At 42.0% G+C, this 57,671-nt stretch carries 47 protein-coding genes and 1 tRNA gene (2 of these 48 only partly in view); 13 read left to right on the plus strand and 35 right to left on the minus strand.

Translation table 11 applies throughout. The features are described 5' to 3' along the window. From alr to OU683_RS04840, 5 genes are all read left to right on the plus strand, one after another. Window positions 1-485 carry the 3' portion of an alanine racemase gene (gene alr / locus OU683_RS04820; protein WP_268135800.1) on the plus strand. 625 nt of this gene lie to the left of the window's left edge, so only the last 485 of its 1,110 coding nucleotides appear in the window; the start codon falls outside the window, past its left edge; it ends in the stop codon at window positions 483-485. 36 nt (window positions 486-521) lie between these two features. Then, a complete protein-coding gene (gene mscL / locus OU683_RS04825; RefSeq protein WP_268135802.1) occupies window positions 522-950 on the plus strand; it encodes a large conductance mechanosensitive channel protein MscL in 429 nt (142 codons plus the stop codon). A gap of 330 nt (window positions 951-1,280) precedes the next feature. Beyond that, window positions 1,281-2,270: an aspartate-semialdehyde dehydrogenase gene (locus OU683_RS04830; RefSeq protein ID WP_268135804.1), complete on the plus strand. Its 990-nt coding sequence runs from the start codon at window positions 1,281-1,283 to the stop codon at window positions 2,268-2,270. Between the two features lie 132 nt (window positions 2,271-2,402). Beyond that, window positions 2,403-4,580 carry a prolyl oligopeptidase family serine peptidase gene (locus tag OU683_RS04835; RefSeq protein ID WP_268135806.1) on the plus strand — a complete coding sequence of 726 codons (2,178 nt, stop codon included), beginning with the start codon at window positions 2,403-2,405 and terminating at the stop codon, window positions 4,578-4,580. Between the two features lie 91 nt (window positions 4,581-4,671). Continuing rightward, the gene (locus OU683_RS04840; protein ID WP_268135808.1) at window positions 4,672-5,640 is read left to right on the plus strand and encodes an ABC transporter ATP-binding protein; all 969 of its coding nucleotides are present in this window, start codon (window positions 4,672-4,674) and stop codon (window positions 5,638-5,640) included. A 132-nt stretch (window positions 5,641-5,772) separates the two neighbouring features. On the opposite strand, the gene OU683_RS04845 is transcribed toward OU683_RS04840, so the two are convergent. The 10 genes from OU683_RS04845 to pdxA all read right to left on the minus strand — a co-directional run bounded on the left by OU683_RS04845 (window position 5,773) and on the right by pdxA (window position 13,581). Beyond that, window positions 5,773-6,228 carry a transcription elongation factor gene (locus OU683_RS04845; RefSeq protein ID WP_268135810.1) on the minus strand — a complete coding sequence of 152 codons (456 nt, stop codon included), beginning with the start codon at window positions 6,226-6,228 and terminating at the stop codon, window positions 5,773-5,775. A 2-nt stretch (window positions 6,229-6,230) separates the two neighbouring features. Further along, on the minus strand, window positions 6,231-6,896 hold the full coding sequence (gene mtgA, locus OU683_RS04850) for a monofunctional biosynthetic peptidoglycan transglycosylase (RefSeq protein WP_268135812.1): 666 nt from the start codon (window positions 6,894-6,896) through the stop codon (window positions 6,231-6,233). 2 nt (window positions 6,897-6,898) lie between these two features. Next, complete coding sequence (locus OU683_RS04855; protein ID WP_268135814.1) at window positions 6,899-8,014, minus strand: NAD(P)/FAD-dependent oxidoreductase; 1,116 nt, start codon at window positions 8,012-8,014, stop codon at window positions 6,899-6,901. 23 nt (window positions 8,015-8,037) lie between these two features. Next, a complete protein-coding gene (locus OU683_RS04860; protein WP_268135816.1) occupies window positions 8,038-8,409 on the minus strand; it encodes a hypothetical protein in 372 nt (123 codons plus the stop codon). 210 nt (window positions 8,410-8,619) lie between these two features. Beyond that, on the minus strand, window positions 8,620-9,966 hold the full coding sequence (accC, locus tag OU683_RS04865) for an acetyl-CoA carboxylase biotin carboxylase subunit (RefSeq protein ID WP_268135818.1): 1,347 nt from the start codon (window positions 9,964-9,966) through the stop codon (window positions 8,620-8,622). Between the two features lie 42 nt (window positions 9,967-10,008). Continuing rightward, window positions 10,009-10,506, minus strand: coding sequence for an acetyl-CoA carboxylase biotin carboxyl carrier protein (gene accB, locus OU683_RS04870; RefSeq protein ID WP_268135819.1), 498 nt, complete (start codon window positions 10,504-10,506; stop codon window positions 10,009-10,011). 21 nt (window positions 10,507-10,527) lie between these two features. Then, window positions 10,528-11,523, minus strand: a complete 996-nt coding sequence (locus OU683_RS04875; RefSeq protein ID WP_268135821.1) for a beta-ketoacyl-ACP synthase III — start codon at window positions 11,521-11,523, stop codon at window positions 10,528-10,530. A 171-nt stretch (window positions 11,524-11,694) separates the two neighbouring features. Continuing rightward, window positions 11,695-11,892, minus strand: coding sequence for a 50S ribosomal protein L32 (gene rpmF / locus OU683_RS04880; protein WP_029033380.1), 198 nt, complete (start codon window positions 11,890-11,892; stop codon window positions 11,695-11,697). Between the two features lie 9 nt (window positions 11,893-11,901). Then, window positions 11,902-12,438 (minus strand): YceD family protein, encoded by a 537-nt coding sequence (locus OU683_RS04885; protein WP_268135824.1) that lies wholly within the window; start codon window positions 12,436-12,438, stop codon window positions 11,902-11,904. Window positions 12,439-12,534: 96 nt separating this feature from the next. Then, window positions 12,535-13,581, minus strand: coding sequence for a 4-hydroxythreonine-4-phosphate dehydrogenase PdxA (gene pdxA / locus OU683_RS04890; protein WP_268135826.1), 1,047 nt, complete (start codon window positions 13,579-13,581; stop codon window positions 12,535-12,537). 58 nt (window positions 13,582-13,639) lie between these two features. Between pdxA and OU683_RS04895 the strand changes: the two genes are divergently transcribed. After that, entirely contained in the window at window positions 13,640-14,230 is a 591-nt protein-coding gene (locus tag OU683_RS04895) for a riboflavin synthase (RefSeq protein ID WP_268135828.1), read from the plus strand. Here the strand turns inward: OU683_RS04895 and OU683_RS04900 are convergent. Further along, the gene (locus OU683_RS04900; RefSeq protein WP_268135830.1) at window positions 14,211-14,534 is read right to left on the minus strand and encodes a hypothetical protein; all 324 of its coding nucleotides are present in this window, start codon (window positions 14,532-14,534) and stop codon (window positions 14,211-14,213) included. The genes OU683_RS04895 and OU683_RS04900 overlap by 20 nt on opposite strands. Before the next feature lie 241 nt (window positions 14,535-14,775). Between OU683_RS04900 and OU683_RS04905 the strand changes: the two genes are divergently transcribed. After that, entirely contained in the window at window positions 14,776-15,837 is a 1,062-nt protein-coding gene (locus OU683_RS04905) for a transporter substrate-binding domain-containing protein (RefSeq protein ID WP_268135832.1), read from the plus strand. Window positions 15,838-16,011: 174 nt separating this feature from the next. Then, the gene (locus OU683_RS04910; RefSeq protein ID WP_268135834.1) at window positions 16,012-18,888 is read left to right on the plus strand and encodes a M16 family metallopeptidase; all 2,877 of its coding nucleotides are present in this window, start codon (window positions 16,012-16,014) and stop codon (window positions 18,886-18,888) included. Window positions 18,889-18,941: 53 nt separating this feature from the next. On the opposite strand, the gene OU683_RS04915 is transcribed toward OU683_RS04910, so the two are convergent. Together OU683_RS04915 and OU683_RS04920 are read right to left on the minus strand one after the other, a co-directional pair. After that, window positions 18,942-19,334, minus strand: coding sequence for a ribosomal maturation YjgA family protein (locus OU683_RS04915; RefSeq protein WP_268135836.1), 393 nt, complete (start codon window positions 19,332-19,334; stop codon window positions 18,942-18,944). Window positions 19,335-19,352: 18 nt separating this feature from the next. Next, complete coding sequence (locus OU683_RS04920) at window positions 19,353-19,766, minus strand: BLUF domain-containing protein (RefSeq protein ID WP_268135838.1); 414 nt, start codon at window positions 19,764-19,766, stop codon at window positions 19,353-19,355. Window positions 19,767-20,057: 291 nt separating this feature from the next. Here OU683_RS04920 and OU683_RS04925 point away from each other — a divergent pair, with 291 nt between their 5' ends. Next, window positions 20,058-22,526, plus strand: a complete 2,469-nt coding sequence (locus OU683_RS04925) for a DUF5916 domain-containing protein (RefSeq protein ID WP_268135840.1) — start codon at window positions 20,058-20,060, stop codon at window positions 22,524-22,526. Between the two features lie 127 nt (window positions 22,527-22,653). Here the strand turns inward: OU683_RS04925 and OU683_RS04930 are convergent, their stop codons facing one another. From OU683_RS04930 to OU683_RS04945, 4 genes are all read right to left on the minus strand, one after another. Next, window positions 22,654-24,000, minus strand: a complete 1,347-nt coding sequence (locus tag OU683_RS04930; protein WP_268135842.1) for an OprD family outer membrane porin — start codon at window positions 23,998-24,000, stop codon at window positions 22,654-22,656. Continuing rightward, window positions 24,000-25,052 (minus strand): c-type cytochrome, encoded by a 1,053-nt coding sequence (locus tag OU683_RS04935; RefSeq protein ID WP_268135844.1) that lies wholly within the window; start codon window positions 25,050-25,052, stop codon window positions 24,000-24,002. The genes OU683_RS04930 and OU683_RS04935 overlap by 1 nt, the downstream gene beginning before the upstream one ends. Before the next feature lie 270 nt (window positions 25,053-25,322). Further along, window positions 25,323-26,006 carry an aspartate/glutamate racemase family protein gene (locus OU683_RS04940; RefSeq protein ID WP_268135846.1) on the minus strand — a complete coding sequence of 228 codons (684 nt, stop codon included), beginning with the start codon at window positions 26,004-26,006 and terminating at the stop codon, window positions 25,323-25,325. 234 nt (window positions 26,007-26,240) lie between these two features. Next, window positions 26,241-27,776, minus strand: coding sequence for a thrombospondin type 3 repeat-containing protein (locus tag OU683_RS04945; RefSeq protein ID WP_268135848.1), 1,536 nt, complete (start codon window positions 27,774-27,776; stop codon window positions 26,241-26,243). Window positions 27,777-28,457: 681 nt separating this feature from the next. Between OU683_RS04945 and OU683_RS04950 the strand changes: the two genes are divergently transcribed. Beyond that, the gene (locus OU683_RS04950) at window positions 28,458-28,694 is read left to right on the plus strand and encodes a hypothetical protein (RefSeq protein WP_268135850.1); all 237 of its coding nucleotides are present in this window, start codon (window positions 28,458-28,460) and stop codon (window positions 28,692-28,694) included. Window positions 28,695-28,704: 10 nt separating this feature from the next. Here OU683_RS04950 and OU683_RS04955 read toward each other — a convergent pair whose 3' ends face one another. The 3 genes from OU683_RS04955 to mce all read right to left on the minus strand — a co-directional run bounded on the left by OU683_RS04955 (window position 28,705) and on the right by mce (window position 30,805). Next, the gene (locus OU683_RS04955; protein WP_268135851.1) at window positions 28,705-29,934 is read right to left on the minus strand and encodes a PIN-like domain-containing protein; all 1,230 of its coding nucleotides are present in this window, start codon (window positions 29,932-29,934) and stop codon (window positions 28,705-28,707) included. A gap of 265 nt (window positions 29,935-30,199) precedes the next feature. Continuing rightward, a tRNA-Ile gene (locus OU683_RS04960) sits at window positions 30,200-30,273 on the minus strand. A gap of 82 nt (window positions 30,274-30,355) precedes the next feature. After that, window positions 30,356-30,805, minus strand: a complete 450-nt coding sequence (gene mce, locus OU683_RS04965) for a methylmalonyl-CoA epimerase (protein ID WP_268135852.1) — start codon at window positions 30,803-30,805, stop codon at window positions 30,356-30,358. Between the two features lie 163 nt (window positions 30,806-30,968). On the opposite strand from mce, the gene rbfA reads away from it, so the two are divergent. Next, the gene (gene rbfA, locus OU683_RS04970; RefSeq protein WP_228913829.1) at window positions 30,969-31,361 is read left to right on the plus strand and encodes a 30S ribosome-binding factor RbfA; all 393 of its coding nucleotides are present in this window, start codon (window positions 30,969-30,971) and stop codon (window positions 31,359-31,361) included. Between the two features lie 3 nt (window positions 31,362-31,364). Continuing rightward, entirely contained in the window at window positions 31,365-32,564 is a 1,200-nt protein-coding gene (locus OU683_RS04975; protein ID WP_268135855.1) for an ABC transporter permease, read from the plus strand. Between the two features lie 50 nt (window positions 32,565-32,614). On the opposite strand, the gene OU683_RS04980 is transcribed toward OU683_RS04975, so the two are convergent. The 13 genes from OU683_RS04980 to OU683_RS05040 form a co-directional block, all read right to left on the minus strand. Then, a complete protein-coding gene (locus tag OU683_RS04980) occupies window positions 32,615-33,187 on the minus strand; it encodes an outer membrane beta-barrel protein (RefSeq protein ID WP_268135857.1) in 573 nt (190 codons plus the stop codon). A 270-nt stretch (window positions 33,188-33,457) separates the two neighbouring features. Then, window positions 33,458-34,450, minus strand: a complete 993-nt coding sequence (gene dusB, locus OU683_RS04985; RefSeq protein ID WP_268135859.1) for a tRNA dihydrouridine synthase DusB — start codon at window positions 34,448-34,450, stop codon at window positions 33,458-33,460. 88 nt (window positions 34,451-34,538) lie between these two features. Further along, window positions 34,539-35,747 (minus strand): YaiO family outer membrane beta-barrel protein, encoded by a 1,209-nt coding sequence (locus OU683_RS04990; protein ID WP_268135861.1) that lies wholly within the window; start codon window positions 35,745-35,747, stop codon window positions 34,539-34,541. An 85-nt stretch (window positions 35,748-35,832) separates the two neighbouring features. Continuing rightward, window positions 35,833-37,266: a glycosyltransferase family 2 protein gene (locus OU683_RS04995; RefSeq protein ID WP_268135863.1), complete on the minus strand. Its 1,434-nt coding sequence runs from the start codon at window positions 37,264-37,266 to the stop codon at window positions 35,833-35,835. Window position 37,267: 1 nt separating this feature from the next. After that, window positions 37,268-38,098, minus strand: coding sequence for a hypothetical protein (locus OU683_RS05000; protein ID WP_268135865.1), 831 nt, complete (start codon window positions 38,096-38,098; stop codon window positions 37,268-37,270). 7 nt (window positions 38,099-38,105) lie between these two features. Then, the gene (locus OU683_RS05005) at window positions 38,106-38,471 is read right to left on the minus strand and encodes a response regulator transcription factor (RefSeq protein ID WP_268135867.1); all 366 of its coding nucleotides are present in this window, start codon (window positions 38,469-38,471) and stop codon (window positions 38,106-38,108) included. 10 nt (window positions 38,472-38,481) lie between these two features. After that, a complete protein-coding gene (locus tag OU683_RS05010; protein ID WP_268135869.1) occupies window positions 38,482-40,911 on the minus strand; it encodes an ATP-binding protein in 2,430 nt (809 codons plus the stop codon). A gap of 164 nt (window positions 40,912-41,075) precedes the next feature. Then, window positions 41,076-43,490 (minus strand): outer membrane beta-barrel protein, encoded by a 2,415-nt coding sequence (locus OU683_RS05015; protein ID WP_268135871.1) that lies wholly within the window; start codon window positions 43,488-43,490, stop codon window positions 41,076-41,078. A 174-nt stretch (window positions 43,491-43,664) separates the two neighbouring features. Beyond that, the gene (locus OU683_RS05020) at window positions 43,665-46,616 is read right to left on the minus strand and encodes a serine hydrolase domain-containing protein (RefSeq protein ID WP_268135873.1); all 2,952 of its coding nucleotides are present in this window, start codon (window positions 46,614-46,616) and stop codon (window positions 43,665-43,667) included. Between the two features lie 13 nt (window positions 46,617-46,629). After that, window positions 46,630-47,856 (minus strand): C40 family peptidase, encoded by a 1,227-nt coding sequence (locus OU683_RS05025; RefSeq protein WP_268135875.1) that lies wholly within the window; start codon window positions 47,854-47,856, stop codon window positions 46,630-46,632. A 60-nt stretch (window positions 47,857-47,916) separates the two neighbouring features. Further along, window positions 47,917-49,569: a glycoside hydrolase family 10-like protein gene (locus OU683_RS05030; RefSeq protein WP_268135877.1), complete on the minus strand. Its 1,653-nt coding sequence runs from the start codon at window positions 49,567-49,569 to the stop codon at window positions 47,917-47,919. Between the two features lie 75 nt (window positions 49,570-49,644). Further along, window positions 49,645-50,469: an N-acetylmuramic acid 6-phosphate etherase gene (murQ, locus tag OU683_RS05035; RefSeq protein ID WP_268135879.1), complete on the minus strand. Its 825-nt coding sequence runs from the start codon at window positions 50,467-50,469 to the stop codon at window positions 49,645-49,647. A 2-nt stretch (window positions 50,470-50,471) separates the two neighbouring features. Continuing rightward, the gene (locus OU683_RS05040; RefSeq protein ID WP_268135881.1) at window positions 50,472-51,737 is read right to left on the minus strand and encodes a sugar MFS transporter; all 1,266 of its coding nucleotides are present in this window, start codon (window positions 51,735-51,737) and stop codon (window positions 50,472-50,474) included. Between the two features lie 241 nt (window positions 51,738-51,978). On the opposite strand from OU683_RS05040, the gene lepA reads away from it, so the two are divergent. Beyond that, the gene (gene lepA, locus OU683_RS05045; protein ID WP_268135882.1) at window positions 51,979-53,775 is read left to right on the plus strand and encodes a translation elongation factor 4; all 1,797 of its coding nucleotides are present in this window, start codon (window positions 51,979-51,981) and stop codon (window positions 53,773-53,775) included. A gap of 56 nt (window positions 53,776-53,831) precedes the next feature. Here lepA and OU683_RS05050 read toward each other — a convergent pair whose 3' ends face one another. Both OU683_RS05050 and OU683_RS05055 read right to left on the minus strand, forming a co-directional pair. Next, on the minus strand, window positions 53,832-55,715 hold the full coding sequence (locus tag OU683_RS05050) for a cation:proton antiporter (RefSeq protein ID WP_268135883.1): 1,884 nt from the start codon (window positions 55,713-55,715) through the stop codon (window positions 53,832-53,834). Window positions 55,716-55,809: 94 nt separating this feature from the next. Further along, on the minus strand, window positions 55,810-57,671 hold the 3' portion of the coding sequence (locus tag OU683_RS05055; RefSeq protein ID WP_268135885.1) for a cation:proton antiporter. Its footprint extends 166 nt past the window's final position; only the last 1,862 of its 2,028 coding nucleotides appear in the window; its start codon lies beyond the right edge, outside the window — the gene reads right to left on this strand; it ends in the stop codon at window positions 55,810-55,812.

Here is a 57,671-nt window from a genome sequence, read left to right on the forward strand (position 1 = left end):
GAGTTATAAACTATCCCAAGGCGCATTTTGATATGATTCGATCGGGAATTGGACTGTACGGGTTTGGCAACGATGAATCCGAAGATCAAAAACTTAAGCCCATAGGCACCTTAAAGACTATAGTTTCTCAAATCCATACTATGGAAAAGGGAGAAACTTTGGGGTACAACCGTGCCTTTACTGCCGAAAAAACCACCAGGACAGCTACCCTGCCTATTGGCCATGCCGATGGGATCAACAGGCAATACGGCAATGGCCGTGCCGGTGTCTTTATTAACGGTAAATATGCACCTATTATAGGAAATGTTTGTATGGACATGGTCATGGTGGATATAACAGGAATAGATTGCAAAGAAGGGGATGAAGTTATTATTTTTGGCGGACCTCAACATGCTACCGAATTCGCAGCAAAGGGAAATACAATCTCTTATGAGCTTATTACCGGCATTTCCCAAAGGGTAAAGAGAATACTCATTAATAATTAATCCTTATTTTTAACCTGCTAACTACAATTAAAAACTATGGCATTTTTTAAAGATTTCAAAACCTTTTTAATGAAAGGTGATATTATCGCTCTTGCTACGGCAGTAGTTGTTGGAGGTGCATTCAATAAAATAGTTTCTTCTGTTGTTGCAGATATTATCATGCCGCTAATAGGAGTAATCACAGGCGGAGTAGATTTTTCCCAGAAGTTCATCTCCCTGGATGGTAACGATTATGAAACACTTGACGCCGCAAAAGAAGCCGAAGCTGCTGTTCTCACTTATGGGAATGTGATCCAGGCAATAATTTATTTTATAATTGTAGCCTTTTTCATCTTCCTGGTCCTACGTGCTTATGAAAGGACAAAGACCAAGAAGGATGCTCCAAAAGTGACCGAGCCAAAAGGACCGTCCCAGGAAGAATTGCTTACAGAAATAAGGGATGAACTAAGGAAAAACAACAGGTAAATATTATGCTACAAGCACATAAGCTTCAAAAGATTGAGCAGGAATTTTTATATTTGCTTAAAGACATAACTAAAGACACGTAGTAACCGCTACGCTACATATCCTAATCCTAAACCCCCGTAGAAATCGGGGGTCTTTTTTTGCATTGACTTCATATTTAACAATATGTGCAAATTGGTTATAATAAATTGGAGTTCTTTATAATTTTCATTTCCCTGTTCTTTTAATTACAAGCAGTACAATACCTTTGCATCGTTAAAAAAAAGACCACGGGAGGGAGAGACCAATTAGATTTCCCAACCCTGGAAGGTCCTCTAAAAAATATACATTATGAAAGTAGCAGTAGTTGGTGCCACCGGGATGGTGGGACAGGTGATGTTAAAAGTGCTCGCAGAAAGAAATTTTCCGATAACCGAATTATTACCGGTAGCTTCAGAAAGATCTGTGGGCAACAAAATAAATTTCAATAATAAAGATTATGAAGTAATCGGCCTGGAAGAGGCAGTCGCACAAAACCCTGATATTGCCCTTTTTTCGGCGGGAGGGGAAACTTCTCTGGAATGGGCTCCAAAATTTGCAGAAGCAGGTACTACAGTGATAGACAATTCTTCAGCCTGGAGAATGCACCCAGAGAAAAAACTTGTCGTGCCCGAGATAAATGCTTTCGAATTAACCAAAGAAGACAAGATCATTGCCAACCCAAACTGTTCCACTATTCAAATGGTTATGGCTCTTGCTCCCCTGCACAAAAAGTATGGAATTCAAAGGGTAGTGGTCTCGACCTATCAGTCTATTACGGGAACAGGAGTGAAAGCCGTTCAGCAATTAGAAAATGAATATAAGGGGGAACAGGGCGAAATGGCTTATCCTTACCCAATTCACCGCAATGCCATCCCTCAGTGTGATGTTTTTGAAGCAAATGGTTACACCAAGGAGGAGATGAAACTCACCAATGAGACCAAAAAGATCCTGAAGGATAACAGTGTCGAAGTTACAGCTACTGCTATTCGAATTCCTGTAGTTGGCGGCCACAGCGAATCTGTCAATGTTACCTTCAAGAATGATTACGATATTAATGAGGTGCGAAGAATCCTCCAAGATTTTCCCGGCGTTACGGTGCAGGACAATACAGATGTCAATACTTACCCAATGCCTATTTATGCCGAAGGTAAAGATGATGTTTTTGTGGGACGCATTAGAAGGGACCTTTCTCAGCCAAATTCGCTAAACATGTGGATCGTAGCCGATAACCTGCGTAAGGGTGCGGCAACCAATGCGGTACAGATAGCCGAATATCTAATTGAAAATGACCTTGTTTAGAAAATAAAGGTGTCAAAAGTGACATTTTTAAGAAGCTTTATTTTTAAGGTTGATATTCCTGTGCAGCCTGTTTATTAGCATACGATTTAGCAGAAAAATACCTATTTTAGGACCTGTATTAAATTTTGAGAAATGAAGAAAACCATAATTACCGTAATCGCTGCAGGAGCATTAATCTCTTGCGGAAGTTCACAACAACAACAGCCGGAACCACCCGTTCCCCCAACACCTCAAACCTCCTTAACTGCATTGGAATATCCTGAAACCCGCAAAGGCAATACTGTAGACACATACTTTGGTACCCAGGTACAGGATCCATACCGCTGGCTGGAAGATGACCGCAGCGCAGAGACCGAAGCTTGGGTAAAAGCACAGAATAAGGTCACATTTGATTACTTAGACCAAATTCCTTTTAGGGATGAACTTAAACAGAGACTAACCGAACTCTGGAACTATGAGAAATTAAGTGCTCCCAATGAGGAAGGTGGCTGGATCTACTTCAGTAAAAATGATGGACTCCAAAACCAAAGTGTTATCTACCGTAAAAAGTCTGAAGATGCCACTCCTGAAGTATTTTTGGATCCGAATAAATTCAGTGAGGACGGCACTACTTCTCTCGCCGGAATGAATTTTTCTGAAGACGGAAAAAAACTGGCTTACAGTATATCTGAAGGTGGTAGCGACTGGAGAAAAGTAATTGTCATCGACGCCGAAACGAAAGAGGTTATTGAAGATACCCTTATAAATGTAAAATTCAGCGGAATTTCCTGGAGAGGGAATGAAGGATTTTACTATTCAAGCTATGATAAACCTGAAGGAAGCGAACTTTCAGCAAAGACAGATCAGCACAAGTTGTATTACCATGAACTGGGAACACCCCAAAGTGAGGATAAAGTGATCTTTGGTGCTACTCCAGAGCAAAAACATCGCTACATAGGTGGAAACGTGTCTGAGGATAACCGTTATCTGTTTATTTCGGCGAGGAGTTCAACTTCAGGAGGAAAGCTTTTCATGATGGATCTTACCAAAGATAATCCTACCATTGATACTATTGTAGGACATGAAAAGAACGAGAGTTACGTGATCGACAACCGTGACAGCAAACTCTTTATTGTCACCAATATGGATGCGCCAAACAGGAAGATCGTTACTGTTGATGCTGCAAACCCAACTCCCCAAAACTGGAAAGACCTTATCCCTGAGACCGAGAATGTTCTTAGCCCCTCTACGGGTGGCGGGTACATTTTTGCAGAATATATGCAGGATGCAGTTTCAAATGTAAAACAGTATGATTACGAAGGAAAACTTGTTAGAGAAGTCGAGCTTCCGGGAATTGGTACCGTAGGCGGCTTTGGTGGTGAAAAAGATGAAAAAGATCTTTATTACAGCTTTACTAACTACGTCACTCCCGGCAGCATTTATAAATACAATGTTGAAAACGGAACCTCTGAACTATACAACAGCCCTAAAGTGGCTTTTAATCCGGATGAGTACACCAGTGAGCAGGTATTTTACACCTCAAAAGACGGTACTAAGATCCCAATGATCATCACTTACAAAAAAGGGACTAAAATGAATGGGAAGAACCCAACCATCCTCTACGGTTATGGGGGATTTAATGTAAGTCTTACCCCTTCCTTTAGCATTGCGAATGCAGTATGGATGGAACAGGGAGGAATTTACGCTGTACCTAACCTTCGCGGAGGTGGGGAATATGGAAAAGAATGGCATGACGCGGGTACTAAAATGCAGAAGCAAAATGTTTTTGACGATTTTATTGCAGCGGCCGAATATCTTATAGAAAATAATTACACCTCCAGAGATTACCTCGCTATTAGGGGAGGATCTAATGGAGGACTTTTAGTGGGAGCTACCATGACCCAGCGTCCAGATCTTATGAAAGTGGCTTTACCTGCCGTAGGAGTGCTGGATATGCTTCGCTACCACACTTTCACCGCAGGTGCGGGATGGGCCTATGATTACGGTACTTCTGAAGAAAGTGAAGAAATGTTCAATTACATAAAAGGATACTCTCCCGTTCACAATGTGGAAAAAGGAGAGGAATATCCTGCCACCTTGATCACCACAGGAGATCATGATGATCGCGTTGTCCCTGCTCATTCCTTCAAGTTTGCTGCCGAGCTTCAGGAAAAGCAGGCGGGAGACGAACCGGTGTTAATAAGGATTGAAACCAATGCAGGCCACGGGGCAGGAACTCCTGTGAGTAAGACCATTGAACAATATGCAGATATTTTTGGGTTCACGTTATACAACATGGGCTTTGACCGTCTTCCAAAAGATGAACAATAAATATTAGTATATTTTATTACCTCTTCAAAAAGCCTTCTCACGAAGGCTTTTTGCTTTTAAAGCCGTAAATTTACTGTCCAATTGAAAGAACATGCTTAAGGTTAAAAACCTCTCTTTTGCTTACAGAGATAAGCCGGTTTTAAAGAACCTGAGCTTTAATATTGAAAAAGGGGAAAACGTCTCAATAATTGGAGCCAGCGGTTGTGGAAAAAGTACGCTGCTCCAGTCCATCTATGGGCTCCACCATGTGGACGGTAAAATTTATTGGGACGAAGAGCAATTGCTGGGACCAAATTTCAATATAGTTCCCGGCGAAGATTTCATGAAGTACCTCACCCAGGATTTCGATCTCATGCCACCCTTAAGTGTAGCCGAGAATGTGGGCAAATATCTTTCTAATGCCTTTCCACGGAAAAAGCAGCAAAGGGTAAATGAACTCCTGAAACTGGTCGAAATGAAGGAGCTGGCAAGGGTAAAAGCAAGATTATTAAGTGGAGGGCAACAACAACGGGTAGCACTTGCGAGAGCCCTGGCAAAATCGCCTGAAGTTTTACTCCTGGATGAACCCTTTAGTCACATTGATCATTTTAGAAAGAACAAACTCCGCCGCAACCTCTTCACTCACCTAAAACAAGCCGGCATCACTGTTTTGGTTGCCACACACGACAGTACCGACGCCCTCTCATTTGCCGATAAGACCATCGCCATGAAAAATGGTAAAATCATTCAAATAGGAGAGCCTAGGGAGCTTTACAATAACCCTAAAAATGCCTACGTAGCTTCCCTTTTTGGAGAAGTGAACGAGCTGCCTGCATCCCTTTTCTTCAAAGAATTACCTGCACGAAAAAGGGTGGTGTTGTATCCTCATGAAATTCAAATTACAAATAGTGGAAATTTTAAAGCGAGAGTGAAAAGATCATTTTTCAAAGGCAATCGCTTCCTTTTGGAGGTTGAGGGAGAAGGAGAAAATATTTTACTTGAATCGACTCGTGATATCCTTCCCAACAAAATGATTCACCTTTCCTTTAAAGAAGAACTGCTGGAAAAAAGGTTGAGGTAGTTTAAGAACTATTAGCGTTCCTGCATAAGACCAAATTCTTCTATCGGGACAGACATCCCTGGTGTTGTAACTCTAATTTGGATATAATCCCGACAGGAGAAATAGTTAACTGCGTAACATCCTGGGTGAGGATTAAATTATTTTATTTATTCGTAGCTCCCTGCCATTAAAGGTAACAGTATCCCCTTCAGTATTTCCGTTTAAAGCCTTTGCTATTGGAGAACCAGCTCCCACTGCATAGTATTTCTCTCCTTCCACCGTTAATTCACCTGCCGGAATCGCAATAAAATAATTTGCTAAAGAAGTCTTGACCACACTTCCAAAACCGGCAGCAGTATCCTTTCGTTTTTCAGGAATCATGCGCAGTGTTTTTCGCAATTTGCTAAACTCTTCATGCTGCCCGGCCAGCTTTTCGAACTCCAGGTGAAGCATGGCACGTCCTGTCTCATATTTGTCGCCCATGGAACATTTTGTTTCCAGTTTGAGTGCAGCTTCGAGATCTTTAATGGCATGCTGTACCGTATGAAGTTTTGACTCTACATATTCCTCACAGGCTTTTATAAGTTGTTTTTTTGTTGCGGTACTCATTACTAAAGTTCTAAAGGCCCCAAATTCCTCATTTGCCGAACTATCCATGCCTGTCTTCCCTGTATGTAGCTGCTGGCCGGTTTGGCCCTGTACTGCCTAGGATTGGGAAGAATAGCTGCAATGGCTGCTGCCTCATAAGCAGTAAGATTTTCTGCGCTCTTTCCAAACCAGGCTTGAGCGGCAGCCTCGGCACCATAAATGCCCTGTCCCATTTCAATGCTGTTAAGGTACACCTCTAAGATCCTTTCTTTACTCCAAAACAGTTCTATCCAAAAGGTAAAATATACCTCCAGACCTTTCCTGAACCAGCTTCTCTGAGGCCACAAAAAGACATTTTTTGCAGTTTGCTGGGAAATGGTACTTGCCCCTCTTACTCTCTTGCCTTTCTTGTTGTCCTCCATCGCCTTCTGAATAGCCTCATAGTCAAAGCCGCTATGAACGGGGAAATTTTGATCTTCACTCGCTATCACCGCAAGCTTCAGGTTATCTGAAATCTTCTCCATAGCCACCCAGTCATGGTGAATATCTTCTTCGGGGTTTTCAAAATATCTTATGGCCATAAGCGGAGTAAAAGGTACCGGTACCCACTTATAAATAATAACCATGAGAATACTGAAGAGGAACAGGCCCAGCACAAGTTTCAGTAAAAATCTGAAGAATCTTTTCATACTTAATCTATTAGATCGGCAAGTTCTTTACCTACGAGGCTACCAATTGCAACTCCCATTCCGCCGAGACGTACCCCGCAAAACACATTTTTGGATACTTTCTTGATCACCGGTTTCTTTTGTTCCCCCACTCCCATTATTCCGCTCCAGCGTCTTTCGATCCTGAAAGGGGTACCGGGTAAAATTGTATTTTTTAATAGGCCTTCAAGCCGCTGCTGAATAAGAGCAGTGAGCGCAAGCTCTGTAGTTTCTTCACCTTTAATATTAAGGTTCCTGCCACCTCCTAATAGAATCCTGTTGTTAATATTCCGGAAATAATAGTAACCTTTTTCCAGGTGGAAAGTTCCCTTTATATGTAAATCTGGAATGGGTTCTGTGATCAAAACCTGTGCGCGGGCGGGTTTCACTTCAGGGATTCCCAGTTGTGCAGCAAAACCATTGGTGGCAATCAATAAATTACCGGTGTAGAAGCTAAAATGCTCGGTCTCTACCTCAACTGAATCTCGTCCTTCCACAAAACCATTTACAGTGACCGAATTTAGGATCTTAACTCCTGCTGCATGCACCTTTTGTAATAAGGCATTCATCATTTTTCCCGTGTCCAGCTGCCCCTCAAATTTGTTAAAGATCAAATTATCCTGAACTTTCCCAAAGCCAAACTTGTTGTTGGTTATGCTAAAAACATCCTCTCCAAAAATGGGATTTAAAAGGGTGTTTACTTTTGCCATTTTTGACACGCAGGTGTCAAATAGTTTTCCTTCGTTTTGGGTGAAAAGTTCGTACCCGCCATTTACCTGAAGATCTATATTTTCGCTCCCCAGGTTTTCCCTGAGTAGATCAAGACCTTGCATTCGCTTCCTCACAAGGGCCACCATTTCCTCTTCGGAATGATGTTCCAGGTCATCAAGGATTTCGCTAAGACTACCAAAACAGGCGAAACCTGCATTTTTGGTACTTGCCCCATTAGGCAAAAGCCCTCTTTCCAGGACAACGATCTTAGCTTTGGGATACCGGGTTTTTAGCTCCAGGGCACAGTTAAGACCTGTGATCCCACTGCCAACTATTGTAAAGTCAATATTTGAGAACCAGGAATCATGTTCCCAATAGGAAAAGCTCATAAAATATCATTTGGTAGCCAAAGTTATTCTTTTTTTGCCTCTTCAGGTTTCTCTCTGGAAAGTTTAAGAGGTACGAGTGCTCCACCTTGCCTTAATGAGCCGGAAAGTTCCTCTTGCTTTAGTTTTCCTTTAAAATGAAATCCTCCAAGCTTTGGTGCCTTTACCTCCAATACATCATCTTCAAAAGTTGTAGCCTCAACCGGAATATCAAAAGCATTTTGTGCCTGACTGTCTAAGGTAGTGGTATAGCCATTCCCAGTTTCAGAAATATGAAAGACAATTTCCATATTGCGCTCCTGCACCATCAATTCGCCATACCAGTCGCCGGTAATCTCCTGTGCACTTGCAGAAATGCCGATGAACAAAAGAAATAGTGCTAAAAATAACTTCTTCATAAATTTTAGATTTAAAGAATTAATTAGGACGCTTATTTTGCTCCGGCTACCACGGTAGATATACATTTCTCTTAAGGTAAGAATTTATTGATAAACCTTGAAAAAGAAACTTTTTACAATAAATTTCTGAAGAAGAAAATGAATCTTTTAAATGCCTTTTTCAGCTGAAAGAGGATAAAAAAAGCCCCTTCTAAAAAGGGGCTTAAAAAGTTATTCTATTGGCTTCATCTTGAAGCTCTCCATAAACTTGGTTGAGTAATTCCCCGCTACATAATCGGGTTCATCCATCAACTGCCTGTGAAATGGAATTGTAGTTTTTACCCCTTCGATCACAAACTCATCCAGGGCCCGTCTCATCTTGCTTATAGCTTCTTCGCGGGTTTGGGCAGTAGTAATTAGTTTGGCGATCATCGAATCGTAGTTCGGAGGGATCACATAGCCACTGTAAACATGGGTGTCTATTCTTACCCCGTGACCTCCCGGCGCATGCAGGTTGGTGATCTTCCCGGGAGAAGGTCTAAAGTCATGGTAAGGATCCTCTGCATTGATACGGCATTCGATAGAATGCAACTGCGGAAAATAATTCTTTCCAGAAATTGGCACTCCTGCCGCAACAAGGATCTGCTCCCTAATAAGGTCGTAATCTATCACCTGTTCGGTGATAGGGTGTTCCACCTGGATACGGGTATTCATCTCCATGAAATAGAAGTTCCTGTGCTTGTCCACAAGGAATTCAACTGTACCTGCACCTTCATATTTTATAAATTCGGCTGCTTTTACGGCAGCATCTCCCATTTGCTTCCGGAGTTTATCGGTCATGAAAGGAGAAGGAGTTTCTTCTGTAAGCTTCTGGTGACGGCGTTGCACAGAACAATCTCTTTCTGAAAGGTGACATGCTTTTCCCGAGCTGTCTCCTACGATCTGGATCTCTATGTGACGTGGCTCTTCAATAAGTTTTTCCATGTACATCCCGTCATTTCCAAAAGCGGCACCTGCTTCCTGCCGGGCAGATTCCCATGCTTTTTTCAGATCTTCCTTTTTCCAAACGGCACGCATTCCCTTACCTCCGCCTCCGGCCGTAGCCTTGAGCATCACAGGGTAACCCATATCTGCAGCAATTTTTTCGGCCTCCTGCAAAGATTCAAGGATCCCTTCAGAGCCAGGCACGCAAGGTACTCCTGCAGCTCTCATGGTAGCTTTTGCCGTGGCTTTGTCCCCCATCTTCTCAATCATTTCGGGACTGGCGCCTATAAATTTTATTTGATGTTCGGCACAGATCTTTGAAAACTTGGCATTTTCTGAAAGAAATCCGTAACCTGGATGTATAGCATCTGCATTGGTGATCTCTGCAGCTGCTATGATATTTGACATTTTTAAATAGGAAAGGTTGCTGGGAGGAGGGCCAATACAAACGGCTTCATCGGCAAAACGCACATGAAGACTTTCGGCATCGGCCGTGGAATAAACCGCCACGGTTTTAATGCCCATCTCCCTACAGGTGCGAATAACGCGCAAGGCGATCTCTCCCCTGTTGGCAATCAATATTTTTTTAAACATACCTGTATAGTTTTGGCTTTAAGGTAAACTGCTTACAGCAATTTAAGACGGATCTACTAAAAATAACGGTTGATCAAATTCTACCGGTGAAGAATCATCCACCAATACTTTTACGATTTTACCGGAAACTTCACTTTCAATCTCATTGAAAAGTTTCATGGCCTCTATCACACAAAGTACATCTCCCACTTTTACAGAGTTTCCAACTTCCACAAAAGGTTCTTTATCTGGAGATGGTTTTCTATAGAAAGTTCCAATGATAGGTGATTTGATCGTGATATATCCTTTGTCTTCCTCACCACCAGCTGTATCACCGCCGCCAGATGGTTTACCCTCCTGCTGCTGTGGAGCCTGCTGTTGCTGTACAGGTTGTTGCATTTGGGGTGCAGATTGCATAGGTACCTGTTGCAAAATCGTGGTTTCCTTATCGTCAGAGCCGGTTTTGATGGTGATCTTTATATCATCCATTTCCAGCTTTACTTCACTGGCTCCAGACTTGGCCACGAACTTGATTAGATTCTGAATTTCTTTTAAATCCATAATATTTAGTGTTGGGTGTTTTTAAGAATTATAAGCCCACTTAAGGTAAATAGAACCCCAGGTGAAACCTCCTCCAAAGGAAGCGAAAATTAAATTATCTCCTTTTTTGAATCGTTTTTCAAAATCGTTTAATAATAACGGCAAGGTAGCCGAAGTTGTATTACCATACCGCTGAATGTTCATAAGTACTTTTGAATCATCAAGTCCCATTCGGCTGGCAGTGGCGTCTATGATTCGGCGGTTGGCCTGATGAGGCACCAGCCAGTTCACATCTTCATTAGTCAGGTTATTGCGCTCCATGATTTTGGCACTTACATCAGCCATATTGGTCACGGCAAATTTAAATACTGTTTTTCCATCCTGGTAAACGTAGTGCTGCTTATCGGCTACGGTTTGTGCGGTGGCAGGAATAAGTGAGCCACCGGCAGAGATCTTCAGAAATTCTCTCCCTGATCCATCACTCCTAAGAATCTCATCCTGAAGTCCCAGACCTTCATGATTAGGCTCAAACAAAACAGCACCGGCACCATCTCCAAAGATAATGCAGGTAGTTCTATCTGTATAGTCAATTATTGAAGACATTTTATCGGCTCCAATGACGAGAACTTTTTTATATCTGCCAGACTCAATATAGGCTGTTGCGGTAGACATTGCATATAGAAAACCAGAGCAGGCCGCCTGCAAGTCATAAGCAAATGCGTTTACAGCACCAATTTCGGTAGCCACATAAACTCCTGTTGCCGCCACAGGAAGATCGGGGGTAGCAGTTGCTAAGATTACCAGATCGATCTCTGAAGGATCTATTCCCGATTTCTCAATAAGATCTTCGGCTGCCTTTATAGCGAGGTAGGAAGTTCCTTTATCTGAATCTTTGAGGACGCGGCGCTCCTTAATACCTGTCCTCGAAGTAATCCACTCATCATTGGTATCAACCATGGTTTCAAGAATCTTATTAGAAAGGACAAATTCCGGCACATATCCGCCTACAGCTGTAATCGCTGCTGTTGTTTTATTCATAAAAATGCATTTAATGCCCCTGTATCCAATCTAGATTGCTGAAAAACAGCAAATTACTAATTGATCAAAATACAGCGGTGCAAATTAAGGTGTTTTTAGCACTTTATCAACTTAAAACAAAAAACTCTCACAATGTGAGAGTTTGGTATATGGTTTCAAAGCTCTTAATTACTAAGCTTCTACTTCTTCTGTATTATCGATCAAAACCTGACCACGGTAATATAATTTACCTTCATGCCAGTGAGCTCTGTGGTACAAATGAGCTTCTCCTGTAGTAGGATCTGTCGCTATTTGTGGAACAGAAGCTTTGTAATGCGTTCTTCTTTTATCTCTTCTCGTTTTCGAGATCTTTCTTTTAGGATGTGCCATGGCTGCGTATTATTTATCGTTTAATAAATTTTTCAATTTGTTCCAGCGGGGATCAATATCCTCCTCTGTTTTAGTCTCCTTTTCCCGCGGACTTAATTCGTCCAGTTTTTCAAGTACATCAGACTTTAAAGTGCCGTCCAGCACTCCAGGATGAACTCTTTTTGACGGAACGGACAATACCAACATTTCATAAATATACTGTTGAATGTTTACCTCGTACTCACCATGCGGCAAGATCAAAATATCCTCATTATCATCATTATATTCATGTCCAAACTTTATGACCAGTAACAATTCACTTTCGATTGGCTGGTTATAAGGTTCATTGGTAAGGTCGCAATAAACGTTTACCGTTCCCGATGCTTTAAATGTGAGCTCCATCATCGTAGATTTTTTCTCCAAAAGGAGGTCTACCTTAATGTCGGCACTATTAAATTCATCGTAGTCAAAATGTTCAAAGAACTTATTGTCAATGTCGTACTCGAACTGGTGTTTGCCTTGTTTAAGACCCACAAAAGGGATCGTAAACTCCTTTAGTTTCCTCATTTCATCATCAGTTTCAAGTGCCTACCCCTCAGGATAAGGCGGGTGCAAAGATATAAAAATTAATGAATTGCCTATTCTTTATAAACAAATTTTTGTTTATATCTTTTTACTCTGTTTTTTCAACACATTTTGGGTGAGCTCTTCATATTCCTGGCGGCTTTTGAAGATGTCCATTCCTTTAAATACTGCTTCTTTAAATGAATGGTGATCTGCTTGATTTTTTCCCGCAATCTCATAGGCCGTACCATGATCGGGCGAGGTGCGTACCTTGTTAAGACCGGCCGTGAAATTCACTCCGCTTCCAAAGGAGAGGGTTTTAAATGGAATTAAACCTTGATCATGATAGGCAGCAACAATAGCATCAAAATTCTTATAGTTACCCGATCCAAAAAAACTGTCGGCAGAATAGGGGCCAAAAATGAGTTTTCCCGAGTTCCTTAGTTTCTCCAGGGTAGGTTTCATGATCTCCTCATCTTCTTTTCCAATCACTCCGCTATCCCCGCTATGCGGATTAATCCCAAGCACCGCAATTTTAGGCTGCTGAACTTTAAAATCCTGCTGAAGGGTTTTATGAATGATCTTTATCTTCTTTTCAATCAACTGTGGAGTAATTGCTGCAGCCACGTCCTTCACTGCCACATGATCTGTCAATAATCCCACTTTAAGGCTGTCGGTGATCATGAACATTAGGCTGTCGCCACCGAGTTCCTTTGCCAGATAATCTGTATGTCCAGGAAACTTGAACTCTTCACTTTGAATGTTGTGTTTATTTATGGGCGCCGTGACAAGAATATCTATTTCCCCATTTTTTAAAGCATTGGTAGCTGCCTGCAGGGAAAGAAAAGCATATTTCCCCCCCTCTTCAGTCTCTTCTCCAAAATTCACGGGAACATTTTCCTTCCATACGTTCACCACGTTGAACTTATTGTCAATAGCCTGTGCGGCTTCATCGATTCCCTGGAAAGGAATATCAAAATTAAGTTTCTTCTTTATAAAAGTAATAGTCTTGGCCGAAGCAAAAACTACAGGAGTACACAGTTCCATCATCCGGGCATCCTCAAAAGTCTTAAGCACAATCTCGCTCCCAATCCCGTTGAGATCCCCTATACTAATTCCCACTCTTATTTTGTCGGATGATTTCATAATGATTCCCTGTATTTATCCTAATTTTATACCTGCAAAGGTAATTAATAATAAGAGAATGTTTACAGGCATCATTGAAGAACTGGGAGTAGTAACAGCACTGGAAAAAAATCAGGAGAACCTGGATATAAGTATAAAAGCAAACCTGGCTTCAGAGCTTAAAATTGATCAAAGTGTGGCCCACAACGGGGTTTGTTTGACCGTAGTGGATGTATCCAATGTGGAATATAAGGTTACCGCCATACAGGAAACCCTTTCCAAAACCAATTTAGGAGAACTTAAGCAGGGGGATATAGTAAACCTGGAGCGCGGTATGCAACTTGGGGCAAGACTGGACGGCCACATAGTACAGGGCCATGTTGATCAAACTGCCCTTTGTACCGGGGTGGTCGTAAAAAACGGTAGCTGGGAATTTACATTTGAATATGATCCCGGTTTGCAGAACATCACCATTGAAAAAGGCTCAATTACAATAAACGGGGTGAGTTTAACAGTAGTAAATTCAAGAAAAAATAGCTTTAGCGTCGCCATCATTCCTTATACTTTTGAACATACTACTTTCAAATTAATCAAAAAAGGTACAAGAGTGAACCTTGAGTTTGATGTCATTGGAAAATACGTAAAGAGGCTTACTGAGCTGAACTCTTAAGATTTTCCTCTTTATCAAAATCTTCCACCTCTTTATCAAACCTTATAAGATAAAATGATCCAAGAGCCACTCCGGCCAATAAGAGAGGCAACAAATAATCATTTATAGGCAAACACAAGCCCGGAGGAGGTGGAGGTGGACTTCCCTGCCCCGGGTTATCAGGACGATCACAGGGTCCCTTGCCTTCCGGTGGTCCATTCCCATGCTGGGCCATCATTGGCTCTGGAGGAGTTTGGCTGTAAACGACAAAACTAAATCCGGCTACAGCAAAGATTAAGATCCAGTAATTTATCCATTTACCCATGATCACAATATTCTAATATTTAAGAGTAATAAACAAATTGCCGCTAATCAATTTTAGTTTTTCTTTTCATATTTCTCCTAATATCAAAAATATAAAATAAAACATCGCTTTTTCCAAACTATTCATGGAATGAACAATCATTTGCCAAAATACTTCCTACATGACTATATTATTTCACTAGATATATTCTAAACACCTGCTTTTCCAGAATTTTATAAATTGGGGGCTACAAACGAGCCTTATGAACAAAATATACCTTCTATTCATTTTCTTTATTATCTGTTCAACAAGTAAAGCCCAGGATTCCCTGGAAATTACTCAGGAAAAAATTATTATTGGGTTAACCGAAGCCCCTCCTTTTGTTATGAAAAACGGAGGTGATTTTTCGGGTCTTAGTATTGAATCCTGGAAGCTTGTCAACAAGCAACTGGATACCGAATATGAATTCAGGGAATTTCCAAACCTGGAAAGCCTGTTGCAGGCCTTAGAACAGGGAAGCGTAGACCTCAGCATTAACCCTATCACTGTAACCGATCAAAGGATGCAACGAATGGATTTTTCGCAACCTTATTTTATCTCCTATACCGGCATTGCCCGCCAAAGCGGTTCTTCTGTATGGAGATATCTATCTAACATTTTTAGCTGGAACTTTTTTTCTGCCATACTTATTCTTGTGGGAGTGATCTTTATCTTCGGCTTATTGGTTTGGATTTTTGAGCGTAAAAAGAATAAAGAAGAATTTGGTCCGGGAGCTAAAGGTATTCTACAGGGTTTTTGGTGGAGTGCAGTCACCATGACCACGGTAGGTTACGGTGATAAATCTCCCCGCACTTTTGGAGGTAGGTTTATAGGATTTATCTGGATGTTCATGGCTATCATCATGATCTCTACCTTAACTGCCGGGATTGCTTCTTCTCTTACTGTCCAGAACATTCAGGATGATATTGCCTCTGTAAAGGATCTAGAAAGATTTAATGTATACACAGTGAAAAGTTCCAGCGCACAGGAACTCCTGGAGCAGTATGGTATTAATTCTTCTAAAATTTCCAGCGCCGATGAAGGTCTGGAAGCGCTATTGGAAAACGACAATAATGTGCTGGTCTATGATAAACCTATCTTAAGCTATCGTATAGAAGAAAAAGGACTGGAGGAAGAACTGGCAGTATTGGAAAACACCCTCAAAAAGGACTATTACAGCTACAGCTTTCCCCACAATTCAGATCTTTTGGATAAGATCAACCCTATCCTCATAGGAACCCTGAAGTCCATGGAGTGGAATAGTCTTGTTGCTGAATATAAGTAACCTTATACCTAAATTTTTTCCAAAATCAGATTGAGAAGTTATAAGAACAATACATCCTTCTTTTAACTTTTTATCAAATTCAGAAACTATATGTAACAGTATGCCTGAAAATCAGACATATTAGTATCTGGTATTTATTATATTTAGCAGCATTTTAACTAAAACTAACAAAGTATGAAAAAATTAAGGTTTGTCGCAATGGCTCTTTTTATGCCGTTGCTAACTGTATCCTTTGTCTCCTGTGAACAACTACAGGGACAGGAAACAGAAGCAGTCCAGGACCAGGGATTGTCCATTGATTATGAGAAATACGAATTGGATAACGGGCTTAATGTGGTGCTCCATCAGGATGAGTCAGATCCAATAGTATCTGTTGCCATACAATACGGCGTAGGATCGAACAGGGAGAAAAAGGGCCGTACCGGTTTTGCACACCTGTTTGAACACATGCTGTTTCAGGAATCCGAAAACGTTGCGCAGGATCAGTTCTTTAAGAAGATCCAGGACGTGGGGGGAACTCTTAACGGTGGTACCTGGCAGGATGGAACTATCTACTACGAGGTAGTACCCCAAAATGCACTTGAAATGGTGCTTTGGCTGGAATCTGATCGTATGGGATATTTTATCAATACTGTAACCGAGTCTGCCTTTGCCAACCAGCAGGAAGTCGTACAAAACGAAAAACGCCAGCGGGTAGACAATAACCCCTACGGTCATACCAACTGGGTAATAGACAAGAACCTTTTTCCTGACGGGCACCCGTATAGCTGGCAAGTGATCGGGGAACTGGAAGACCTGCAGAATGCGACCGTAGAAGATGTGAGGGAATTCTACGACAGGTTCTATGGTCCCAATAACGCTACGCTTGTAATTGCCGGAGATTTTGAAAAGGATGAAGCCAAGAAATTGATTGAAAAATACTTCGGGGAGATCAAGAAACGTCAGGAAGTTGCCCCGCTTGAAGTTCAGAATGTTGAGCTTTCAGAAACAAAAAGGCTTTATCACGAAGACAATTTTGCTACCGCACCTCAGCTCAATATGGTGTGGCCAACAGTAGAACATTATACTGAAGATGCTTATGCACTTGATTTCCTTGGGGAGATCCTATCCGACGGAAAAGAAGCACCGCTTTATGAAGTTTTGGTAAAAGAAAAGGAACTGGCTTCAGAACCACGTGCTTTCAACAGTTCAGAACAAATTGCCGGAAAATTCCGCATCATGGTTACCGCTAATGCAGGGGTGGACCTTGACAGCGTAGAAGCAGGTATTGAAGAAGCTTTCGACAGATTTGAAAAAGAAGGTGTAACCGAAAAGGATATTGAGCGCATCAAGGCAGGTCTTGAAACAGATTTCTACAATGGAATAAGCAGCGTGCTTGGAAAATCCTTCCAGCTTGCTCAATATGATGTTTTCACTGGCAATCCAGGGTATATCGAAAAAGATATTGAGAACATCAAAAAGGTGACTAAGGAAGATGTGATGAGGGTTTATAACACCTACCTTAAAGATCAACCTTATGTAATGACAAGTTTTGTTCCTAAAGGGCAAACCGAACTTATTACTGAAAATTCTGATAGAGCCCAGGTTGTAGAGGAAGAGATCAGCGAAAATGTAGAAGCAGAAGTTGCCGAAACAGAAGAAAAAGAAATTGAAAAAACTCCGTCAAAAATTGACAGATCGACTCCTCCTGCAGTAGGGGAAACTCCGGGTCTAAATGTTCCCAAATCATGGAATGTAGAGCTCGAAAACGAACTTGAAGTGTACGGGATCGAGCAGAATGAACTTCCACTTGTAAACTTTAGCTTAGTTATCGAAGGCGGACATTTACTGGACGACCTCAGCAAAAACGGAGTGGCCAATTTAATGACCGATATTTTGATGGAAGGAACTGCCAATAAAACTCCGGCAGAACTTGAGGAGGCTATTGATCTTTTAGGGGCAAACATATTTATGTATACTACCAATGAGTCTATAGTTATTAGAGGTAATACCCTTACCAGAAATTTTGAAGAAACGATGGAAATTATAGAGGAGATCCTGCTTGAGCCAAGATGGGACGAGGAAGAGCTTGCACGAATCAAAACAAGCACTATCAACTCTATTAAAAGGAATGAAGCTAATCCAAACGTAATTGCCGGCCAGGTGTACGACAAGCTTCTTTATGGTGAAAACCATCCATTCGCTTATCCAACTTCGGGTACTGTAGAGTCTGTAGAGGCGATTACCATGCAGGATCTTAAGGATTTCTATAACAACTATTTCTCCCCAACGGTGAGCCGCTTCCACGTTGTAGGTGATATTTCGAAAGAAAAGGCCGTAGAAGCCCTGGATGATATTAAGGACAACTGGGAACCAAAGGAAGTGACCATTCCTGAATTTGAAGTAGTGACCAACAGGGATAAAGCTTCTCTTTACTTTGTTGATGTACCGGGTGCAAAACAGTCGGTGATCAATATTGGTTACCTTGCCCTGCCTCGTACCAGCGAAGATTTCTTCCCTGCCGAGGTTATGAACTACAAGCTAGGAGGATCTTTTTCGGGTAATGTGAATTTGGTTCTAAGGGAAGAAAAAGGATACACTTATGGTGCCCGCACCGGCTTTAGTGGTTCCAAAATTCCCGGTACTTTCACAGCTGCTTCCAGTGTGCGTACCAATGCTACGGGAGAATCTGTTGGTATCTTTAAAGATGAGATCGCAAAATACAGGGAAGGTATAACTCCCGAAGATCTTGAGTTCACTAAAAATGCTCTTATCAAGTCCAATGCCCGTCGTTTTGAGACACAGGGATCACTGCTTGGTATGCTTCAGGAAATGAGCGCTTATGACCTTCCAGTCGATTATATTGAAAAGGAGGAGGAAATAATTCGCAACATGACCCTTGAGCAGCATAAAGAGTTGGCTCAAAAATATCTTGATGAGTCTAAAATGGCTTACCTGGTAGTGGGAGATGCTGCTACCCAATTTGAGCAGTTCAAGGATATGAACTTTGATGAAGTTAAACTAATCAATAAAAAAGGAGAAGAAGTAGAGTTTACTGAGCTAAAACCCTAATCCTATATAAATTTTTTAAACTGAAAGCTCCCGTTTAATAGCGGGGGCTTTTTTTATGCTGAAGTTTTTCTGCTTCGGAAGGATAAAGATCTCCATTTCTCTATTCCGAAGATTGTAAAAGCTCCCAGCGTGTACAGCAACATATCGAGCCATTCAAAATGATTCCCCATAACGGCCGAAATAATTTTATTGTCCTGCATTCCCAGCAAACCGATCAACTTTAAGTACTGCGAACATTCCACGGCAAATGCAAAAAGAAGCACTCCTAAAATGGCATTTTTGACAGGTAATCTAAAAAAGCTTTTAAGCAAACAATAGAGAAAGATTACCACCAGGAAATCACCACCGTAAGGCCTTATAATAGAATCCTGAACAAAGGCAGCGATAAAGACTTCTACAAAAAATAGAATGACGGCCGCAAAGAAATATTTTAGGTCGAATTGCACCCCGGGAAGGTAAGAAACTTATAAACTGCGGGTATCAATAAAAGAATCCAGGATTTCCCTTATTTGTTGCTGCGTTTGAGGATCCATGCCTTTCACAGATTCGCAGTATTTTCTTATCAAATAAGGCCTGGAGAAGCCGGGTGCTTTAAGATGTTCTACAACGTAATCATCCAAAGAACCCCGTGAAACATCTTTCCCCATCACCTGGATGACGTTTGTATGCCGGGGATCATCTATGATCCTATAGTACAAAGCCAAAACCTTTACTTTCTCTCCTTCAAGGACCTGAAAAAAATGCCCTTCAGAAAACAGCAAAATTCCTTTAATTTCTCTATTGCTGTTCTTCTCCCGCCATTCGGCCAAAAGGTTCTCAATTTCCTGGTTATTAAATTCTGAAGTGGCGGTGCTTATATAGCAAATGGCATGTTGCATGGAGACTCTGTGGGATTTACAGTTAATTTCAGGTCCATAATTTACAAAAGTATGGCTGTATCAAGTCCTAAGATTATTGTAAATCTGGTGTGTGGACCCATTGTGCATGGTTATTCCTTCAAGAGGTTCAAAAAACCCATGCCTGATTCCCTAAAACCCTCACCACTTTAAAATGGCATTTTTCAGGGAAATTTTCCAACAACCCTTTAAAAACTCCGGAAATAATCAGGAAAAATCTGGATTAAACTGCAACAAGTTCGTTTTTTTGTGGTCTTTAGTTAAAACCCATCAATGAAATCATTTTTTACGGCCTTTTTCCTGTTTTGGAGCTTCTCTACCATCGCACAGGAAAAAGACAGCATTCCACGAAAACAGATCAAAATAGCCAGAATCCAGGAAACGCCAAGGATTGATGGGAAATTAGATGATGTTGCCTGGAAAAATGCTGCCGTAGCTACCAATTTTGTAGAGCGCCAACCCAATAACGGAAGGCCAATCCCCGACAGTCTTGCGACAAGAGTAAAAGTGGTTTATGATGATCTTGGGATCTATTTTGGAGCCGAAATGCTGGACCCCGATCCTTCAGAAATAAGAAAAGAGCTTACCGAAAGGGATGATATAGGTAATGATGACTTCTTTTTTATCCTGCTCAATGGTTATAATGATCGACAGCAAAGCATGCAGTTCATTGTGACTGCTGCCGGGGTGCAGTATGACGCGAAGATGACCAACGGGAATGAAGATTCTTCCTGGAATGCCATTTGGTACAGCGGTGTTGACCTAAACGGCCGCGGCTGGACAGCCGAAATCTTCATCCCTTATTCTGAACTGCGATTCCCCGAAAAAGATATTCAGGAATGGGGTTTACAAATGGAAAGGGAATTTAAGCGCAGTGGCACCCGGTACAGCTGGAGCCCAATCAACACTGCCAAAGGTTCTTTTTCCATTTACGACGGCGAGATCCACGGGATAGAGAATATTCAAACCCCTACCCGACTCTCGGTGCAGCCATATATTTCTACTTACCTCAATAATTACGACGGCGAAACCACCACGCGCTTTAATGGCGGAATGGACCTAAAATACGGGATCAATGACGCCTTTACGCTGGACATGATCCTGGTGCCCGATTTTGGCCAGACCAGATTTGATGAATCTGTGCTGAATCTTTCGGCTTTTGAGGTGCAATATGATGAGCAGCGGCCATTCTTCACCGAAGGAACTGAACTTTTCACCAAAGGAGATCTCTTCTATTCCCGAAGGGTTGGAGGTGTTCCTTTTGGAGATGTAGAACTTTCCGAAGAAGAAGAGATCGAAAATTTCCCTGCTTCCGTAGATTTGATTAATGCTTTAAAAGTTTCGGGACGTACAGATGGTGGCCTGGGAATTGGATTTTTTAATGCCATAACCGAAAAGACCTATGTGAAGGTGAAAAATATTGAAACAGGGGAGTCACGCCGTGAGCTCATCGAGCCTGTCACCAATTACAACATCCTGGTGCTGGACCAGCGATACGGCGATAATTCCTCAATTTCGCTTGTCAATACCAATACTACACGCGAAGGCCATTTTAGGGATGCCAATGCCACAGGGCTCTACCTGGACCACACTAACCAAAACAATACTTACAAATTCTTTACGGAAATTGAAGGCAGCTGGGTCATGGAAGACGAAACAAAGTCGGGACTCGAGGCCCAGGGAGGATTCTCCAAAATAAGCGGGAAGAACAGGATCGACCTTAATGCCCAGATGCGTACAAAAGATTATGACATCAATGACCTGGGCTACTCCAGCGCCACTAATTACATGAAATACCAGGGGCTCTACCAGCGTCGGCTACTACAGCCTAAAGGTTTTCTCAACAACATGTACCTTAATTTTGTGGCCGTACACGAACGCCGCCTGGAACCAGATCTCCACAGCAGATTAGTCCTGAATTTCAACTCCAGTTTTACCACTAAACAATTTTTCAATTTTGGAGGGGGTTTTGAATCCACTCCTATTGGCACCAACGATATTTATGAACCACGGGTGGATGGCATGTATTTCACTATCCCCACCTATTACGACCAGTGGTTGTGGTTTAATACAGATTTTAGGAAGAAGCTGGTAGTAGAAGCGGTAGCCGACTGGTATAAGTACGATGAACGAGGTCGTGGAGATCTTATTTTTGATTTTAGCCCGCGGTACAGGTTTTCAGATAAATTTAAAGTGCAGCTGTCTACCAACGTAAGACTTTCAGATAAAGAGGAGGGATATGTGGATTCTATGGAGGATGATATCCTGTTTGGGCAACGGGACCGTAATACCATTGTGAATTCTTTGGGGGCAAACTATATCTTCAACAATAAAATGGGCCTTAACCTGGCCTTTAGACATTATTATTCTGAAGTCTTTTATACCGAATTCTATACCCTGCAAAATGACGGGGAATTGAGCTACTACGGCCCTCTCAACAACAAGTACAATACTACCTACAACAGCTGGAATGTAGATTTGCGCTTTTCCTGGTGGTTTGCTCCGGGAAGCCAAATGACGCTCCTGTACCGCAATGCTACCGACAGTTACATCGAGCGTTCGCACATAAATATTGGTGATAATTTTAAAAATCTTTTTGACCGGCCCCAGGTCAACAGCCTCTCCCTTCGGGTTTCCTATTACCTGGATTACAACCGCGTAAAAAGCTGGTTCAAATCATCGGGCAATCCCGCAGGGGAGCAGGTTGGTATGAGTTACCTGGACTCCAAAATGAGGTTCTAGCAAGAGATTTTTGAAAATATTTTTTCTGAAATTTCCAATTACTAAAAGATATAACAAGGTTGCTCAAGGGTGACCTTGTTTGCTTTCATACCTCTTTCCCAAATGCTCTATAAGCACCTTTTCTGTTTCAAAAGTTATAGTTCAGGATGAGGTCGATATGGAGCAGGTCGGTTTTGTTGAAGTAGAAGTTAGGATTATCGGGGAAGTCACCATTGGCAAATTTGCCTACCAGTAAAAGCTCTGGTTTCAGGTTCTTCCATTTTTCGAAATTGAAGAACAAATCAAGATTTACCTGGGTATAATCGGGCACGGCGTACTTGTTGAGCCTGGCATCTATCACCGAAGGTTTCCAATGGTGCCCAACACTCAGGATGCTATGTATATTTGTTTTTAAACCCTTAAGCGGAAGGAGGGTATTGTAGTAAGCTACCAGTGCATGATTGTCGGCAGAGCCTTCACTGCGCTCCCTTTTTTGAAAACTGAACAGGAATTCCCTGCCCCATTCCCTTGGGAAAATGAACTGCCCGTGAGGCAGAATATAATCATAGGAAAGCGAAAAAGAAGATTGGTTCCATTTATAATTGAACTGAGCTCCAAGCACGTCTGAAGAATTTTCCCTGTAGTACCGCAATTCTTCCAAAGCATTCCCGCCATTTCCAACCTGCTCCTGGTGCAACCACTCCAGTTCCAGGGAAAACCGGTTATTTACTTCCCATTTAGGGTTGAGATAAGAGGTGTTGAATACATTATCTACATAATAATTCCAGAGATCGATATTTAGTTTCTCAATCCCGTTGAAATTAGCATGGGCGGTGATAAGAAAATTTGATTCTGTATTTTCTGAATATTGATTGGGTTCGCCATCCCAGTTCCTCCCGGTGGCGTAGGAGCCAATGCTCTCTCCAATATTATAGAAGCCCCCGGTTGAGCGCGGCGCAATCTCATTAAAGATACCGGCTTCAAAAATGGCATTTTTGGAAGGTTTTGCGGAGTAATGAAATCCCTGAACAAAGGTGGGGATCATCCTGCCGTCCTGCGGATTGATAAGAGGGGATACAAATTTCATCCTTCCGAGTTTTAGCTCATGTTCTTTTAGTTTATAGCGGGCAAAGAGCTCCCCCGCTACAAACAGGAATTTCTGGTCGAGGTCAATCCGGTTAAAAAGGCCTTCTTCGTAGCGGCTTAATTTTCCGGTAATGGGGTCGGGAATGCTTAGATCCTGAATCCAGGTATTTATTGATGCATAAAGGGCACCCGTCACGGAGAATTCCGGCGTGATTTTATAAGAGTATTTTAAATGTCCTCCTGTAGCAAGCGCAGTAAAATCCTTTAATTCTTCTTTGTTGAATGTATTCATGTAATAGCTTCGCCACTGTCCCGAAAAATTTCCTTTTGCAGGAACCGTAAGGCTATCCTGAGAAAATAGCAGGATTGGCATTAAAAAGAACAGGAGTACAGAAAACTTTTTCAGCATTATTTATTTTTCTTGATCCCGTATTCCTCCAGGTAGAATGCGGCGATAGGAGGATAAGGGCCATATTTATGCTGTTCTGCCGGGAAATCATCTGCCCATGGCCCATAAGGAGTAGACATGGGTTTCAGTTTAAGATCGGGATAATCTTCCTCCAGATTTGCCTTTTCGGGCCGGGCGAAACTGTTGATATATCCTGCTACATGGAAGGATTCCTCATCGGTCAATTTTGGATTGTCCCAGGTAGCCTGTCCAAAAGGCATATTCCCTTTAATAAACTCGGCAGCTGTGATCACCCGGTTCATTCCGGCGCCGTTATTATAAGAGTCGTCCCCCCATAGAGGTGGATACGTGTAAGAACCGTCAGGCTTTTTAATACCCTGCCCGTCCTGCCCGTGACACACCATGCATTCTTTGGTATAAATGGCCTCACCCCTCTCAAGATCTACTGCGACTTCGGGGATCTCAAGATTTACATAGCCTTTGTACATTTTTTCTTTCTCCTCCGGAAGATCCTCTCCCAGCCAGGACATATACGCGATTATTGCCTGCATGGGTTCTGAGTCCACCGGCATTTTTTCACCATTCATACTGCGCTGCATACAACCGTTAATGCGGTCTTCCATAGTTCCTATAGCATTCGATCTCCCCCTGAACTGAGGAAAGCGATCCACAACTCCTACCCATGAACCAGAACCGGGTTTGGTACCCAACTCAAGGTGGCAGTTGGTACAGGAAAGGTTATTCCCGGCATAACGCATACCTTCTTCTGCAGCAGGACCCATATATTTTGAGCTTTCGGCTACGAGATGATATCCATATTCTACTTTTTCATCCATTTCGCCCGATTCAAGGGCTGCCAGCACATCTTTTGGAGCCCATTCTCCAACTTCTTCTTCCTTTTCGGCAACAGCAACCTCCTGCTCATTTTCAAAGCTGAACAGGGAAGGATTGACCGAATAAAGGTACACTCCGGCAAATACGACCACAATAAGGGCGATCACTGCGCCAAAGGTGTAGAACAAATGGGTGGCGAGGGTTCTAATTTTTTCCATACTTCAAAATTTACAATTCCAACGGTCTCTGGAGACAAAACATTCATCCATAAAAGCCGAATCTGTAAACCTAAAGGAAACATCGAGACCCCTATGTAACCATTGTTACAGACGCTTTTGCTGAAAATTATATTTAACTATAGAAGGTAGGTTTAAAACTGAAATCCCGGAATGACAAAAGTCATCCATTAAAAAAAATCGTGAAGGGAGAAAATGGAGCACCTTTTCTGTTTGCACAGGTACAGACGGGGTTTATACCTTCACAAATTCTTACCCGCCCAGGATAAAATCTGCAGCCATTTTCGCGTGAAGCTGGGTGGTAGCGATCATTGGCAGGTTAAAATCTGAAGCATCCAGGAGCATTGGCAATTCGGTACAACCCAGGATGATCCCGTCTGCTCCTTTTGCTTTGAGCATCTCCATTTGCTCCCGGAAAAAGGTTTTTGCCTCCGGGGTAAAGATTCCCCGGGTGAGTTCGACAGAAACATAATGGTGGTTTTGATCTATATATTGAGCATCGGGAATTATGGTGTTGATTTCGTAGTGCTCCTTTAAATACTTTGGGATAAAATCTCCAGTCATGGTAGGTCGGTTACCGAGTAGGCCGAGGGTTTTAAGGCCTTTATCGCGGGCTTCTTTTCCTATGGCATCGGCGATATGCAAAATTGGAATTCCGATTTTTGGCTGCACAAAATCAAATACCATATGCGGAGTATTGGCACATATCACCAGCGCTTCGGCACCCGCATTTTGTAGGGTATGCGCGATTTCCAGATACTTATTGTTGATCTTCTCCTTATTCTGCTCCCGCATGAGCTCAATATTAAGGCTGTAAATGAGCAACTCGGGATTTGCCTGAGTACCGATCTTTTCCCCTACCATTTCATTGATAAGCCTGTAATAAACAATGGTGGAATGCCAGGAAGTGCCGCCTATTAACCCAATTTTTTTCATCTCGCCAGGTTTTAAGTTTTCCTGAAGTTAATACATTTCCCGGAGAGCAAATGTTACATTGGTAACACTGGAAGAACCTGTTTAACAACCTGTTATTGAGGTATTAGATCTCCCCAGACACCGGAATTTCAAGCCTCAGCCCAGCCCGACCGAAAAGCAAAAACCCCGCCATTGGCGGGGTTTTTTGTTTACGTCCCGGTTTACCCGGGAAAGTTAAATAGTTTGAACCTAAAATTAATCTGCATTAGTACCACACACTTCTGCGTGTACTATGATATATAGAGGTCCAGATCCAACAGTGAAAGTATCTGTACCCAGATCAAACTGTCCCGGTGCACGTTTTTCCGGCCAGTTAGTTCCTACATAAATGTGGGATTCATTAAGGCTTACACCTTCATATAGATCAAAATCTACATCAAGGGTATCTCCATTACGAGTGATCACAATGTGACCTGCTTCCCAACCTTTTGTGGTATCATTTTGTCCAGCTGCAGCGTGGAATGGAAATCTCCAAACTCCGTCACCTTCATAATATTCATTATCAAATGCATCTTCATCCAGAACCAGACCCCAACCCCAGTTATTACCGTTGTAAATGCCAAGTTCGTTAAGTTCATTATCTCCAACCATGTAAGCGGTTTCACAACCTTCACCTACTCCATTGTCTTCACCATTACCGGTTGTACCGTTTTCATTTCCGCTACCGTTACCGTTGTCTTCATTGTCACAGGCGTTACCTATACCGTCATTATCTGAGTCTTCCTGACCCGGGTTGTACATGTTAGGACAGTTGTCATTGGCGTCCTGTACCCCGTCATCGTCAGCATCATTTGCCGGTACTTCTCCGTCACATCCAAATCTTAAATGCTCATAGTTAACATTGTTATTACCGTCAAAGTTAGCTTTAACCTCATTTCTACTAAGGCTTCCGGTGATCACAGTGTTTTCCTGAGCATCATAAACTCCGTCAGAATCAAGAAGAGTGACCTTGTAATCTAAATATTCGACATCATCTTCAAATCTTGCAAGATCGGGTAGAGCAAAACAAATAGGATCGGCATAATTATCTCCAAAGGTGTTGACACCTACATTATTGATGTTCTCTTCAGCTTCATAAATAACTTTACCGTCAACAGAGAATTCAACAGAATATCTTGCAGGATAGTGTTTACCCTCAGGGGTACAATAATTTGCGAAGAAACAGAATTCAAAGGCTTTCGTTGTATTGAATTCAAAGAACTGGTAACCATATTGATTTACATCCCTGTCATCGTAACAGATCACAGACACATCAACATACTTTTTCACTCCCGCACCTAAATTAATAGTTAATGGAAGTGGAGTATCTACATACTCGGCAAGGACTCCTCCCTTTGGTGCTATCCAGGTTAGATCCCCCTGGGCATCATAAACAGCAAAATGTTCGAGAGAATATTCGCCCGGCACAAGTTCTAAAGAAGCATCTTCTTCTGTGAATACCTGCCCCGTTACAAGATCTACTCTGTAGGGAGCGTCTTCCCCAAGAATGTACTTATCTCCCTGCATCAATACGATCTCTACATAAGATGGAGTAGCATTTGAACATTCAGGAAGGTCACCAATATCAAATTGCTTGTTGGTGGAATTGTTTACAAGATCTTCCACAATAGCCCCAAATGACAGGGTAGATTTTTCGTTGGTGGAATCCACCTCAGGTTCATCCTTACTACAGGAGGTGAACAGTAGCGCGAATACAGAAAGAAACGCTAAGTAATTTTTGAAATTTTTCATTGTTTTGAAAAGGTTTTGATTATAAAATTGAATGGTTAATAAATCCAGTTTTTAAGGATTTCTTGTTGGACAAAGATATCTTTACATGTCTATGCTGAATCCCAAACTTTTGCCATATAAATCTGTCTTTCAAAAAGTTAAAAGCCACAAATTCCTACAAATTATCTTACTATTAACAGAAATATCCGGTCATACATCTTTTGTATGGAAATTTTTGAAGGAAAAACTTTATGAGTTTTGAGTGTTCTTTAATTTGTCATGGCAGAAGGGAAGGTTTCGGGTTAAAAAGCTTGTGCAATTTACCCTACTTAGTTAAGCAGGATTCTGGCTAAGCTTTGTTACTCTGACTTCCTTAAATAAGTTGAAGATGAAGAAGCTGTGAATATTCTAAGAAAGTTTCTTGATAATGCTAAAAAGAAAAGCAAGGATTTTGAATGTGTCTGGATAGCAGAAAAGCAGACAAAGAATGATGCTTTTAAAGGGAACGTTCACTTTAATATGATTACCAACAAATATTGGAAAGTAGAAAAGTGGTGGAACTATTGGATAGAACTTCAGATTAAGAATAGAATAAAACCTAGAAAGGAAGATTTTAAACCTTCCTCAGCTTTTGACGTTTAGCAATAAAATTAAGTAATATTAGATCTATAGCTTCATATGTTACTAAGTACGTAACAAAAAATGATGCAAAGTTTAAATGCCAGGTTTGGAATTGTTCTAAGCGTTTCAGAGCTTTACACCGACTTTTATACTACTATAGAGTTCACAGATCAATTCAAGCGTTTAAATGCCATCCTAAAAGAGTTTGAAGTAAAAGATCACAGAGACCAAACCTTTCTAAAAATTAAGATGATCAACCTGAATCGGAAGACTCTTCCTCTATATAAAAGATTAGATGAGAAAAATAGAGCTATCTAAGGATCACATTTTACTCATTGTCTGCTCCATCATCTTTCTCTTCATTGTTTAAACGGAGGAACCATTTCTTCTTCTTTTCATTAAAGTAGAACATATTATTTTCAATTTCCTCCTCAATTCTACTTTGCTCTTCTCTTAAGTTTAGCAAATGTCCCTCTAAGCCCTGAATATACTCTAATTTTTGATTTGGATCGTTTTGAGCTTCTTCCTTCAAACTTTCTGTTTTTGAAATTTGATCCATAAGCCGTAGCCATTTATAACGAAGAAACTTTTGCTTATTGTGAAAAGTTTTCTGGTTTACATCATTTTCATCAAGATAATTTTTGCTTAAATGTTTCGCTTGGTTTTCTCTTAATCTCTTTAACCTAATGATTTTCTCCATATCGGAGCGTTTCATCTCTTTTATTTCTTCTACAGCTTCTTTGTTAATGTTTTCACTGAGATATTGCTGTCCATAACTAAGAAATCTTTCTGAGGAATACATATGGAATTCAACCTTGGCTATATTATAGATTTCTTCAGTTAACTCCTGTCTCGGACCTGTTTTTCTGCCATCTTTTAATTTCCACCACCAGTCACCTTTCCGTTCATCAGTAATAAAAATAATATTCCTTTTTTCTTTTTTAGCCTTATCTATTATTTGATTCCAGATGATGAGATCACCAAATTTCTCTACTCCTTTTTTGTCTTTTGCATCTTCGTAGCCTGGAGGTATTTTATTTTCAAATCTCACTTCTCCCTGAGAGAATATTTCTTTTAATTGCTTTTGATCATACTGACCTGAAATTTTGTCTTTAAAAAGGCGTGAAATAGACTCATAAACAGGATCATCTTTAAGAAAAGATTGATAAGATTTAATACTGCTATTTACTTCAGAATCAACTTTCTCAAAAACTTTATTCAAAGATTTATGTAGATCGTCACTCAAGAAGGGTGGCTTACTATTTGACTGTAAGTCTGATTTAATTTTCTCAATTCTAGATATAAAGTCCTTATATGCTTTTTCCTGATCAATAATTACCTCATATCTATTCTTATTATATTCTAACGCGGATTGATGAGGCAACCATATTCTTTCATCAAACTTACCAATCAGATCTAATAAGATGGTTCTAGTACGCTCAGAATATCGGTATAAATTTAGGAGTACATTGGCATCAAAACATATTATACAACTATCCCAAATATTTTTTATTTCAGCTTCAGATTTTTTATAGTAGCCCGGAAAAATTTCTTTCATAATAATGTATTACTCTTCAAATGTATCATTTTAGATTTAATAAGATAAAGTCATTAGAAATTCTCTTAACTCATCGTCCCCTCATTCGTCCCCTGCAATAAAAAAAGCCCCACAAACGTACTGTTTATAGGGCTTTACAAGCATTAAAAGTGGTTCCGCCCGGCCTTCCCTCGACTTCGCCTGGAAAAGGCTGCGCTCGGGACAGGCTTCTCGTCCTGGTGAGCAGAAACAAAAAATCCCCGCCAAAAGGCGAGGATTAAAGATGTGGTCCCACCTGGACTCGAACCAGGGACCACCTGATTATGAGTCAGGTGCTCTAACCAGCTGAGCTATAGGACCGGCTCATTGGTGTTATGAGGGCGCAAATTTAGATATTTGTGCAATATCTGACAAGCATTTCAAAAATATATTTTTTGCAAGCTTACAAATCCTCCCACACCGCATCTCCAATGGGGACGGTCTCCTCCTCATCCTTAATCTCTTCACATAATTCCACCAGCACCCCGTTAGCCGATTTGGGATGTAGGAAAGCCACCAGCTTATTATCGGCTCCTTTTTTTGCGCGTTGGGAAATAAGCTCAAATCCCTCCTCTTTGAGGCGCTTTATTTCGGCTTTGATATCGTCTACTTCAAAGGCTATGTGGTGAATTCCCTCCCCTCTTTTAGCAAGGAATTTTGCAATTGCACTATCTTCCGAAGTGGCCGCCAGCAATTCAATCTTACTGTCCCCGGTTTTAAAGAAAGAGGTCTCCACCCCTTCACTTTTTACTTTTTCACTCTTGTAACTTTCGGTTTGCAGCAGTTTGGCGTATAATTCATTCGCTGCCTCCAGGTCTTTAACTGCGATACCAATGTGTTCTATCTTTTTCATCTTCAAATATTCGTTTGTTTTTTAAATTAAATTTCCGGGGCCACAGTGCAGCTCCGGAAATTTCAAGGTTTAAAGATAAATACCCGAAAACGTTTAGGAGCAAAACCAAAAGCAATTAACGTAGATTTTAAGATTTGAGCGGTAAATGTTCTACTTTTGTACCATGGAAACTAACAGACAGAAAAAAATAGGAGGCGTATTACAGAAGGATCTGGCCGATGTATTACAGTCTCATTTGAGGGATGCAGGAAGAACAGGAATTTTGATCTCTGTTTCAAAAGTAAAAGTGACTACAGATCTTTCACAGGCAAAAGCCTACCTAAGCATCTTTCCCGCGAAAAATGGACAGGATATTTTAAAGGAGCTTAACCTGCTTAAGCCCAAGATAAAACATGAGCTCGCCCAGCGCACCAAAAACCAGTTGCGAAGAATGCCCAACCTGGATTTTTACATCGATGATTCCCTTGATTACATTGAGAACATCGAAAAATCCATCAAAGGTGAAGACAATCCAATTGAACAGCCCGATTTGCTCTCGAAGCGGAAAAAATCTTAAGGCTTGAAATTCCCCTTTTACATAGCCCGCAGGTATTTGTTCTCCAAAAGCAGCAACAATGCCATCAATATCATCACCATCATTGCGGCGCTGGGGGTTTTTGCAGGAGCCTTTGCTCTGTTTATCGTGCTTTCGGGCTTTACCGGGCTCAAAGATTTCAGCCTTTCCTTTTCAAATGAATATGATCCCGATCTAAAGGTGCTTCCGGCAACGGGAAAGACTTTTAATTTTTCTGCGGAAGAAAATGAGAAGCTGAAAAATATCGAGGGAATTTCAGTTTTTTCAGAAGTAATTGAAGAACGTGTCTTTCTTGATTTTAGATCCAAGAATAAAACCGCCTACATCAAAGGCGTGGATGAGAATTTCCTGAAGGTGAACAAACTCGACAGCGCTATTGGGATGGGCGGCTGGTTTCATCCCGAAGAAGCCCAGGTGGTGATTGGGAATACAATTTCCCACGAGCTTAACCTCGGCACTTTCGATTACATGAGTCTGCTGGAGATCATGGTTCCCCGCCCGGGAAAAGGACAGATCCTAGATCCCACTCAGGCCTTTAATTCCAAGAGAACAATAGTTTCGGGCATTTACAGCATTAATGAAGAACTGGATGGTAAATATGTTTTTGCTTCTATTGGATTTGCAAGAGATTTGCTTAACCTTAAACCCGATGAGATCACCGGTCTTGAATTAAAACTAAAACCGGGTGCCGATCCCGAAACGGTAAAATCTGCCGTTCAATTGGTCATTAATGATGAGGTAGAAATAAAGAACAGGGCACAACTCAATGACGCCCTTTACAAAATGCTGAATACCGAGAACCTCGCCGTGTACCTCATCTTCACACTGGTCCTTATTATTGCTCTTTTTAATGTTGTGGGTTCCATCATCATGGTCATCCTTGACAAACGGGACAATATTAAAACCCTTCACAGCCTGGGCGCTACCCCGGGACAGATCAAGAATATCTTTTTTGCACAGGGGGTTTTTATGACCCTGCTGGGTGGAAGTGTAGGTTTGTTATTTTCTATTGCGCTGGTCTATTTACAGCTGCAGTATGACCTGGTAATGATCACCCCCAGCCTTCCGTATCCTGTAGCGATCACCTGGAAAAATATTGTGGTTGTTTTGGTGACGATCTCTATTCTGGGAACTATTGCCTCTTATATTGCTGCAAGCCGAAGTAAAAAAGCCCTTAGGGCATAATGGTTTTGGATAAAAACCACCTGGCCTAAGAGCTCCCAAAAAATGCATTTTTAGAACTTCATTGCAAATCCAAGTCCAAAACTAATGTACTGCAGGTCCATATCGGCCTCAATTTGACCGAAGTCTGCTGTAGCCGAAAGCGACCTGTAGATCACCTGTGGCCTTAGATCAAAGTTGTTTCCAAGGTCGAACACAAGGCCACCCATGATCTCAAATCCCAGTTCGTGACCGGAATCTGCTGTAATATCTCCCGAAGAATCTTCGACTTCAAAGTGTTTATAGATCCCGCCTACGCCAACGAGGTATGACATTGAATTTCTAATAGGATGAATGTATTTTAATCCGAAGGAATATCCGGTTTCATCAACTTCAAGATCTCCAATTTCATTTTCATCGTCTACTCCAAAATTGTTCCAGCCCCATCCCGCATATACACCTAGATGTTGCATAAAATTGTACGACAACATGGTTTCAAATCCAAAGCCTGTTTCAAGGTCGATAACATCGGGCTGCTGGTTAGGAAAGTTCACTTGTGGACGCACTTCCACAGCCCATTTTTCCTGTGCTGTCATTTGAAAGGACAGCAGCAGCAAGAAGACGAATAACATGACAGATTTTTTCATGACCTACTTTTTTAATTAAGGGGGGAAGAATTGCCTTTGAGGACCTTCGAAAGACAATAGATCCCACTGTAAAGGTTTAGCATTAAGGGACAAAGCTACAACCCACAGAAGGTTTTTATCATGACATTTGTCAACTGGAACTAATAAAATGTGCAGATAACAGCCTGTTTTTCAATAAAAAGGTAGCAGAAAGCCTGGCATCATTAGAGTGGCACCAAAAAAAATAAACAAGTAAAAATGCTTTTTTTAAAACCTTTGTTGATCCAGATCTTAAACAAACTGGTACCCGGAAAATTCCTTTTCCACCTCATCAAAGGCAGCAAAGACATCGGCGGCATCATCGCTGGTCACCATCTTTTGCCGGTACTCCTTAAAATGTGGAATCCCTTTAAAGTAGTTTGTGTAATGCCTCCTGGTTTCAAAAACCCCCAGCTTCTCCCCTTTCCAGTCAATAGCCATTTGCAGGTGGCGGCGGGCAGCATCAAGGCGCTCTTCCATAGTGGGAGGGGCAAGATGCTCTCCTGTTTGGAAGAAATGCTTCACTTCTCTAAAGAACCACGGGTAACCTATACTGGCACGACCTATCATAGCTCCGTCAAGGCCATACCTGTCACGCATCTCCACAGCCCTTTCGGGCGTGTCTACGTCCCCGTTTCCGAAAATTGGGATATGCATACGTGGATTGTTCCTAACCTCGGCAATTGGCGCCCAGTTAGCTTCTCCTTTATACATCTGTACCCTGGTTCGGCCGTGAATGGAAATGGCACTTGCTCCTACGTCCTGCAACCTTTCGGCTACTTCTACAATTTTGATGGAATCCTGGTCCCAACCTAACCGGGTTTTGACAGTTACAGGTAAGTTCGTATGCTTTACCATGGCTTCGGTAAGGGAAACCATTAAAGGAATATCTTTTAAAATCCCCGCGCCTGCCCCTTTTGAAACGACCTTTTTCACAGGGCAGCCAAAGTTGATATCAATAATATCCGGACCCGATTTTTCTACAATTTCCACCGACTGCAGCATGGACTCCAGGTTGGCTCCAAAGATCTGGATCCCAACCGGTCTCTCCTTTTCGTAGATATCGAGCTTCATGACGCTTTTTGCAGCATCGCGAATAAGCCCTTCACTGGAAATGAATTCGGTATACACCACATCGGCGCCCTGTTCCTTGCACAATGCACGAAACGGCGGGTCACTCACATCTTCCATTGGTGCCAGCAACAATGGAAATTCTCCTACATCTATGTTTCCTATTTTGGCCAAAGCAACTGTTTTTCAGGCTGCAAAAATAATGAAATTAATTCAGTTCAGGAATGTGTTGAATAGAAAGCCCGGGAAACGAAAAAGTATTTTAAAACTTATACCTGTATGATAGGTTTGCTGTAACCTGGTAACCCTTCTCCTTTTTGGGAAGGTCTTCGTAGAGTATTCCCCCACCTATAGAAATAATATGATGGATCCCCAAGGATTTATTCATCCCCGCAGAGAAATATGCTGCCTCCAGGGTTGGATTCTCCTGTGCAAGGGTATAAAGCGTTGTATCATCGGGAGAAATTCCGCTCCCTAACCTGGCAAAAATGTAATTTTCTGAGGTGCTTAAATAGTACCTTACATTGAACTGGTAATTTTGAACCAGATCCTCAAACCTTTGTGGCCCTACAAAAGCCCTGGCATTCATATAAAATTTCCCTGTATAAGCAGTTAATCCTGCAATGGCAGTCAAATAGCCGTTATCATTGTAAAATAAACTTCGAAACCCTGCTTCGGCTTCAAAGAAGGAGGCAAAATTGTAGAAAATGGAAGCACTGGTTCTATAATCGGGAAATATGCTTCCATTAGATACACCTACATTGGCGAATGCGTATAATTTATCTGAAAATACAGGATATGCTTCAACTTCATAAAGATTGCCGTTGCTATGGGATCTATCTGAATAAGTGAGCCTTCCAATAAGAGCCATTTTTGAAAAATTGTGTTGGTACTCAGCGCTCAGGGAATACCACGGATTGCTTCGTGAATAATCTTCACTAAAAGAAATGTACTGGCCCGTTACCTGCACCGCATTCTTCACGGTAAGGTTCATAATTTGATTTAAGTCGTAGAGCTGCCCTCCACTTAGAGATTTCGTCCTGTAGAGCTCCAGTGCAATTTTTCTCGCTTCCTCCGGTCTTTCCAAAAGGAGCAGGAATTGAGCCCGGGCAATATCCAGTTCGGTATCTCCGGGATAGATTTTCAACAAGTAATTCACAAATTCAAGTGCTTCTAAATGAGTTAACTGGTAAAGCCGTTGCATGGAAAGCGATTTCACACCTTCATAATGCGGGGCTTTACTTAGTAAATATTCCAAATCTACACCAGACTGTGCAAATTGCTGCAGGGCGTATTTATTTCGCACCTGCAGCACTCTTATATCATGATAATCTGGTGCCAAATTAAGCCCGGTGGAGGTGAGTTCAAGGGATTTACTGTATTTACCGTCCCGGTATTCGTATAATGCCTCCCGGTATAATTTATCAACATCAACTTCCTGGCAGAATCCTGAAAATTGAGTTAGGAACATCAGTAAAAATATTAAGTGCTTTTTTATCATTTTGGGGGGCATTATTCTAAGACTATGAAGTAAAGGTTAATGTGTTTGTTAAAAATTACCCTGGAGGTTTTTCAAATCCTTTACGGGTCATTTCACCCCAACCTTTATTCCCTGTGATTTTTTCCCAGTTTCCTTTTAGAGCAGCATAAACTGTAAAAGGATGAAAGAGGATGGGTTCAAGAATGGCAACAAAAGTTAGTTTTAAAAGGTCTTCAAGCCGTTGGTATTTTTTGAAGGTTACTTCTTCTGTGTAAAGCGCGATCATAGAAAACATGACTGCAAAGGAATACACAAAGAAAAGGAAGAGAAAAAAATATTTCCAGCTAATGAATCCGAGGATAACCAGCAGGAAGGTTATTAATAGTCCCAACAACTCAACAATAGGAGCGAAATATTCGAAAAAGAGCCAGTATGGATAACTTAGCATTCCAAGGGTTTTATATTTGGGATTAAAGAGCATTTTGCGATGGGTGAAAAGAGTTTCTATAGTACCCCTCATCCACCTGCTACGTTGCTTTCTAAGGATAGAATACGACTCAGGAGCCTCGGTCCAGCAAAGCGGGTCGGGGATGTACTGCACTGCATATGGCTCTTTCTGCTCAATCATGTACCGGCGCATGCGCACTATCAATTCCATGTCTTCCCCCACAGTATTGGTATCATAACCCCCGCAGCGCAGTGCTATTTCCTTGTCAAACATTCCAAAAGCCCCGCTAATGATGAGCAGTCCGTCCAACTTACTCCAGGCCATCCTCCCCAAAATGAAAGCACGTAGGTACTCAATCACCTGTATTCTAGCCAGGAAATTTTGTGGGGCTCTAACCTCTACCAGTTTGCCCGACCTTATGATACAGGAATTTGCGATACGCACTACTCCGCCTGTCGCAATGATCCTTTTTCCAGATGCTTCCAGGTATGGCTTCGCCAGTTTTAGAAGCACATCCTTATCCATGATACAATCCACATCTATACACACCAGGTATGGATTTTCGGTCACATTCATTCCGGCGTTGAGGGCATCGGCCTTTCCCCCATTCATTTTATCCACCACTATAAGTTTGGAAAAAGCTTTATTAGAAGATCTGTAGATCCCTCGTACATCTTTGGTAGAAATCTTTTGTTTGTAAACTGTTTCTGATTTTACAAGCTCAAAAGCCGCTGTGAGAATTTCAATAGAATCATCTTTACTCCCATCGTTCACCACTATGACGTCAAAATTGTTGTAATTGATCGCAAGGAGTGACCTAACATTTTCTACTATGGTCTTGCCTTCGTTGTACGCTGGTGCAATTAAAGAAACCCTTGGGGCACTATCCAGGGCAAGAAGGGCCTTATAGTTAACAAACCGATTTTGCCTTAGGTAGGCTTTTAATGAGAATCCTGAGATCACTGCCAGGATCACATAAGATGTCATCACGAATACTGCAAACACCAGGATAAGGTAATTGAATAGGAAAATTAGGGTATCTATAAAAGCAATTCCTGTCATATTATATTACGAATTCTGTATTTTTAAGAACCTGGGCGATCTCCCGTTTTAATTTCTTATTTTTTGTTTCCTGGTAAAACAGGGAGAGAGCATCGTAGTATTCTGCTTTTTTGTAATAGTTAATGAGTCGTACTGCCAACAGAACAATAGTCGTATTTTTACTTTCAAGCATCACGTCAAGATTGGCGGGTGCAGGAATTCTGTGTTTCTTTACTGTATAAAGAATATTACTTTGAATCCAGTCATTAAGTTGTAATTCACTCTTTTTAAACTTCATGATCTCCTCTATCCCGCCCATTTTTATCAATGCAAGTAATACCTCGGTTTTCACCAGCTCATGAGGATGAATTATATGTGATGCAATGCGGCTATAAGAAGCTCCATGATTAAGGGTGGAAAGATCCCGTACTCCTTCTACTATATGCGGCCAGCTATTAGATTCCAGTTTTGCAATGGAGTAGTTGACAAGGCCGCTTGCATCGAAAAAATGTTCCAACCTTTTGCTGTAATTTCCGCTATAGTTGTCATGCAGGGCAATAAGGGCTTTTATGGCTACCCTTTGGAAAAGAGACTGCTCTTTTACTTCAACAAAATCTGGATACTTTAAAACCTCTTCTAAACTCTGCTCCTCAAAAAGGTATTTAAAAAGTATGTTCTCTATTAATGCCTGATACTTTTTCTTTCTACGTTCCTCTTCCAGTCTTTTTATACTTTTCACAAGAGTTGTGATAAAGAAGATCACAGCCGTAGTAAAAACCGCGATGGCTACCCATAAAACAAATTCTTCCATTGCCGGAAAAAAGGAAGTTTCAATTAGCGGATCACTCCTCAAGACCCAACTAATTTTCCATTAATTTGTTGATCCTTTTAAGCAGTACAGGAGGACTAAAGGGTTTGGTTACAAATTCATCTGCTCCCAGATCAAAGACCTCAAGCTCTGTAGCTTCCACTCCCGATGATGTGAGGACAATTACCGGAATCTCTCTTCCCGGAAGGGCTTTTACAGCCTGAAGCACCTGTCGCCCCCCCGCAAAAGGGAGATTGAGATCTGTAATTACAAGGTCTATGTTATTTTCGGGAGTTTCAGTATAGGCTATAGCATCGCTTCCATTGTCAAAAGCCTTTACCTTGAACCGGTTTGATTGAAGATAAAAAACAAGTGATTTTTGCAGCATTTCATCATCTTCCACGAGTAGGATATTCATTCTTGGGGGTTTAATTCTTCAAAATAGTAAAAATTTCGCTCAATTGTTTTTCAAGAGCCTGTAAATGTTTTTTAGTTTCGACAGGATCTGAGACTTCTTCCAGCTGTTGCAACACATCGAGATCTGCACCAATAATGCCAAAGGAACTCTTTAAATGGTGTGCCTCGGAATTAATTTTTCTCAATTCCTGTTGCTCAAAATAAAGCTGCATTTGCTGCATGGACTTTTCTGAATTCTCTAAAAAGAGGTTGATCATTTCCTGCTGAAATTCCATATTTCCGTCGGACATTTCTTCAAGGTGTTTAAGGGAAACTGCGGCCTTATAACCATTGAACCGCCTCACAGAAAGTTTTTCCTGCCTGTACTTATTGATCCAGCGGTAGATCATCTCAAAAAGTTCTTCTCTTTTAAACGGCTTAGAGAGATAATCGTTCATTCCCTCCTGCAGGCACTTTTCTCTTTCAATGTTGAGGAAATTTGCTGTAAGAGCCACAACCGGTACAGGAGAATGGAATTCATGCCTTATTATTCGGGTAGTTTCTCTACCATCCTGCTGTGGCATTTGAAGATCCATTAAAACCAGGTCATATTCATTTTTCCTGAAAAGCTCAATACCGGCCACGCCATTACCAGCAATATCAACGGTGAACTTTTTCTCTTTTAAAATTGCTTCTATCAACCTTTGGTTTAATTCGTTGTCTTCGCAGAGCAAAATCCTTCCGGTTGTAAATATTACTTTCTCCTCTTCTAAAGCAGGCTCTTGATCTTCGGGCTTTGTTCCCGCAGGATAGGGGATTGAAAAAGTGAATTTTGTTCCTTCTCCTATCTTACTTTCTACCTCCATTGTTCCATTTTGCCGCTCTACCAGCTGTCTCGATATATTTAATCCCAGACCTGTACCTCCAAAGGTTCTGGAAATACTTTCATCTGCCTGGGAAAATCTTTGAAAGATCTTTTCGAGTTTATCCTCTTCGATCCCTATCCCCGTATCTGTCACAGTGAATTTTATCAAATGTTGCTCGGCCTGCACCTCCACGAATTCTATCCCCAGCTCCACTTTTCCCTTGTGGGTAAATTTTAAAGCATTTCCAAGAAGATTAAGTAAAATCTGAGAAAGACGGTTGCTGTCTCCCAAAAGATACTCTGGCACATCGGAAGAGATAGAATAAGTAAGTTTAAGCTGCTTTTGCTTGGCATTTAAATGCAGGATTGAAAACACATTTTCCACCACCTGCTTAAGTCTAAAGTTTGCCGCGTGCATTTGAATAATACCGGCTTCGATCTTTGACAGGTCCAGAATGTCGTTGATGATAAACATCAAATTATCCCCGGCAGTTTTAACCGATTTTAGGTAGCTTATCTTTTGGTGATCTCTTTCCTGCTCCAGTAAAAGTTCTGTAAATCCAAGCACGGCATGTATGGGAGTCCTTATTTCATGACTCACATTTGCAATAAAACTGTCCTTTTGATGGTTCAGGGATTCGGCAGCTTCTTTTGCTACCTGCATGGCTTTTTCGGCCGCTATTTCCAGGGTAATATCCTGGGAGATTTGAAGTACCTTATCTATCTTTCCGTCGGGAGACCTTACGGGATTGTAGGTGGCCTGCATCCAAACCTCGTCTCCGTTCTTTCTGATCCTTTTAAACCTTCCGGCTTTGAAGTACCCATTTTCCAGCGCCTGCCAGAATTTTACATTTTTAGCTTTATCCTTAGGATCAACAAAGTCGGAATGATGCATTTTCACAAGCTCTTCCTCGCTATAACCTATAAAACTTCTGAAGATGGTATTGGTGGAAAGTACATGACCTTCCGGAGAGAATTCCACTACGCTGTTAGATCTCTTTATGGAGTCAAGTAAATGCTGATATTCATTCTCCTTCAGAAAAAGCTTTTCTTCAGCTTCTTTTATTTTGTTATTAAGAATTAGTTCGAGTTCTTCAGAAAGTCTTCGATTCCTCTTTCTTGCTTCCAGAAGGGCCATTACCTGTTTTGATAATAGCTTTAAGGATTTCTTTTGAGAACTGGAAAGCTGTCGGGGCTTCGTATCGGCCACACACAAGGTACCAATATTGTATCCATTGGGCGCCTGCAGGGAAATACCTGCATAAAACCTTATTCCATTCTCTGTATTAACATGCGGATTGTCCTTTACCCGCTCATCATGGAGCGCATCTGTGATCTCCAGGATCTCATTCTGCAGGAGGGTGTACTGGCAAATGGTCTCATTCTTTGGAAGGTCGGAGAATTCCATTCCTACTTTGGCCTTATACCATTGGCGGTTTTCGTCAAGCATGGAGATAATAGCCACCGGCACCTCGCAAATAGCGGAAATTAAATGCACAAGGTCGTCGAATTCCTGTTCGGGTTTAGAGTCGAGAATTCCATAGGACAAAAGGGTTTGGATTCTTTCGATCTCCTGGGAAGGGGTAAAATTATTCACGGGCCAAATGTATAATTTTAAAAAACTCTGTAAAGGACCGCGTAGTTAAAGTGTATGAGAAAAGTTAAAAAAACCAGGAATGTTGTACTTCAATTTTGGTGTTCAAACATCTTTGAACACCAATCACTGAACATTAAATTGTCTACTCCTCACTGCTTACTTAACTACAACCTGTCCCTCTCCGCTGCCTCAATAGCTCTCTGGTTATCGCTTAGCCTGAAGTTTCCAAAGTTGTATTTAAATCCTACACGAACGTAACGGGTTTCGGGCCGTGGGAAGTAGCCGTTATCCTGATTGAGATACAGTGACCTTAACCAGGTATTGGTTTCGTCCAGAAGGTCTTCCACATTGACACTCACCTCTGCACGATTATTCCACAAGGTTTTTCGCAGGCCAAGGGAAAGTGTGGTCATGGGATCCATTATATAAGATCCGGTAAGAAATTGGGAGATGTAAGTAAGACTCAGTTCCCCTGTAAAAGTGCCGTCCTTAGAGATTATAAAGTTATTGTAAAGACTTCCGTAGAAACCATCTAATTCAATAGTAACAGGAACATCCCCACTTTCAATGGCAGCAAAAGTTCGTTCTTCATTAAAAATGGACACGTAGGCATAGGTATACCACCAGTTCGCAATAGAACGTCCATGGGTAATATCGAGCCCATAAGATTGGCTGTCGAGCAGGTTTACACTAACCCTTCGAATGAGGCCCAGCTCATTGTCCTGAAAACTGAGGGTCTCGGGAGTTTCCCCACTATCCCTGTAATAAAGATCGAAGAAATACTCATTTTTGAGGGCGTAGCTCAGGGTGAAATTATTACTGATAGAAGCTTTTAGATCTGGGTTACCCGAATTAAAATCGAATTCTGTGAGGTAGTACCTAAAAGGATTCAGGCTTTCGTACCGCGGCCGCTGAATTCTTCGGCTATAGTCAAAAGTAAGACTATGGTTGTCGTTGAAATTGTGTTGCAGGTAAAAAGTAGGAAACAATTCAAAATATTCCCGGCTGTCTATTTGTTCCATAGATCTTGAATCTCCCGTACGGTCTGTTAATTCCCCTCTTAATCCTCCTTTAATGCTCCACTGTTCCCAGTCTTTTGCGAGGGAGAAGTAGGCTGCATAGATATTCTCATCGTAAAGGAAATTGTCTGATTGGTTCTCCTCTAAATAATACTCTCCGGTTTCGGGAACCATTCTAAAGTAATTTATTCCGCTTTCAGACCCAATTATGGATGCTTTAACTCCACTTTCAAAGCTGGTACTTCCAATAGGAGTAAGATAATCCAGCTGGGCTGTAAAAATATTTGTCTCTTGCTGCGCTTTTGTGATAAAGGCATAATTATAAATGGCATCGTCAAAATCTACTATAGAAGTATTTATGCCCTGATCCCTGTCCTGGTCGAATCCTGTATAATGCGCTTTTGCCGTGATCTGAGCTCCCGGTTTATCCAGTAGGTGTTTATATTCAAGATCAAAGGCTGCATTAGAAACATCTTCCTCCAGGTCACCCTGGGTGATAAGATTCCCCACTTCACTGCTCGTATCAAATACCCTGGTGAATACATCATTGTCAAAGGTTTTGTTTGGGGAATATGTAAGGCTGGAAGAGAAATTAAGGATGTTGTTATCGTCGAAGTAATAATCCAGCAATACATTGGCACTATGTGCTTTTGAGCGGGTAGTACGTTCAAAATCTGTTTCCCACCGACTAAAAACCTCTCCGCTATCATTCCTAAAATTTATATAGCTCTCGTCCTCCTTGAATTCCTTCCGGGGAGAATAGGTGTAATTTCCGAAGACATTCAACTTATCCGTTTTGTAGTAGTGGCTGGTCCCCACCTGGAATTTTGGGTAAACTGCCTGCGTCCAGGCCCCATTAATATTTCCTTTATAACCCGGTGCAATACTTTTTGAGGTGACAATATTAAGTATAGCTCCCCCTTCGGCATCGTAGCGGGCCGGAGGTGTTGTAATCACCTCAACAGATTTAATGTTTTCTGCGGAATAATTCTCAAGAAGTATTTGTAATTCTGAAGCCGTAAGCTGCACCTTTCTATCGTTGATATAAACCTGTACGCCCTGATTCCTCACCATTAAAGAATTTCCTGAAAGGATGACTCCCGGCGTCTTCTTTAAAATGTCCCATGAGTTCCCTGTTGAGAGCGTGGTATTTTCAACGCTAAAAACAAGCCTGTCAACTTCCCTTTTTACTGAAGGATTTCTGTAATTTATGGAAACTTCATTAAGAGTCGCTGTATCTTCCTTTAAGAAAAGATCGCTCATTTTTTGATTTTTTGATACCTCGATCTTTCGAAGCAGATCTTGAAAACCTACAAAACTTATTTTGAGCAGGTAATCATTTTCCTCAATATTGCTTAATAGAAATTCCCCGTTTTCTGAAGAGACAGCTCCCTTGTACACGCTGGTAGAATCCTCGGCATTGAGGAGAATAACATTGGCAAAGGCTACCGGCTGGCGGGCAGGATCCAATACCCGGCCCTCAACCGAATGTTGTGAAAAACCTGAAAAAGAACAAAAAAATAAGAACATTAACTGGGGGAGGCGGTATATTTTAATCATGCAGGTTAGTTGGTTAGCGCTTGATAAGATTAAGAAAATCAAACAAATATAGTATTTCTCCTACAAGAACAAAAGATTTTAACCTCTGCTGCTGCACAAGCTGTAAAAAAAATAACCTTTTACCAGCAGTCTGGAATTTGAGAGTTCACCGGCAAGAAAAAATCTCTGTTTCCATCAATCTTTAGAAGATTTAAGAGCATCATAAAGTACCTGCTGCACCTGCGTGCGGGTATTAAGCTTTGAAAGACGATTATTGTCACGGGTAGGATAGACCCTGTTGGAAAGAAAAATATAGAGGAGGTTGTATTGAGGATCCATCCAGACCAGCGTACCTGTAAAGCCGGCGTGGCCGAAACTTTCTTTTGAAGCATCTCTGGCCGTATTGTTACTAACTCCTTTGTATTCCAGGTTAGGCTTATCAAAACCCAGGGCCCGGCGGTTGTCATTTTCCGGAAATTGAGTGCGGGTAAATTCAGCCAGCGTCTCTTCCTCTAAATATCTACGGCCACCGTATTCACCACCATTGAGGAACATTTGCAGCAGCTTGGCCAGGTCATTGGCATTGGAAAAAAGACCTGCATGGCCCGAGATCCCTCCAAGCAATATTGCACCTTCGTCGTGCACATTACCATGGATCAATTTATTCCTGAAAAAAAAATCATTTTCTGTAGGCACGATATCGGCATTAGAAAATGATTCTGCAGGATTGAACGTAAGACTGGTAGCACCCAAAGGATCATAGAATTCCTCCTGTAAATATTTATCGAAGCGTTCTCCTGTTATGTTCTGCACGATCCAGGGGGCGAGAATAAAAAAGAAATCAGAATACACATATTCCTTCTCATCCCTTAGGGGCGATTTTCTTATCGCCTTCCTCACTTTTTTATGGTAATTGTGGTGCAGGTACATATTCTCTGCGATCTTCATAGGATATCGGGCTGAGGAATCTTTCTTTACAGTCCACCATTTAAAACTGCCGTTTTTTCGGTACATTTTCTTCCAAAATGGAATCCACGGCTGGAAACCTGCCTGGTGCGCCAGGATATCGCGATACGGAATGTCTTTTTTATTCGATCTTCTAAAGTCCTTTAAATGGTCGGCTAAAGTCTGGTCCAGCCGAAATTTTCCCTCTTCATAAAGCTGCATTATCGCCGGCATGGTTGCGGCAATTTTCGTAACCGAAGCCAGGTCAAATAGATCTGTTTTCTCCACAGCTATCGTGTCGTGATAAACATGTTCGCCGTAAGCCCTGTAAAAGATCACTTTTTGATCTTTCGCTACCAGCACCTGGCCTCCCGGGGTAGCTTTCATCTCCATCGCCTGCTGCATGAGGGAATCAATGCCTTTTTCCAGAACTTCGGAATTCATTCCCACAGCTTCGGGCATAGAATAGCTAAGGCGTATTCTATCATGAAGGTCTAACCCTGTCCCTGCTTTGAATTTAGTGCCAATACTCACAGGAAGTTTTCCCGTAGCGCCAATCCCTCCAAAAATGACTTCTGCAGCCTTCTTTTGGGTCATTTCAGAATCCTGGTATGTCAACAGCAGCGCCGGTGCATTCTCAATGTTCTTCAGCTTGTCGATTACATACGGATTTTTAAAAAAGCTTATCACCGTATTCTCATTTCCTGAAAGTTCGGCTATGAACTCAACTACCGAATCTGAAAATTTCATGGTATTCCGCGGAAATTTGCTGTCATCGTGGATTCCCACGATCACCAGGTTATACTCCTGAAGTTCTTTCCTTAATTCCTCAATATCTGAAGCATCTGCATTCATCGAAAGCTGATAATCTTCCACTTCTGTATAAAGCCGCAGTGACTTTTGAAATTCTGTTCTCTTTTTAGCCCCTATAGAAACCGAAGCGATCTTAAGCAGGTCCAGTTCCTTTAAAGGCATGATACTTTTGTCATTTTTGAGTACCGTGAGCGAAGCTTCGACCAGCTGTTCATGCAGGTACTTTGCGGCCGGGGAATTCAGTTTTTTCTCCAGCCCTTTCTTTTTTACCGGCTCATATTCATGAAGTCCCACCCACTGCTTTACGGCAAGTACTTTTCGTACTTTCTCGTCTATTTCGGCTTCAGAGATCAAGCCGAGTTCCACTGCTTTTTTAACTTCCTCAATAGTTTTGGGAACATCTTCGGTAAATTCCAGCAGGTCATTCCCGGCGAGAATGGCATCTTTATCCACCACTCCGGGAAGATTACCCTTGGTTACGCCCTTCATATTCATGGCATCGGTCACGATAAGCCCCTCGAAATTCAGCCTCTCTTTGAGAAGCTCGGTAATGATAGGGCGTGACAGCGTAGAAGGCAAACCCGAAGCATCAAGCGCCGGAATATTCAAATGAGCCACCATCACCCCGCCTACTCCGGCTTCAATCAATCTTCGGAAAGGATACAGTTCTAAAGAATCCAGCCTCGCCAACGGATGGTTGATCTGTGGAAGGGCATAATGTGAATCTGTGTCTGTGTCGCCATGGCCGGGAAAATGTTTGGCTGTTGTGAATAACTTGTGGTCCTGCATGCCTTTCATATAGGCAATGGATTTTGTGGACACGTTTATTTTATCCTCTCCAAAACTCCTGAAGTTGATCACAGGATTGGCCGGATTATTATTCACATCCACCACAGGGGCAAAATTTACGTGCAATCCGCTAAGTCTTATCTGCCGCGCCATTTCCTTCCCCATTTCATAAAGCAGCTGGTTATCCTGGATGGCACCCAAAGCCATCTGGAAAGGATAGCTAATGGTGTTGTCAAGTCTCATCCCAAGGCCCCACTCGGCATCAATGGCCCCTATTAACGGCACTTTTGACACCTCCTGGTAATCATTCATCAATTCCACCTGGCTTTCGGCATCACCCTGGAAGAAGATGAGTCCGCCAATCTTTTGCTCTTCGATGAGCTTTAGGATCTCCTTTTTGTGTTTTTCCCCTCGATTGGAATAAGCCGCCACCATGATCAACTGCCCTATCTTCTCTTCAAGGCTAAGCCCGGTCATAATTGAATCTACCCATTCGCTGTTACGGTATTGTAGGAATTCAGGGGATACTTTTTGTCCCGAAACCTGGAACACAGCAAGGAATAGCAGGGTCAAAAAAGGCAAAAAACCAATCTTTTTCATGGGGTAGTAATAATTATCCTTTTGACGGGGATGCAGTAAAAAGCTCGCTTTGTTTTAAAAGCAACAGGTTGGGATCCTCCTCTTCTCCTAACAACCTTTTGGTGCGCAGGTAGCGGTTAAGATTAAATTCATCGAAGTTGGTGGCAGTAGAATCTACGCTGCTCACATGAACCCGGCCGGAAGAATGAATGAACTCATTGTTCCCAATCCACATTCCCACATGCACCACTTTTTCTTTGGTAGTATCGGTAGCGGGTGTGCCAAAGAAAAGGAGATCTCCCGGCTGCAGATTTTCAAATTTCTTTTTGTCATCAACTAACGCTCCGGTTTGCACCTGTTGAGAAGCATCCCGCGGGATAATCATTCCGTTCATAAAGAACACAGTTTTCGTATAACCGCTGCAGTCAACTCCCTTTGCCGAGGTTCCACCCCACAGGTATGGAAGACCCATCAATTTCTTTGAAGTTTCCACTAAATTCTCTTCGGAAGCTTCGAGGTGATTAAGCCAATCTGAATAATTTTCAGCTTCAGAAGTTTTGATGAAGCCCGTACGGGCATCGGGATATTCTACTTCAAAAAAGCCATTTTTGACACCTTTTAGCTCGAAAATATTTCCTGCCACCGCATCGGAGACCGTTCCTGAATTTTCTGAAGCTTGTTCATATACCTGCCCAAAAGGCTCTGTGAAGATCACTTTTTCGGAAGCCTTCCAGTTCTTCAGTTCTTCATCTGACAATAATGTAACGCCGCCGTGATCAACCCACGCAAGATATTTATCGGGGGTTTGTACCAGGTACCACTCCCCTTCTTTTTTCAAAACCTTTAGCGGAGTTCCCAGGGTAGCCTGAGTCGCCAGTTCTGCCGAATGTTTAGGATTGGACCTAATATTTGCCACCGAGATCCTTACCAGCGCATTGGTCTTCCCTTCAAGATCTTTTGCAGGATAAACCTGAATGCTGTCCACATACTCGATACGTGCAGAATCAAGTTTCTCCTTTAGTCTTGCAAGGGCTTCAGGGTTTGTTGTCTCCCCGCGAAGCACAAATTTCCCTTCGTACTCCTCCCCTGTCACGTCAAATCTTGCTACCCGCCTGTCCGGCACATATTCTCCCTGCACTTCCTTTATATAAACATCTGTAGGATTTTCTTCCGCAGTAATTGGCTCCTGTTTGGCCTCATTACAGGAAACAAGAAAAGTTGCCAGGGAAAAAGCAAAAATATATCGGTTCAAAAATGTCATTTTTAAGGCTTTATTTTATTGATATTCCACAATTTGGAAAATACTCATTTTCAGTAAAAGTTAGGGCAAAGTAGTTATAACTTTCTTCTCTACAAACTCGCTTTGGTTCCCAGTCCTGTCTACAGCCGTCACTCCCACTTTAGAAAGCTGATGCCCGTTAACCGACTTTGGCAATAGTAAAGACCTCTCATTTTTGTTGAGGATCTTGTAATCCCACTTTCCGTTAAACATATAGTGCACCACCCATTTAAATACTTTCTTTTCTGAAGGATGTTCCCAGTCTACAGTTACCTGGTTTCCGTTAGTGACTATGGCAACTTTTGGTATCGCAGGCGGTTCATCATTCATCCATGGGGAAGCAGGAACCAGGGCTTTTTTCCTGTATGCGTTGTCAAGAATGCCGGCAGAAAGGTTAGGGTATTTCAAAAGCGGACCTATGCTCCAGTGAATACTGCCTTTACTTTCGGGCAGCATTCCGCGGGTGATCATGATCTGGCTTACGGTTTCGATAAGATTTGGATCATCACCACCAAAATCAATGTTTATTCCCGGCCATAAATGCCTGTTGTGGTGGTTTTCATTTTCCCACCAGCCCAATAACACCGGGAAGCTCTGCCCCGTCTGACTTATTTTCCAGTAAAGTTGCGGGGAATAATAGTCTACCCAGCCTTCGTTAAGCCACAGCCGTGCATCGGCGTAGAGTTCGCTATACTGGTCCATTCCCGTTATAGTACGTGGATGCCCGGGACGATAGATTCCAAAAGGACTTATTCCAAATTTCACTTCCGGCTTTTCAGCTTTAATTGCCTTGTAGATCCTTTCTACAAAGTTGTTCACGTTCTCCCTGCGCCAGTCAGGTTTGGAGAGTTTTCCGCCGTTGGTTTGATATGCAGCATAATTTGCAGCATCCGGAAAATCTTCTCCTTTGTTGTAAGAAGCATACGGGTAGAAATAATCATCAAAATGTATCCCGTCGATATCATAACGCTTCACGATATCCATAACCACTTTGGAAGTATGATCCTGTGTTGCTTTTTTTGCAGGATCCATCCACCACATCCCGTTCTTAAGTTCGACCATGAAAGAGGGATATTTTTTTACTGCGGAAGCTTCGGTCACTTTCCCGCCGGTGGAATGATGGGCACGGTAAGGATTGAGCCATACGTGAAATTCCAGTCCGCGTTCATGGGCAGCATCCAGCCAGAATTGTAAGGGATCGTAATACGGCTCCGGTGCCTGCCCCTGCACTCCGCTAAGGAAAAAAGACCAGGGCTCCAGTTCACTTTCATAAAGCGCATCGGCCTGCGGCCTGGCCTGAAATATAACCGCGTTATAGTTATGGTCCTTCAAAAAGTCGAGAAGGGCTATGGCTTCTTTTTGTTGTTCGGCTGTAGAAAGACCCGATTTGCTTGGCCAGTTAATATTGGCAACAGTCGCAATCCATGCCGCACGGAATTCCCGCATCACAAAAGGGGAGTTGCGAAAGGCTTTTTCTTTGGGAGCTTCCTTAACAGCATCAGGCGTGACCGGGAGTTCTTCGACAATCTCTTCGCGAGTGACCACGGGTATTTCTTCGGCCGTTTCGGCTGATTTTTTCACAACATTTTCCGATGCAGGTTTTTTCCCGCGAACCACAGGCTTGGAGGTGGAGCATCCACTTAATCCAAGGGTAAAGGCTAAGAGGCCGGTAATGAAAAACTTTTTCTTCAGCATAGATCTTTTTAAACAGGTTAAGTTATTTCAAGTTATATAACCTTTAAACCGGTAAAATTAGTGTATTGTAAAATGTTATTTTTCAGGATTGTTCTTATAGATCTCCAGGACCTTTCGCACACTTTTATGCTCTTCAAGTAAAGTTTTGGCGAGGTGTTCTGTGATTCCAAGCTCTTCCATCAACATGAACTCTCCCCTGCTCACGAGTTTTTTGTTGGAAAGCTGCATGTCTACCATTTTATTTCCTTTTATGCGGCCCAGCTTTATCATAACTGCCGTGGAAATCATGTTGAGCACAAGTTTTTGGGCGGTTCCCGATTTCATGCGGGTACTACCGGTAACAAATTCGGGACCTACAACGACTTCAATGGGAAATTCTGAAGCCTCACTAAGTGGTGAATTTGCATTGTTTGTTACACAGGCAGTGATGAGCCCATTCTCGCGAGCCTCTTTAATTCCGCCAATCACATAGGGCGTAGTGCCCGATGCAGCAATCCCCACCAAAACGTCATTTTTGGAGATGCTGAATTCCTGCAGGTCTTTCCAGGCCTGCTGCGTATCATCTTCGGCATTTTCTACAGCTTTCCTTAAAGCTCCGTCCCCCCCGGCGATCAACCCAATGACCACATTGTGAGAAACCCCAAAAGTTGGCGGACATTCGGAAGCATCAAGTATTCCAAGTCTGCCACTGGTCCCGGCGCCAATATAGAAGAGTCGGCCATTGTGGTTTGAGATCTTATCCACAATTTTCTCTACGAGTTGCTCTATCTGCGGGATAGCTTTCTCTACCGCCAGTGGTACTTTTTTATCTTCGTTGTTTATGTTTTTCAGAATTTCTTCCGTAGACATCTTTTCAAGATGGTCATAATTGGAAGCCTGTTCTGTGGTACGTGTGCTCATGTTTATAAAGATTTGATCTTATAACCTTTGGTTGCAAAAAATAGTATGTAAAGGTAGCAGGGAATAAGGATCCAGTAAGCCTGCTGTGGGTCCCAGGAATCGGCCAGTAAGCCGTAAATAGGCGGGATCACCGCTCCCCCGGCAATGGCCATGATAAGGAAAGAGGAACCAACTTTAGTGAAACGCCCCAGTCCTGCAAGTGCCATAGGCCAAATAGCTGGCCATACGAGGGCATTTGCAATCCCCAACAGTGCGATCCCCGTAACCGAAATTATTCCCGGACTAAAAATGGCTACCACTCCAAAAACAATTCCCAGAATGGCCGAAATTTTTAAAGCATTCTCCTGACTTATGTACTTTGGAATTGCAAAGATCCCGATAACATATCCCACGATCATGGCTCCCAGGGTGAAACTGGCAAAAAATTTAGCCTCGTCCAGCGGGATACCATGCGCTTCGTTGGCATAATTGATTATAGTATCTGCAGCGATCACTTCCACCCCCACGTAAAGGAACAATGCCAGGGTACCCAGAAAGACCTGTGGGAACTGGAAAATGCTGTTTTTGGTAAGGTTCGATTTTGCTACTTCCTCATCTTCGGCGTCGGCATCAACTTCGGGCAGGGAAGAATAGTAGACCAGCACAGCCAGTAAGATAAGTACTCCCATCATCACCAGGTATGGATTGATAACCCTTTCGGCTAAAGCATCAAGAGCGGCAGCTTTTTCGGCTCCGGTCAAAGCTTCAATGGTTTCGGTAAGATTACTGGAGGAACTAAAAAGGATCGCACCTAAAACAATTGGAGCCAGTACTCCTGCCACTTTATTACAGATGCCCATTATGCTTATTCGTTTGGCAGCACTTTTTAAAGGTCCCAGCACCACTACATAAGGATTGGCAGCAGTCTGTAAAAGAGCGAGCCCGGTTCCCTGTACAAACAGCCCCAGCAGGAAAAGTTCATAGGTTCGGGAATAAGCTGCAGGTATAAAAATCACCGCTCCTACTGCCATTACTAAAAGACCGAGAGACATTCCTTTTTTGTAGCCGGTCTTTTGCAAAACCCAGGCAGAAGGTAGCGCCATGACCAAATATGAAATGTAAAAAGCCGTAACTACAAAATAGGACTGGAAGTTGTTGAGTTCACAAGCTATTTTAAGGTATGGGATCAATACCGAATTGAGCCAGGTCACAAACCCGAAAATAAAGAATAAGGCACCAATGATGAAAATTGATCTGTTAGTGCCAGAGGTGGTAGAAGTTTTTTCCATATGCCGGGGGAAAGGATCGAGGTTTAAATTGAAGCCACCAAGATATACAATTCTTAAATAAAGCTTAAATGAAGAAAGAATAAAATAAGAGTTCTGTAAATTTTCGAAGGTGCTGAAGCTTAGGCTGTAAAACCTATTTTTGACACTTTACATGGAAATTGAAGTTTTCTTTAGAGGCCTTTAAAAAAGACTATATTTGTAGCCTTTAATTGAGAAGGAAATTTAAGCCTGAAACAGACACATGAAGAACATTCGGAATTTTTGCATCATTGCCCATATTGACCACGGAAAAAGCACCCTGGCCGACAGGTTACTGGACGCCACAGGATCTGTGACCGATCGTGAGAAGCAGGAACAGCTGCTGGACAGTATGGATTTGGAGCGGGAAAGAGGTATCACCATCAAGAGCCATGCAATACAGATGGATTATACCTACAAGGGGGAGCAATATATTCTGAACCTTATTGACACCCCGGGACACGTGGATTTTTCTTATGAGGTATCCCGATCCATTGCTGCATGTGAAGGAGCTTTGCTCGTTGTTGATGCGGCACAAAGTATACAGGCGCAGACTATTTCCAACTTATATCTTGCTCTTGAAAATGACCTGGAGATCATTCCCGTTTTGAACAAAGTGGATCTGCCAAGTGCAAATCCCGAAGAAGTAACAGATGATATCGTAGATCTTTTAGGTTGCGAAGCCTCAGATGTTATTCCGGCGAGTGCCAAGACAGGACTGGGAATCGAGGAAATTCTCGCTGCCATTATTGAAAGAATTCCGCCGCCAAAAGGGAAAGTTGATGCGCCATTAAGAGCTTTGATTTTCGATTCTGTTTACAACCCTTTCCGCGGAGTGGAAACTTATTTTAGAGTGATCAATGGGTCTATTAAAAAGGGCCAGAACATTAAGTTTGTTGCTACAAATAAAAATTATTTTGCCGATGAAGTTGGTACTTTAAGGCTGAAACAATTCCCGAGGCAGGAAATTAAAACCGGAGATGTGGGTTACCTCATCACAGGGATTAAAGAAGCTAAGGAAGTAAAAGTGGGAGATACCATCACCGATGCCAAAAACCCTACAACCGAAGCAGTACCGGGATTTGAGGACGTAAAACCAATGGTTTTCGCCGGAATTTATCCCGTAGATACCGAAGATTATGAGGACCTTAGGGCTTCGATGGAAAAGTTGCAGCTCAACGATGCTTCTTTAGTATTCATTCCTGAGAGTTCTGCTGCACTGGGCTTTGGTTTTCGCTGTGGTTTCCTTGGAATGCTACACTTAGAGATCATCCAGGAACGCTTGGAAAGGGAGTTCGACATGACCGTTATCACTACGGTACCTAACGTTTCTTATCACGCATATACGCATAAAAATAAAGACCAGGTAATCCTGGTAAATAACCCTTCCGACCTTCCTGAACCTTCAAGTTTGGACAGGGTGGAAGAACCATATATTAAAGCTACAATCATTACTAAAGCAGATTTCGTAGGTCCTGTGATGTCTCTTTGTATTGAAAAACGTGGACAGATTACGAACCAAACCTATCTGACTACAGATCGTGTAGAATTGTCTTTTGACATGCCACTTGCAGAGATCGTTTTTGACTTCTACGACAGGCTAAAAACCGTTTCTAAAGGATATGCATCCTTTGACTACTCACCTATTGGAATGCGCGCCTCCAAGCTTGTTAAAGTAGATGTGCTGCTTAACGGGAACGTGGTAGATGCACTGTCTGCGCTGTTGCACGTGGACAACGCGTATGATATTGGAAAGAAGATGTGTGAAAAGCTAAGACAACTCATCCCAAGACAACAATTCGATATTCCAATCCAGGCTGCCATTGGAGCGAAAATCATTGCTCGTGAAACAGTTAAAGCTCTGCGTAAAGATGTTACAGCAAAATGTTATGGAGGAGATATTTCCCGAAAGAGAAAGCTTCTTGAAAAGCAGAAAAAAGGTAAAAAGAGAATGCGACAGGTAGGAAACGTGGAGATACCGCAGGAAGCATTTATGGCTGTTTTAAAGCTGAACGACTAAAGTAAACTCACAAGTTTATAGATAAAAAAACCGGGAACTAAAATTCCCGGTTTTTTTTATTGCTCTTCTGGATTGGTCTGTTCCACCGTTTCTTCATAATTCTCTTCCTTTTCTTCCTCTTCCTTCTGTATCTTCTTACCAAGATAAACCAGGTGATATCCATTTTTTATCTCCACTTCCCCACTGTGAGATGGAATAATGGTGAGTTCTCCTGTATCCTTTTTAACAAAAAGGGGAATTATGTCGGGGTCGGTCTTTGAAATTTCTAATAATCCCTCGTAATGAGCCCTGCTGTTAAGTTCCACCTCATGAATTGTAGGATAGCTCCTTGCCACTTCGGTAAGTTTAATATAGTCGTCTGTGTGAGAGAATAAACCTTCGGCAGGGTTCGTTTCGGGATCATTCATTTCATCGGAAGAAATAAGTCTGAAGGAGCCTTTCTCTCCATACTGGCTGGTAAACTTTCTAATGGCAGTTTTGTTAATGTCGCTGTTCCCGGTCATGGCCATTAAGTAACCAACATCATTTAATTCAATATTGTTGAATAGATCATCCTCATATACACTGCCTGCGATAGCATCAAGACCCAGATCTTTTGCTTTCATAACATTATCGGCATTGTTATCCATAAGTACCACATGCCGCTTATTGTCCTGCAGGTATTTCCCGATAAGCCGGGAAACTGAAGATGCTCCAATAATTAAAATTCCTTCTGCGTCCTTAACAAAAACCCCAACCAGCTTTGCGAAGATCCTTGCAGTAGTGGCATTAAGCAGCACCGAAAGTAAAACAACCATAAATACCAGCGGAGTAATATATTCTGCTCCTGGCACGCCTTCCCGGGCAAGTTTAAGCCCAAAAAGCGAGGCGATACCGGCCGCGACGATCCCTCGGGGACCAACCCAGCTAATAAACGCTATTTCATTGATTTTGAGGTTTGATCCAAGAGAACTCAGAATCACCCCGACAGGTCTTACAACCAGTACTATGACTCCAAACAAAATAGCCGCTTTCCAGTTGAAAATAAGCTGAAGCTCTGCAATCTCAATATTTGCTGCTAAAAGAATAAAAAGAATGGAAATAAGCAGAACGCTTAAAGATTCCTTGAAATACAGTAATTCCTTGATGTTGGGAAGGTCCTTATTTCCCATTACCATTCCCATCACCACTACAGCTAAAAGTCCGCTCTCATGAGCAAACATGTCTGCCAGTACGAAAACTCCCAGCACGGTAGCAAGGGTAAAAACGTTCAGTAAATAATGAGGGATAATATTCCGCTTAATTAATAAAGCCAGGATGTGTGCGAAAGTGAAACCAAAGGTGAAACCAAACAGGATGATCTTCCCAAATTCGGTCAATGCTGTCATCGTAAAGTCCTGCCCGCCTTCCACGCGAATGAACTCGTACATCAATACTGCGATAAGGGCACCAATAGGATCTATTAAAATACCCTCCCATTTAAGAATGGAAGAAACATGGGTCTTTAGCGGAATATTCCGAAGAATAGGTGCAATAACGGTGGGACCTGTGACTATGATAAGCGAGGAGAAAAGAAAAGAGATCTGCCAGGAAAATCCATAAATAAAGTGTGCTGCCAGGCCTGCTCCGAAAAAGGTGACCACCACCCCTACACTAATCAATTTGACAATTACGGGACCAATATTTCCTACCTCACCCCTTCTTAGGGTTAATCCTCCTTCAAAAAGTATGACTGCAATGGCCAGGGAAACGAAGTAAAATAAACTTTCCCCGGGAAATACCCCTTCTTCACCATTCCAGATGGGTTCCAGCCATTTGGTACCGTCCTCAGAAAGTAAAGTGGATATGGGGCCTACAAATAGGCCAATAAGTATAAGCGGGAGAATTGCCGGAGTTTTTGTTTTCCACGCAACCCACTGCGCCAGTATTCCCAGGATAACTAAGCCTGCCAGTTCTAACATATGATCTATTTAACCAAAATTGGCTATAAAGTTAACTGTTTAAGTTTTAAGAGCAGAACTTCTATGGAGCCTCCCCCTGTTTCTTCGGAAAATTTTAAGGATAAACGATGATACGGCTCTTGTCAAAGAAATATTTTTCGAGTTTGGCAGGGATTCCCGTTAGTACATTCTGAAAGGATTTAGTGCCCTTCCTTGCCGTAATAAGTACTACAATGTCCTCCTCCTGCATATCCCTGCCCAGGATGAGGAAGTCATTCCAATCTCTAAACATTTTATAAGTCACCGGGGAATCGCTCTTCATTTTTTTAAACTGTGCAGAAAGTGCATTTTTTGAAGCCTCATTACAATTGATCACCACAGGAACACTAAGTTCTTTGGAAAGTACCTCAACCTTTTGGACCCACAAAGGAAAGCCTGATTCCTCCTCGGCAAGTGCGGGAACAGCCAAAAACAGTCTTTTATGAGTAGCCAGCGGCCTGCTAAAGTAGGTGATAAAGGAAGTCTTGTTGTTGGCCTCTATTATTCGTTCCATCTTTTTCCCGATGAGCTTATCCATGAGCCCTTTGTCTGACGGCCATCCAAAAATGATAAGATCGGCAACAATTTCCCTGGCTTTACGGGCAATTCCCTGCGCCACATTATGATCAATGGTAGCATGAATAGTTACTTCGGCTTCGGCAGCTGAGGCCTGTGAAACGAAATCTTCAAGTTTCCCGGTGGCGCGGGCAATATTGATTTCAGCTTCAGCATTATTGGGAACTACAGAAAGTATTGAAATGGGATTGGGAGAGGTTTTATCCTTAATAAGAATTGCGAATTCAAGCAACTTATCGAAATTTAGAATGTTGGCTATTGGCAGCAGTATGGTCTCATTTTTAAAAGTATCGGTTTTTTGAACTTCGCTGGTAAGGTCCTTTTCAACTTCAGCTTTTAATTTAGTGGCCGCCCGTTGTGTTGCCAAAGTAGCTACAATAGAAGTGACAAGGATAAGTATAATGGTCCCGTTAAGGATATTTTCATCAATGATCCCGGCATTAAAACCTACAATAATTACTGCAAGGGTAGCTGCCGCGTGACCACTACTAAGTCCAAAGATCACCTTTCTCTGGGCCGCAGAATACTTAAAGGATATCTGGGTGAAAAAAGAAGCAAGCCATTTACCTAAAATAGCCACTAAACTAAGAGTTCCTGCAACGATCAAAGCTGTGGGTCCACTAAATATAACACTTATGTCTACCAGCATTCCCACACTAATAAGGAAAAACGGAATAAAAAGGGCATTACCAATAAACTCGATCCTGTTCATCAAGGCAGAAGAATGAGGAATAAGCCTGTTAAGGGCAAGACCCGCAAGGAAAGCCCCAATAATAGGTTCCACCCCGGCAAGTTCTGCAAGAAATGCAGCTATAAAAACCACTGTAAGTACAAAAATATAATGGGAGTGTTTTTCATTTTCCATGCTGGTGAAAAACCATTTTGCAATACGTGGTACCAGGAAAAACAAAATAGCCGAAAAGATAGCCAAGGAGATCCCCAGTCTTTGCCAAAAAGCTGCATTAAGTGTGCCTTCATGATTCCCCATAATTACTGCCAATACTATAAGCACAGCAGTATCTGTAAGAATTGTTCCTCCAACAGTTATGGCTACAGCTTCATTTTTTGAAACCTTTAGCTTGCTCACAATAGGATAAGTAAGCAGGGTATGGGTAGCGAACATACTTGCGGTTAAAAAACTTGCATTAAAATCATAATTTAACAGATAATAACAGACCGGAAATCCTATTCCCAGCGGAATTATAAAGGTGAAAAACCCAAAGAGAAAACTCTTGTTGCGGTTGGCTTTGAACTGGTTCATGTCCAGTTCAAGACCTGCGATAAACATGATATACAAAAGCCCTATGGTGGAGAAAAGATCAATTGCCGAATTCTGTTCCAGGAGCCCCACGCCATAAGGAC

It is taken from the genome of Salinimicrobium sp. TH3 (genome assembly GCF_026676115.1).
Taxonomy (GTDB): domain Bacteria; phylum Bacteroidota; class Bacteroidia; order Flavobacteriales; family Flavobacteriaceae; genus Salinimicrobium.

Excerpts from the sequence above, each read along its gene's own strand:
- OU683_RS05025 (WP_268135875.1), bottom strand. The coding sequence starts at position 47,856 with ATGACATTTTTGAACCGATATATTTTTGCTTTTTCCCTGGCAACTTTT.
- OU683_RS05020 (WP_268135873.1), bottom strand. The coding sequence starts at position 46,616 with ATGAAAAAGATTGGTTTTTTGCCTTTTTTGACCCTGCTATTCCTTGCT.
- OU683_RS05040 (WP_268135881.1), bottom strand. The coding sequence starts at position 51,737 with ATGGAAAAAACTTCTACCACCTCTGGCACTAACAGATCAATTTTCATC.
- mtgA (WP_268135812.1), bottom strand. The coding sequence starts at position 6,896 with ATGAAAAGATTCTTCAGATTTTTACTGAAACTTGTGCTGGGCCTGTTC.
- mce (WP_268135852.1), bottom strand. The coding sequence starts at position 30,805 with ATGAAAAAGATAGAACACATTGGTATCGCAGTTAAAGACCTGGAGGCA.
- OU683_RS04910 (WP_268135834.1), top strand. The coding sequence starts at position 16,012 with ATGAAAAAATTAAGGTTTGTCGCAATGGCTCTTTTTATGCCGTTGCTA.
- murQ (WP_268135879.1), bottom strand. The coding sequence starts at position 50,469 with ATGAGCACACGTACCACAGAACAGGCTTCCAATTATGACCATCTTGAA.
- OU683_RS04945 (WP_268135848.1), bottom strand. The coding sequence starts at position 27,776 with ATGAAAAATTTCAAAAATTACTTAGCGTTTCTTTCTGTATTCGCGCTA.
- OU683_RS05005 (WP_268135867.1), bottom strand. The coding sequence starts at position 38,471 with ATGAATATCCTACTCGTGGAAGATGATGAAATGCTGCAAAAATCACTT.
- OU683_RS04950 (WP_268135850.1), top strand. The coding sequence starts at position 28,458 with ATGATGCAAAGTTTAAATGCCAGGTTTGGAATTGTTCTAAGCGTTTCA.
- OU683_RS04835 (WP_268135806.1), top strand. The coding sequence starts at position 2,403 with ATGAAGAAAACCATAATTACCGTAATCGCTGCAGGAGCATTAATCTCT.
- OU683_RS04930 (WP_268135842.1), bottom strand. The coding sequence starts at position 24,000 with ATGCTGAAAAAGTTTTCTGTACTCCTGTTCTTTTTAATGCCAATCCTG.
- OU683_RS04855 (WP_268135814.1), bottom strand. The coding sequence starts at position 8,014 with ATGAGCTTTTCCTATTGGGAACATGATTCCTGGTTCTCAAATATTGAC.
- OU683_RS04990 (WP_268135861.1), bottom strand. The coding sequence starts at position 35,747 with ATGTTCCTAACTCAATTTTCAGGATTCTGCCAGGAAGTTGATGTTGAT.
- OU683_RS04905 (WP_268135832.1), top strand. The coding sequence starts at position 14,776 with ATGAACAAAATATACCTTCTATTCATTTTCTTTATTATCTGTTCAACA.
- OU683_RS04840 (WP_268135808.1), top strand. The coding sequence starts at position 4,672 with ATGCTTAAGGTTAAAAACCTCTCTTTTGCTTACAGAGATAAGCCGGTT.
- accC (WP_268135818.1), bottom strand. The coding sequence starts at position 9,966 with ATGTTTAAAAAAATATTGATTGCCAACAGGGGAGAGATCGCCTTGCGC.
- OU683_RS04925 (WP_268135840.1), top strand. The coding sequence starts at position 20,058 with ATGAAATCATTTTTTACGGCCTTTTTCCTGTTTTGGAGCTTCTCTACC.
- OU683_RS05030 (WP_268135877.1), bottom strand. The coding sequence starts at position 49,569 with ATGCTGAAGAAAAAGTTTTTCATTACCGGCCTCTTAGCCTTTACCCTT.
- pdxA (WP_268135826.1), bottom strand. The coding sequence starts at position 13,581 with ATGAAATCATCCGACAAAATAAGAGTGGGAATTAGTATAGGGGATCTC.
- OU683_RS04980 (WP_268135857.1), bottom strand. The coding sequence starts at position 33,187 with ATGAAAAAATCTGTCATGTTATTCGTCTTCTTGCTGCTGCTGTCCTTT.
- OU683_RS04885 (WP_268135824.1), bottom strand. The coding sequence starts at position 12,438 with ATGAGGAAACTAAAGGAGTTTACGATCCCTTTTGTGGGTCTTAAACAA.
- OU683_RS04845 (WP_268135810.1), bottom strand. The coding sequence starts at position 6,228 with ATGAGTACCGCAACAAAAAAACAACTTATAAAAGCCTGTGAGGAATAT.
- OU683_RS04955 (WP_268135851.1), bottom strand. The coding sequence starts at position 29,934 with ATGAAAGAAATTTTTCCGGGCTACTATAAAAAATCTGAAGCTGAAATA.
- rpmF (WP_029033380.1), bottom strand. The coding sequence starts at position 11,892 with ATGGCACATCCTAAAAGAAAGATCTCGAAAACGAGAAGAGATAAAAGA.
- accB (WP_268135819.1), bottom strand. The coding sequence starts at position 10,506 with ATGGATTTAAAAGAAATTCAGAATCTAATCAAGTTCGTGGCCAAGTCT.
- OU683_RS04935 (WP_268135844.1), bottom strand. The coding sequence starts at position 25,052 with ATGGAAAAAATTAGAACCCTCGCCACCCATTTGTTCTACACCTTTGGC.
- OU683_RS05015 (WP_268135871.1), bottom strand. The coding sequence starts at position 43,490 with ATGATTAAAATATACCGCCTCCCCCAGTTAATGTTCTTATTTTTTTGT.
- OU683_RS04995 (WP_268135863.1), bottom strand. The coding sequence starts at position 37,266 with ATGACAGGAATTGCTTTTATAGATACCCTAATTTTCCTATTCAATTAC.
- OU683_RS04900 (WP_268135830.1), bottom strand. The coding sequence starts at position 14,534 with ATGGGTAAATGGATAAATTACTGGATCTTAATCTTTGCTGTAGCCGGA.
- mscL (WP_268135802.1), top strand. The coding sequence starts at position 522 with ATGGCATTTTTTAAAGATTTCAAAACCTTTTTAATGAAAGGTGATATT.
- OU683_RS04940 (WP_268135846.1), bottom strand. The coding sequence starts at position 26,006 with ATGAAAAAAATTGGGTTAATAGGCGGCACTTCCTGGCATTCCACCATT.
- rbfA (WP_228913829.1), top strand. The coding sequence starts at position 30,969 with ATGGAAACTAACAGACAGAAAAAAATAGGAGGCGTATTACAGAAGGAT.
- OU683_RS04830 (WP_268135804.1), top strand. The coding sequence starts at position 1,281 with ATGAAAGTAGCAGTAGTTGGTGCCACCGGGATGGTGGGACAGGTGATG.
- OU683_RS04895 (WP_268135828.1), top strand. The coding sequence starts at position 13,640 with ATGTTTACAGGCATCATTGAAGAACTGGGAGTAGTAACAGCACTGGAA.
- OU683_RS05050 (WP_268135883.1), bottom strand. The coding sequence starts at position 55,715 with ATGTTAGAACTGGCAGGCTTAGTTATCCTGGGAATACTGGCGCAGTGG.
- lepA (WP_268135882.1), top strand. The coding sequence starts at position 51,979 with ATGAAGAACATTCGGAATTTTTGCATCATTGCCCATATTGACCACGGA.
- OU683_RS04860 (WP_268135816.1), bottom strand. The coding sequence starts at position 8,409 with ATGAAGAAGTTATTTTTAGCACTATTTCTTTTGTTCATCGGCATTTCT.
- OU683_RS04920 (WP_268135838.1), bottom strand. The coding sequence starts at position 19,766 with ATGCAACATGCCATTTGCTATATAAGCACCGCCACTTCAGAATTTAAT.
- OU683_RS04875 (WP_268135821.1), bottom strand. The coding sequence starts at position 11,523 with ATGAATAAAACAACAGCAGCGATTACAGCTGTAGGCGGATATGTGCCG.